The 46,473-nt window shown below is 42.1% G+C and carries 44 protein-coding genes, 10 tRNA genes, 1 riboswitch and 1 other annotated feature (2 of these 56 only partly in view); of the genes, 39 read left to right on the top strand and 15 right to left on the bottom strand.

Annotated features, from left to right (window positions below; all coding sequences use genetic code 11):
- From HED61_RS01830 to HED61_RS01770, 13 genes are all read left to right on the top strand, one after another.
- A tRNA-Ile gene (locus HED61_RS01830) sits at positions 1-28 on the top strand; it begins 46 nt to the left of the window's first position.
- A gap of 25 nt (positions 29-53) precedes the next feature.
- Positions 54-141, top strand: a tRNA-Ser gene (locus HED61_RS01825).
- Positions 142-148: 7 nt separating this feature from the next.
- Positions 149-220, top strand: a tRNA-Glu gene (locus tag HED61_RS01820).
- Positions 221-234: 14 nt separating this feature from the next.
- A tRNA-Ser gene (locus HED61_RS01815) sits at positions 235-324 on the top strand.
- 84 nt (positions 325-408) lie between these two features.
- Positions 409-482 (top strand) — tRNA-Met (locus HED61_RS01810).
- A gap of 17 nt (positions 483-499) precedes the next feature.
- Positions 500-572 (top strand) — tRNA-Asp (locus HED61_RS01805).
- 4 nt (positions 573-576) lie between these two features.
- Positions 577-649 (top strand) — tRNA-Phe (locus tag HED61_RS01800).
- A gap of 4 nt (positions 650-653) precedes the next feature.
- Positions 654-724 (top strand) — tRNA-Gly (locus tag HED61_RS01795).
- Positions 725-739: 15 nt separating this feature from the next.
- Positions 740-813: transfer RNA gene (locus tag HED61_RS01790), tRNA-Ile, on the top strand.
- A gap of 13 nt (positions 814-826) precedes the next feature.
- Positions 827-898 (top strand) — tRNA-Glu (locus tag HED61_RS01785).
- Between the two features lie 102 nt (positions 899-1,000).
- A riboswitch (SMK box riboswitch) is annotated at positions 1,001-1,083 on the top strand.
- Complete coding sequence (metK, locus tag HED61_RS01780; protein WP_156248012.1) at positions 1,081-2,265, top strand: methionine adenosyltransferase; 1,185 nt, start codon at positions 1,081-1,083, stop codon at positions 2,263-2,265. It overlaps the preceding riboswitch by 3 nt.
- Positions 2,266-2,332: 67 nt before the next feature.
- The gene (locus tag HED61_RS01775) at positions 2,333-3,814 is read left to right on the top strand and encodes an MDR family MFS transporter (RefSeq protein ID WP_138372196.1); all 1,482 of its coding nucleotides are present in this window, start codon (positions 2,333-2,335) and stop codon (positions 3,812-3,814) included.
- Positions 3,814-4,596, top strand: coding sequence for an alpha/beta hydrolase (locus HED61_RS01770; protein WP_219645423.1), 783 nt, complete (start codon positions 3,814-3,816; stop codon positions 4,594-4,596). The genes HED61_RS01775 and HED61_RS01770 overlap by 1 nt, the downstream gene beginning before the upstream one ends.
- A gap of 24 nt (positions 4,597-4,620) precedes the next feature.
- Here the strand turns inward: HED61_RS01770 and HED61_RS01765 are convergent, their stop codons facing one another.
- The 3 genes from HED61_RS01765 to HED61_RS01755 are packed head-to-tail and all read right to left on the bottom strand — an operon-like array spanning position 4,621 to position 6,829.
- Entirely contained in the window at positions 4,621-5,196 is a 576-nt protein-coding gene (locus HED61_RS01765; RefSeq protein ID WP_219645422.1) for a tRNA (mnm(5)s(2)U34)-methyltransferase, read from the bottom strand.
- The gene (locus tag HED61_RS01760) at positions 5,171-6,154 is read right to left on the bottom strand and encodes a TIGR01212 family radical SAM protein (protein WP_029487327.1); all 984 of its coding nucleotides are present in this window, start codon (positions 6,152-6,154) and stop codon (positions 5,171-5,173) included. The genes HED61_RS01765 and HED61_RS01760 overlap by 26 nt, the downstream gene beginning before the upstream one ends.
- 24 nt (positions 6,155-6,178) lie before the next feature.
- Positions 6,179-6,829 (bottom strand): phosphatase PAP2 family protein, encoded by a 651-nt coding sequence (locus tag HED61_RS01755; protein WP_003128409.1) that lies wholly within the window; start codon positions 6,827-6,829, stop codon positions 6,179-6,181.
- Positions 6,830-7,090: 261 nt separating this feature from the next.
- Between HED61_RS01755 and HED61_RS01750 the strand changes: the two genes are divergently transcribed.
- Together HED61_RS01750 and leuS are read left to right on the top strand one after the other, a co-directional pair.
- Positions 7,091-8,959, top strand: a complete 1,869-nt coding sequence (locus tag HED61_RS01750; RefSeq protein WP_219645421.1) for a LysM peptidoglycan-binding domain-containing protein — start codon at positions 7,091-7,093, stop codon at positions 8,957-8,959.
- Between the two features lie 43 nt (positions 8,960-9,002).
- Positions 9,003-9,230, top strand: a binding site (T-box leader).
- A gap of 87 nt (positions 9,231-9,317) precedes the next feature.
- Positions 9,318-11,732 (top strand): leucine--tRNA ligase, encoded by a 2,415-nt coding sequence (gene leuS, locus HED61_RS01745; protein WP_003128411.1) that lies wholly within the window; start codon positions 9,318-9,320, stop codon positions 11,730-11,732.
- 355 nt (positions 11,733-12,087) lie between these two features.
- Here leuS and HED61_RS01740 read toward each other — a convergent pair whose 3' ends face one another.
- Complete coding sequence (locus HED61_RS01740) at positions 12,088-12,318, bottom strand: hypothetical protein (protein WP_003128412.1); 231 nt, start codon at positions 12,316-12,318, stop codon at positions 12,088-12,090.
- A 230-nt stretch (positions 12,319-12,548) separates the two neighbouring features.
- On the opposite strand from HED61_RS01740, the gene HED61_RS01735 reads away from it, so the two are divergent.
- The gene (locus HED61_RS01735; RefSeq protein ID WP_005472910.1) at positions 12,549-12,848 is read left to right on the top strand and encodes a DUF5960 family protein; all 300 of its coding nucleotides are present in this window, start codon (positions 12,549-12,551) and stop codon (positions 12,846-12,848) included.
- 140 nt (positions 12,849-12,988) lie between these two features.
- Here the strand turns inward: HED61_RS01735 and murE are convergent, their stop codons facing one another.
- Entirely contained in the window at positions 12,989-14,503 is a 1,515-nt protein-coding gene (murE, locus tag HED61_RS01730) for a UDP-N-acetylmuramyl-tripeptide synthetase (protein ID WP_081131442.1), read from the bottom strand.
- Positions 14,504-14,699: 196 nt separating this feature from the next.
- Between murE and HED61_RS01725 the strand changes: the two genes are divergently transcribed.
- Together HED61_RS01725 and HED61_RS01720 are read left to right on the top strand one after the other, a co-directional pair.
- On the top strand, positions 14,700-16,346 hold the full coding sequence (locus tag HED61_RS01725; protein WP_113850258.1) for a putative polysaccharide biosynthesis protein: 1,647 nt from the start codon (positions 14,700-14,702) through the stop codon (positions 16,344-16,346).
- 90 nt (positions 16,347-16,436) lie between these two features.
- Positions 16,437-17,162 (top strand): pseudouridine synthase, encoded by a 726-nt coding sequence (locus tag HED61_RS01720; RefSeq protein WP_003128417.1) that lies wholly within the window; start codon positions 16,437-16,439, stop codon positions 17,160-17,162.
- Positions 17,163-17,254: 92 nt separating this feature from the next.
- Here HED61_RS01720 and HED61_RS01715 read toward each other — a convergent pair whose 3' ends face one another.
- Complete coding sequence (locus HED61_RS01715) at positions 17,255-18,106, bottom strand: RluA family pseudouridine synthase (RefSeq protein WP_081131440.1); 852 nt, start codon at positions 18,104-18,106, stop codon at positions 17,255-17,257.
- A gap of 193 nt (positions 18,107-18,299) precedes the next feature.
- Between HED61_RS01715 and HED61_RS01710 the strand changes: the two genes are divergently transcribed.
- From HED61_RS01710 to HED61_RS01690, 5 genes are all read left to right on the top strand, one after another.
- On the top strand, positions 18,300-20,456 hold the full coding sequence (locus HED61_RS01710) for a PBP1A family penicillin-binding protein (protein WP_003128419.1): 2,157 nt from the start codon (positions 18,300-18,302) through the stop codon (positions 20,454-20,456).
- Between the two features lie 70 nt (positions 20,457-20,526).
- Positions 20,527-20,868, top strand: coding sequence for a YlbF family regulator (locus HED61_RS01705; protein WP_003128420.1), 342 nt, complete (start codon positions 20,527-20,529; stop codon positions 20,866-20,868).
- 260 nt (positions 20,869-21,128) lie between these two features.
- Positions 21,129-22,316, top strand: coding sequence for a metallophosphoesterase family protein (locus tag HED61_RS01700; RefSeq protein ID WP_219645420.1), 1,188 nt, complete (start codon positions 21,129-21,131; stop codon positions 22,314-22,316).
- Complete coding sequence (locus tag HED61_RS01695) at positions 22,313-24,973, top strand: ATP-binding protein (protein WP_219645419.1); 2,661 nt, start codon at positions 22,313-22,315, stop codon at positions 24,971-24,973. The genes HED61_RS01700 and HED61_RS01695 overlap by 4 nt, the downstream gene beginning before the upstream one ends.
- A 28-nt stretch (positions 24,974-25,001) precedes the next feature.
- The gene (locus HED61_RS01690; protein ID WP_060815081.1) at positions 25,002-25,946 is read left to right on the top strand and encodes a 3'-5' exoribonuclease YhaM family protein; all 945 of its coding nucleotides are present in this window, start codon (positions 25,002-25,004) and stop codon (positions 25,944-25,946) included.
- A gap of 38 nt (positions 25,947-25,984) precedes the next feature.
- On the opposite strand, the gene HED61_RS01685 is transcribed toward HED61_RS01690, so the two are convergent.
- The 3 genes from HED61_RS01685 to HED61_RS01675 form a co-directional block, all read right to left on the bottom strand.
- Entirely contained in the window at positions 25,985-27,013 is a 1,029-nt protein-coding gene (locus tag HED61_RS01685; protein ID WP_003128425.1) for a peptidylprolyl isomerase, read from the bottom strand.
- A gap of 127 nt (positions 27,014-27,140) precedes the next feature.
- Positions 27,141-27,506: a YtxH domain-containing protein gene (locus HED61_RS01680; protein WP_171917783.1), complete on the bottom strand. Its 366-nt coding sequence runs from the start codon at positions 27,504-27,506 to the stop codon at positions 27,141-27,143.
- Positions 27,507-27,932, bottom strand: a complete 426-nt coding sequence (locus tag HED61_RS01675) for an HIT family protein (protein ID WP_219645418.1) — start codon at positions 27,930-27,932, stop codon at positions 27,507-27,509.
- A gap of 196 nt (positions 27,933-28,128) precedes the next feature.
- Between HED61_RS01675 and HED61_RS01670 the strand changes: the two genes are divergently transcribed.
- From HED61_RS01670 to HED61_RS01605, 14 genes are all read left to right on the top strand, one after another.
- Positions 28,129-28,608 (top strand): hypothetical protein, encoded by a 480-nt coding sequence (locus HED61_RS01670; protein WP_138371440.1) that lies wholly within the window; start codon positions 28,129-28,131, stop codon positions 28,606-28,608.
- Positions 28,609-28,682: 74 nt separating this feature from the next.
- Positions 28,683-29,417, top strand: a complete 735-nt coding sequence (locus HED61_RS01665; RefSeq protein ID WP_003128430.1) for an ABC transporter ATP-binding protein — start codon at positions 28,683-28,685, stop codon at positions 29,415-29,417.
- Positions 29,414-30,625: an ABC transporter permease gene (locus tag HED61_RS01660; RefSeq protein ID WP_219645417.1), complete on the top strand. Its 1,212-nt coding sequence runs from the start codon at positions 29,414-29,416 to the stop codon at positions 30,623-30,625. Before HED61_RS01665 ends, HED61_RS01660 begins: the two co-directional genes overlap by 4 nt.
- Before the next feature lie 104 nt (positions 30,626-30,729).
- Positions 30,730-31,509, top strand: a complete 780-nt coding sequence (locus HED61_RS01655) for a phosphotransferase family protein (RefSeq protein WP_003128432.1) — start codon at positions 30,730-30,732, stop codon at positions 31,507-31,509.
- Between the two features lie 53 nt (positions 31,510-31,562).
- Positions 31,563-32,225, top strand: coding sequence for a tRNA (guanosine(46)-N7)-methyltransferase TrmB (gene trmB / locus HED61_RS01650; protein WP_138371442.1), 663 nt, complete (start codon positions 31,563-31,565; stop codon positions 32,223-32,225).
- Between the two features lie 111 nt (positions 32,226-32,336).
- Positions 32,337-33,278 (top strand): competence type IV pilus ATPase ComGA, encoded by a 942-nt coding sequence (gene comGA / locus HED61_RS01645; protein WP_005472888.1) that lies wholly within the window; start codon positions 32,337-32,339, stop codon positions 33,276-33,278.
- Positions 33,253-34,284: a competence type IV pilus assembly protein ComGB gene (comGB, locus tag HED61_RS01640; protein ID WP_219645416.1), complete on the top strand. Its 1,032-nt coding sequence runs from the start codon at positions 33,253-33,255 to the stop codon at positions 34,282-34,284. Before comGA ends, comGB begins: the two co-directional genes overlap by 26 nt.
- Positions 34,281-34,556: a competence type IV pilus major pilin ComGC gene (gene comGC / locus HED61_RS01635; protein ID WP_029487321.1), complete on the top strand. Its 276-nt coding sequence runs from the start codon at positions 34,281-34,283 to the stop codon at positions 34,554-34,556. The genes comGB and comGC overlap by 4 nt, the downstream gene beginning before the upstream one ends.
- Entirely contained in the window at positions 34,525-35,004 is a 480-nt protein-coding gene (gene comGD / locus HED61_RS01630) for a competence type IV pilus minor pilin ComGD (RefSeq protein ID WP_103300293.1), read from the top strand. The genes comGC and comGD overlap by 32 nt, the downstream gene beginning before the upstream one ends.
- A complete protein-coding gene (locus tag HED61_RS01625; RefSeq protein ID WP_228074027.1) occupies positions 34,985-35,296 on the top strand; it encodes a hypothetical protein in 312 nt (103 codons plus the stop codon). Before comGD ends, HED61_RS01625 begins: the two co-directional genes overlap by 20 nt.
- The gene (comGF, locus tag HED61_RS01620; RefSeq protein ID WP_003128440.1) at positions 35,286-35,699 is read left to right on the top strand and encodes a competence type IV pilus minor pilin ComGF; all 414 of its coding nucleotides are present in this window, start codon (positions 35,286-35,288) and stop codon (positions 35,697-35,699) included. The genes HED61_RS01625 and comGF overlap by 11 nt, the downstream gene beginning before the upstream one ends.
- Positions 35,700-35,721: 22 nt before the next feature.
- Positions 35,722-36,027, top strand: coding sequence for a competence type IV pilus minor pilin ComGG (gene comGG, locus HED61_RS01615; protein ID WP_231455746.1), 306 nt, complete (start codon positions 35,722-35,724; stop codon positions 36,025-36,027).
- Positions 36,028-36,201: 174 nt separating this feature from the next.
- Entirely contained in the window at positions 36,202-37,209 is a 1,008-nt protein-coding gene (locus HED61_RS01610) for a class I SAM-dependent methyltransferase (protein ID WP_003128442.1), read from the top strand.
- Positions 37,210-37,233: 24 nt separating this feature from the next.
- Positions 37,234-38,418, top strand: a complete 1,185-nt coding sequence (locus HED61_RS01605) for an acetate/propionate family kinase (RefSeq protein ID WP_113850254.1) — start codon at positions 37,234-37,236, stop codon at positions 38,416-38,418.
- Positions 38,419-38,631: 213 nt separating this feature from the next.
- Here the strand turns inward: HED61_RS01605 and HED61_RS01600 are convergent, their stop codons facing one another.
- From HED61_RS01600 to HED61_RS01580, 5 genes are read right to left on the bottom strand one after another with little or no spacing between them, the layout of a single operon-like run.
- The gene (locus HED61_RS01600) at positions 38,632-38,943 is read right to left on the bottom strand and encodes a DUF1048 domain-containing protein (RefSeq protein WP_081131434.1); all 312 of its coding nucleotides are present in this window, start codon (positions 38,941-38,943) and stop codon (positions 38,632-38,634) included.
- Between the two features lie 9 nt (positions 38,944-38,952).
- On the bottom strand, positions 38,953-39,294 hold the full coding sequence (locus tag HED61_RS01595; protein ID WP_081131433.1) for a DUF1048 domain-containing protein: 342 nt from the start codon (positions 39,292-39,294) through the stop codon (positions 38,953-38,955).
- Between the two features lie 10 nt (positions 39,295-39,304).
- A complete protein-coding gene (locus tag HED61_RS01590) occupies positions 39,305-40,084 on the bottom strand; it encodes an ABC transporter permease (protein ID WP_081131432.1) in 780 nt (259 codons plus the stop codon).
- A 3-nt stretch (positions 40,085-40,087) separates the two neighbouring features.
- Entirely contained in the window at positions 40,088-40,990 is a 903-nt protein-coding gene (locus HED61_RS01585; RefSeq protein WP_138371446.1) for an ABC transporter ATP-binding protein, read from the bottom strand.
- A 9-nt stretch (positions 40,991-40,999) separates the two neighbouring features.
- Positions 41,000-41,341 carry a PadR family transcriptional regulator gene (locus HED61_RS01580; protein WP_005472869.1) on the bottom strand — a complete coding sequence of 114 codons (342 nt, stop codon included), beginning with the start codon at positions 41,339-41,341 and terminating at the stop codon, positions 41,000-41,002.
- 992 nt (positions 41,342-42,333) lie between these two features.
- Here HED61_RS01580 and HED61_RS01575 point away from each other — a divergent pair.
- The gene (locus HED61_RS01575) at positions 42,334-43,794 is read left to right on the top strand and encodes a peptide MFS transporter (protein ID WP_003128449.1); all 1,461 of its coding nucleotides are present in this window, start codon (positions 42,334-42,336) and stop codon (positions 43,792-43,794) included.
- A 99-nt stretch (positions 43,795-43,893) separates the two neighbouring features.
- Positions 43,894-44,751: an SPL family radical SAM protein gene (locus HED61_RS01570; RefSeq protein WP_171917778.1), complete on the top strand. Its 858-nt coding sequence runs from the start codon at positions 43,894-43,896 to the stop codon at positions 44,749-44,751.
- A 172-nt stretch (positions 44,752-44,923) separates the two neighbouring features.
- Here HED61_RS01570 and abc-f read toward each other — a convergent pair whose 3' ends face one another.
- Positions 44,924-46,473, bottom strand: the 3' portion of a protein-coding gene (abc-f, locus tag HED61_RS01565; protein WP_138371448.1) for a ribosomal protection-like ABC-F family protein. Its footprint extends 34 nt past the window's final position; 1,550 of the gene's 1,584 nt are visible here — the last part of the coding sequence; its start codon lies off the right edge, out of view; the stop codon is at positions 44,924-44,926.

Genomic DNA, 46,473 nt, shown 5'->3' with positions numbered 1-46,473 from the left:
GTCGATGGTTCGAGTCCATTTAGGCCCATTGAACTATATATTTTGTTACATTTGGGGAAGTACTCAAGTGGCTGAAGAGGCGCCCCTGCTAAGGGTGTAGGTCGGGAAACCGGCGCGAGGGTTCAAATCCCTCCTTCTCCGTTTTAGCGGTCCGTTGGTCAAGTGGTTAAGACACCGCCCTTTCACGGCGGTAACACGGGTTCGAGTCCCGTACGGATCATTGCAACACTTTTTGGAGGATTACCCAAGTCCGGCTGAAGGGAACGGTCTTGAAAACCGTCAGGCGGGTAAAACCGTGCAAGGGTTCGAATCCCTTATCCTCCTTTACTGAACTCTTGATCGGATTGTAGATCAATGAGTCCAGCTTTTAATTACTTAAAGCAGCTATTGTAATTAGTAATTTATTATCGCGGGATGGAGCAGTCTGGTAGCTCGTCGGGCTCATAACCCGAAGGTCGTAGGTTCAAATCCTGCTCCCGCAATCAAAAAAACTAAATATGGTTCCGTGGTGTAGGGGTTAACATGCCTGCCTGTCACGCAGGAGATCGCGGGTTCGATTCCCGTCGGAACCGTTATGGCTCGGTAGCTCAGTTGGTAGAGCAATGGATTGAAGCTCCATGTGTCGGCAGTTCGATTCTGTCCCGCGCCATCTTGCGGGTGTAGTTTAGTGGTAAAACCACAGCCTTCCAAGCTGTTGTCGCGAGTTCGATTCTCGTCACCCGCTTTAGTTTTTTATTTTGGGCCTATAGCTCAGCTGGTTAGAGCGCACGCCTGATAAGCGTGAGGTCGATGGTTCGAGTCCATTTAGGCCCATTGAATTTTACTTGGTCCGTTGGTCAAGTGGTTAAGACACCGCCCTTTCACGGCGGTAACACGGGTTCGAATCCCGTACGGATCATGAAAGCATCCTTTGGAATGCTTTTTTTTTATGTTTTAAAAAAGGCAATTTTAAAAGTTTTTCCATAAATTAGGCACAGTAGGTCAAAATTTGTTATAATCAGTCCGTTGCAAGTTCCCGAAAGGATTCGCAGCTGCGAAGATGCCTTGTAACCGAATCGAAATTTAGGGGGAATACAAAAAATGACAGAGAAACATTTATTTACTTCAGAATCTGTATCTGAAGGACATCCAGATAAAGTGGCTGATCAAATCAGTGATGCTATTTTAGATGCGCTGCTTGCTGAAGATCCAATGGCACGGGTTGCCTGCGAAACCTCGGTGACGACCGGATTAGTATTGGTTTTTGGCGAAATCTCGACAAGTGCCTATGTAGATATTCAAAAAATTGTTCGCGAAACCATCAAAGAAATCGGTTATACACGGGCAAAATTCGGCTTTGACGGTGACACTGTGGCGGTATTGGTAGCCATTGATGAACAATCACCTGATATTGCTCAAGGCGTTGACAATGCATTAGAAGTACGCGATGAAGCGAATGAAGAAGAAATCGGTGCCGGAGATCAAGGATTGATGTTTGGTTTTGCTGTTGATGAAACACCAGAATTGATGCCATTACCAATTGCATTGAGTCACCGTCTTGTTCGGCGATTAGCAGAACTGCGTAAAACGAATGAATTGACCTATTTGCGTCCTGACGCAAAATCCCAAGTAACTGTCGAGTATGATGATCAAGATCAGCCTCGTCGAGTGGATACAGTTGTTATCAGCACACAGCATGATGATGCAGTAGACAATGAAACGATTCGTCATGACGTTATTGAAAAAGTGATTAAAGAAGTGATACCAGCTTCTCTTTTAGACGATGAAACAAAATATTATATCAATCCGACAGGACGATTTGTCATCGGTGGGCCTCAAGGGGATGCCGGATTGACTGGTAGAAAAATCATCGTAGATACTTATGGTGGATATGCAAGACATGGCGGTGGCGCATTTTCTGGGAAAGATGCAACAAAAGTTGACCGTTCTGCTAGTTATGCTGCACGCTATATTGCTAAAAATATCGTTGCAGCGAAACTTGCCCGAAAGGTAGAGGTTCAGCTAGCTTATGCGATTGGTGTAGCACAACCTGTATCGATTCGAATTGATACGTTTGGAACCGGAAAAGTCAGTCAAGAGAAATTGATCCAAGCTGTAAGAGAGAATTTTGATCTGCGGCCAGCTGGAATTATAGAAATGTTGAATCTACGTCGTCCGATTTATCGTCAGACAGCGGCATATGGACATTTTGGTCGTACAGATATCGACTTGCCATGGGAACAAACAGATAAAGTGGATGCTTTATTGGCAAGTGTGAAGGAATAAAGAGGCGACCTCTGTTGATGTAAATCAATAGAGGTTCTTTTTTTTGACTTAGAAGAGGGGGAGAATGATGAAAACGAATGTGACACGTGTGACGATTGCTGTTTTTGTTGCAACATTTATGACGGCTATCGAAGGGACGATCATTACGACTGCTATGCCGACGATCGTTGGTTCTTTACACGGGATCGAGATCATGAATTGGGTTTTTTCGATTTACTTATTGACTAGTGCTATGTTGACACCCATTTACGGTAAACTTGCCGATACCATTGGTCGTAAACCGATTTTTTTATTTGGGACACTGCTCTTTATGATTGGTTCCGCACTCTGTGGCTTGTCAAACAGCATGCTGACACTCATCCTTTCGAGAGCTGTTCAAGGAATCGGGGCTGGTGCGATGATGCCTGTTGCATTGACGATCATCGCCGACTTGTACCCTGTAGAAAAGAGAGCGAAAGTCTTGGGTTTGAACAGTACTGCTTGGGGGATTGCTAGTGTCGTCGGTCCATTAGCTGGTGGTGTGATTGTTGATACAGTCGGTTGGCACTGGATCTTTTTTATTAATGTGCCGATTGGTGTGTTTCTCCTTGGCATGATTTGGTTTTATTTTCATGAAAACAAAAAGACGAAGAAATCTGGGAAAATGGATTTACTTGGTAGTTTTTTGATGATGGTCACATTAGTTTCTCTGCTTTTAGGGTTTCAGTTACTAGGCGATCAGGGGTTAAGTGTTGCTGTGGTAAGCTTACTGATTTTGACTATTGTAACATTCCTGCTGTTTTATCGAGTAGAGAAAAAAGCAGCAGATCCATTAATTGATTTAGCGTTATTCCATTCTAGAACTTTTGTGGTAGTAAATATTGTCGCAGCACTAGCTAGCGGTTTTTTGATGGGTATCGATGTGTATATCCCAATGTGGATGCAAGGAGTCTTAGGAATGAGTGCAGGTATCGGTGGTCTTGTACTAGCACCGTTGTCGATTTTATGGATGGTCGGCTCATTTCTAGCCAGCCGCTGGTTGCTGAAGCGGTCGGTTTCATGGGTCCTAACGGCTAGTCTATTAATTACGCTTGTTGGCGCAATCTGGCTTTTTATTACCCCAATGAAAACGTCTTTTCTCTGGTTTTTAGGAATCTCTTCAATTACCGGAATCGGATTGGGAGCGACGATGGTCGTTTGTACCGTGACTGCTCAAACCAGTGTTCCTCATTCACAAATTGGGGTAGCGACCTCCTTCAATACGCTATTAAGAACAATTGGTCAGACAATCATGGTTTCTGTTTTCGGGATCGTCTTGAATATCAGCAATAATTTTGGATTGAAAGAAGCAGGTATTCAAGATCAGGAAATCATGAATCGCTTAGTGGACCCAACTGCTGCTAAGAAACTTTCAACAGACATTCTGCTTCAATTACGAGGAATTTTGTACGATGGATTACATTGGGTATATGGATTAGGATTGTTGCTGATTGTGCTTGCTTTGGTGTTTGCCCGTACAATTCGGCGAGAATCTGGTACAATGATAAAAAAAGAATCGCAGGTGATTTGATGGCTTTTATACAAGCAAATATCTATTCAAATGTTCTTGAAATGGAAGTAATGGTAAACGTGATTCTCCCCCAAACTACCATCAAAAAGGTAGGTACAACTACAAAAAATGATCAAAAAGAATTACCAGTTCTATATCTATTACATGGAATGGGCGGTAATCATAGTGTCTGGGAAAGACGAACTTCGATCGAGCGCTATGTGAGCGACTATCAAATGGCAGTGATCATGCCTTCGACTGATTTGGCTTGGTATACAGATACAACTTATGATATGAAGTACTGGACCTTTGTTGCAGAAGAGTTACCGCAAATCTGCCGAGAGCTGTTTCCTCAATTGAGCAGTGATCGGGAGAAGACATTTGCTGCCGGTCTATCTATGGGGGGCTATGGTGCTGTTAAGTTGGGTTTGCGTAAACCAGAGAGTTTTGCTGCCGTTGCCTCTTTGTCCGGGGCTTTAGCGATTGCTGAAAGCATGGATTCTCTTTTAAAAATTCGAAATACTTCTTACTGGAAAGGGATTTTTGGCCCATTGGATCAGTTTCAAGGTTCAGAGAATGATTTGATCCATTTGATCGATACGATTGATCCGCAAAAGGCACCGCGCTTTTATATTAGTTGTGGAACAGAAGACCAACTGTTTCCTGCAAGTGAATATGCAGTTGCAAAAATGCAGGAACGTGACTTGGCAGTGACATTTGAGTCTGGTTCCGGAGATCACGATTGGCAATTTTGGGATCAGTGGATCCAACGGGTATTAAACTGGCTCGTTGAAGGAAAATAAAAAACATCAGAGACCGAAGAATAGTCAACGGTTCTCTGATGTTTTTTTTCGTTCGATACAAAACAGGACTGGTGGTTGGTTGCGCTGATTGATGAATTGATAGGACAGCACGTTAAATTGCGCTTGTGGTAATTGACGACAAAAGCGATGAACAGCTTCTAACTCTTCAGGTCCGCCTTCGTGGCCATAATAGCATACAAGGATGATCCGACCGCAAGGAACAATACGTTGGATCAATGCTTGCAGTGCCTGTTCGGTCGTCTCAGGTAAAGTAATGATTTTTTTATCGCTCTTTGGTAAGTAACCTAGATTGAAAATAGCTGCATGAACGGCATCAGGGACGTAATCCGCTACTGTTTCATGTCCTTGGTGGATCAGTTCAACTTGCGGCAGGAGTCCTTTTGCTAACATGCGTTCTTTTGTTGTGGTCACTGCTTGTTCCTGAATATCAAAGGCATAGACTTTGCCTTCAGGTCCGACTAGTGTTGCCAACAGCTCGGTATCATGGCCATTTCCCATGGTGGCATCAACTACGGTCTGTCCGGGTTTGACGACTTCTTGTAAAAGGGTGTGGCTATAACGCATGGCTGTTTGTAGCATAGATAGCCTCTTTTCTAACATCAAATTTTCCTTGATAGGAGTCGCGGCGCAGCATTTCTTTATCGATCTCATTCAAGACTTCCCATTTTTTGAGACTCCACATAGGTCCAATCAAAGCATCCCAAGGAGCGTCACCTGTCAGACGATGAATGATGATCTCCGCAGGAATCATTTCTAGTTGGTCGCAAATCAAAGAGACATAAGTCTCTCTTTGCATCAATTGCAGCTTGCCTTCATGATAGTCCCGGAGCATGCGGGTATTTCGCATCAAATGCAAGAGATGGAGTTTGATCCCTTGAATATCTGAGTCCAAGATTGTTTTCCGCACATTTTCCCGCATCATTTCTAATGTTTCACCAGGGAGTCCATTGATCAAATGGGTACAAACCTGAATGCCATGTTTTCTCAATTTAGCGACACCATCAAGATATGTTTGATAATCATGCGCACGGTTGATTGCGTTGCTGGTGGTTTCAAAGGTTGTTTGTAACCCTAACTCCACCCATAAATAAAAGCGTTGGTTCAATTCAGCTAGATAGTCTACCACATCGTCTGGAAGACAGTCAGGACGTGTACCGATAGAAACACCAACGACACCTGGCATGGTCAAAACTTGTTCAAACCGCTCTCGAATGACTGCAGCTGGGGCATGGGTATTGGTGAAATTTTGGAAATAAACGATGTACTTATCGACATGAGGCCATTTTTTGTGCATCATATCGATTTCTTTATGAAATTGAACGGGCAGCGGGGCTTCAGGTGCAACGATCATGTCGCCTGAACCAGACACGCTGCAAAAGGTACAACCACCTTTTGCAACAGTACCATCTCGATTGGGACAGTCGAAGCCAGCATCGATCGGTACTTTAAAGATTTTTTCACCAAATTCCTGACGCAATGCATAATTCCAAGAATGGTAACGTTTATGCTGATTTTCGGCATAGGGGAATGAATTCATGGATTTTACCTTCTTTTCTTTTTTCTAAGATTGTTTTTGTTGGAAACGCCAGACAAAACGCTTTTCTAAATAGTACGGATAGGTCAGTAACAGCCAAGAGAGTCCCACACAAAATCCGCCGAGTACGTCGCTAGGAAAGTGAACACCTAGATAGATCCGACTGATACCGATCAGAAAAATCAGTAAGCCAAGCAAGATTCTCATACCCCAGCGTAACGCTTGTGACTGGAAAAAGACAGGAATCAGCAAAAGTAAGGTTCCATAAAATACCATGCTGCCAGTGGAGTGTCCGCTAGGAAAACTAGAGCTTGTCTCCAACACTAAATGTTCCAGTGTTGGTCTTTCTCGCATAAAGAATAATTTAATCAACGGATTGAAGACCGCTGAGATGCCAATCGTACCGAAACTGAGCCACAGTGCTTCGGAATAGAAGCGATTGATAAGCAACACGACCAATACAACAATGAAAAGCAGCCCAATCGTTACTGGATTAGCAAACTTGGTCACCCATAGGAAAAAGTCAGTCAAAAAAGGGTAACCGCTACGGATCAAACGAGTGCTACTTTCATCGAAAGGATTCAGCCAAGTTGGATAGAATTTGACAACATAGCCTAAAAAGGCAAAGAGCAGCAAAAAACAGCTGCCGGCGAATTGATAATACAGTTTTTTGTTCATAAAAAAATCCTCATTTCTACAGGCAAACATAGTGAGTCTATTATACCATTTATCTTGGAGGGACAAAAGACAGTGGCGCAGGGGTGTTTCTTGAGGGACAATATTGTATAACAAGAAATTGTTGCTTACTTCTTCTTTCGAATAATGTACGTTAGATTACAAAGAGTTTACAGTTTGGCGAAAAGAAGGAAATAACTTTTATAAAATCTTAAGAAATTGTATACTAAACGTAGGAAAAAAATAGAAGACGGAGGAACGTTCATGAACATGAGTTTATCGCGCAAAGAGCGTCGCAGAGAAGGACAGTCCAGTGAATTTTATCAAACGATGAGAAAAAGTGCCGCTGTTGTAGGGACAACCATAACCGCTTGCTCAGTAGTAGCGCCTTTGCTGACTCCAGTTCAAGCGGATGCCGTAGAAAATACTGTGGTGAGAAGTAACTTTGCTGCACCTAATACAGCAGCATTCATTACAGAAATCGCAACTTATGCACAGCCTGTTGCCCAAGCAAATGATCTTTATGCTTCAGTCATGATCGCACAAGCCATTCTTGAAAGCGGCTGGGGAAGAAGTGCCCTGTCCCAATCACCTAACCATAATCTTTTTGGAATCAAGGGCAGTCATAATGGTCAGACAGTCTATATGAACACAGCAGAGTATTTAAACAATCAATGGTTGACTATGAAAGAACCCTTCAAAAAATACCCTTCTTACAAAGAATCTTTTGAAGACAATGCACGAACATTAAGAAATGTTTCGCTAGGAAACGGTAATTATTATTATGCAGGTGCTTGGAAGAGCAATACGTCTTCTTACCGTGATGCAACCCAATGGTTGACGGGGCGTTACGCAACAGCTCCCAACTATGCTTCTTCATTGAATACGGTGATCCAGCAGTATGGCTTGACTAAATATGATACACCAGCTTCAGGCAATGCCGGTGGTGGAGCAACGGTCAGTGCACCTAATACCGCTACAAATCCTGTCAGCAAGCCAGCAGCGACATCGTCAGTTTCTTCTGGTAGTCAAGGCTATACAGTTGCGTCAGGGGATTCTGTCTGGGGAATCGCTAATAAATTCGGCATCACAATGGATCAGCTATGTAGCTGGAACAATATTCGCAATAATTTTATCTACCCAGGACAAAAACTGACGATCAATGGTGGTACTGCCAAACAAACGACGAATACAGGGACCATATCTACCACGACAGCAAGTGCTAGTAGTTATACTGTTGCTTCAGGGGACTCGGTTTGGAGTGTGGCGAACAAGCATAGTATCACGATGGACCAATTGCGCAACTGGAACAATATCAAAAATGACTTTATTTATCCTGGTCAACACTTAGTCGTAAAAAATGGTACTGGGTCAAAAAGTCAGGCCAACAAGACTACAGCAATAAGTTCTGTAACCAATGCTGGTAGTTATACCGTTGCTTCAGGGGACTCGGTTTGGAGTGTGGCGAATAAGCATGGCATCACGATGGATCAATTGCGCAACTGGAACAATATCAAAAATGACTTTATTTATCCTGGTCAACGCTTAGTCGTAAAAAATGGTACTGGGTCAAAAAGTCAGGCCAACAAGACTACAGCAACAAGTTCTGTAACCAATGCTGGTAGTTATACCGTTGCTTCAGGGGACTCGGTTTGGAGTGTGGCGAATAAGCATGGCATCACGATGGATCAATTGCGCAGCTGGAACAATATCAAAAATGACTTTATTTATCCTGGTCAACGCTTAGTCGTAAAAAATTCTGGAAATAAACAGACAAGTAGGCCGACCACAGCTTCTACGAGCATTTCTTCATCAGCTGGCAGTCAAAAGTATACAGTGGCGTCTGGGGACTCGGTTTGGTCGATTGCTAATAAATTTGGTATCACGATGGACCAATTCCGCAGTTGGAACAATATCAAAAATGATTACGTCTATCCTGGTCAAAGCGTACGGGTCAGCGGTACGGCAACGGCTGCGAATCAGACGGCAAGTACGAGCAACTATACCGTAGTATCTGGCGATTCTGTCTGGGGAATTGCGGATAAATTTGGGATTTCCAGAGATCAATTCATTCAATGGAATAACATTAAAGACAACTTTGTTTATCCTGGACAAAGCGTTCGCGTAAAATAGATTGCTATTCCGCTGTTTTTTTGATAGGATAAGTGCAAAGAATCTTTCACATTTGAGAAGGAATAGTAGAAACGTGTTGGAATCAAGAGAGTGCATGGCTGGTGGAAATGCACAGAAGACCTTTCGAACTCGCCTTCAAGTGATATTTGACTGAAATGAGTGTTTCTCAGAACCGCTCAAAGTAGGCAGATACGGCGATGGTCGTTAACACATCGAGGTCTGTTTCATAACAGATAAAATTAGGTGGTACCACGTTTATAACGTCCTATAAAAATCAATAGTGATTTTTATAGGACTTTTTTTAAGTTCTGCTGATTTTTGATCAAGTCAGAGCACCAATTTTTAGGAGGCGTCCATAGTGAACTACAATCACAAAGAAATTGAAAAAAAATGGCAAAAATATTGGGCTAAGAAAAATGAGTTCAATACCCACGATCAACCGGATAAACCAAAGTTTTATGCGTTAGACATGTTCCCATACCCTTCTGGACAAGGATTGCACGTAGGGCATCCAGAAGGATATACAGCGACGGATATTCTAAGCCGCTTCAAGCGCAGCCAAGGATTCAACGTTCTTCATCCCATGGGCTGGGATGCCTTTGGATTGCCTGCTGAACAATATGCGTTGGACACCGGGAATGATCCAGCCGAGTTTACGAAAAAAAATATTGAAACATTCCGTCGTCAAATCAATTCACTGGGGTTTAGTTACGATTGGAATCGTGAGATCAACACGACAGATCCTGAGTACTATAAATGGACGCAATGGATTTTTACCAAACTTTATGAAAAAGGGTTGGCTTATGAAGCCGAGGTTCCTGTCAATTGGGTTCCAGAGTTAGGAACGGTTATCGCCAATGAAGAAGTGATCGATGGCAAAAGTGAACGCGGCGGCTACGATGTTATTCGCAAACCTATGCGTCAGTGGATGTTGAAGATCACGGCTTATGCGGATCGCTTGCTAGATGATCTAGAAGAAGTTGATTGGCCTGAGAGCATCAAAGAAATGCAGCGGAATTGGATCGGTCGTTCTGTGGGTGCCAATGTCACCTTCAAAGTAGCGGGTAGCGATGCAGCATTCACCGTCTTTACGACACGACCAGATACATTGTTCGGTGCCACTTATACGGTTTTGGCTCCTGAACATGAGTTGGTACAAGCCATCACTACACCGGAGCAAAAAGCAGCAGTTGAGGCATATGTAGCAGAAACAGCGAAGAAGTCCGATTTGAATCGGACCGATTTGTCTAAAGAAAAGACGGGTGTCTTCACAGGGGCCTATGCGGTCAATCCAGCGAATGGGAAAGAAGTGCCAATTTGGATTGCTGACTATGTGTTGGCTTCATATGGTACTGGTGCGATCATGGCTGTGCCAGCTCATGACGAACGTGACCATGAATTTGCAAAAGCTTTTGGGTTAGAAATCATTCCTGTTCTGGCTGGGGGAGACGTTGAAGAAGCTGCTTATACTGAAGACGGTCCTCATATCAATTCAGAGTTTCTGGATGGTCTAGATAAAGAAGCTGCAATTGAAAAAATGAACCACTGGTTAGAAGAACAAGGAGTCGGTAAAAAAGAAATCAGCTACCGTCTGCGAGACTGGCTGTTTTCTCGGCAGCGTTACTGGGGTGAGCCTATCCCGATCATTCATTGGGAAGACGGTACTACAACCACTCTTCCGGAAGATCAATTGCCACTACGCTTGCCAAAAACCGATAATATCAAGCCAAGTGGTACAGGTGAATCGCCATTGGCGAATGTCAGCGAGTGGGTCAATGTCGTTGATCCAGAAACAGGCATGAAGGGACGTCGTGAAACGAATACGATGCCACAATGGGCGGGGAGCTCTTGGTACTTCTTGCGGTTTATCGACCCTCACAATAAAAATCGCTTAGCCGATTTTGACAAATTGAAACGCTGGTTACCAGTAGATATCTATATCGGTGGGGCAGAACATGCGGTGCTTCATTTACTTTATGCTCGTTTCTGGCATAAGTTCCTTTATGATCTTGGTGTCGTACCGACAAAAGAACCATTCCAGAAATTATTCAATCAAGGGATGATCCTTGGGGAAAACAATGAAAAAATGTCGAAGTCTCGCGGAAACGTCGTAAATCCGGATGATGTCATCGAACAATACGGAGCAGATACACTGCGCATGTATGAAATGTTCATGGGTCCATTAGATGCATCGATCGCTTGGAATGAAAACGGCTTGGAAGGCAGCCGTAAATTCCTAGACCGCGTTTGGCGTTTGATCGTGGATGAAAATGGCAAAATGCGTGATCGAATTACTACATTCAATGATGGCAAACTAAGTAAAGTTTACAACCAAACAGTTAAAAAAGTTACCGAAGATTTTGAACAGCTTCATTTCAACACGGCTATTTCACAGCTGATGGTCTTTGTGAACGAAGCATATAAGTCCGATGCACTACCATATGAATATGTTGCTGGATTTGTCCAATTGTTGGCACCGATTGCCCCTCATATCGGTGAAGAACTATGGGCAATTCTCGGAAATAAAGAGGGCATCTCTTATGTGCCATGGCCAACTTATGATGAAAGTGCGCTAGTCGAAGATGAAATCGAAGTGGTATTCCAAGTGAACGGCAAAGTTCGGGCAAAAGCCAAAGTTCCTGCGGATGCAGACAAAGCGACGCTCGAACAGTTAGCTCAATCAAATGAACTGGTAAAAGAACAATTGAATGGAAAAACGATTCGCAAAATCATCGTTGTACCAAATAAATTGGTCAATATCGTCGCTAATTAATTGAAAAGAGGGACTGTGCCATAAGTCTCCTACAAGTAAAACTATCCGAACATTAACTATTATTGCTCCTGCGGTGCAGGGACTCCTCGTCGCAAAAGTCAGAGGAATCTATCCTAGCAATAGACTATTATTCGGTTTAACTTGTTGGATGATGACTTATGGCACAGTCCCTCTAAACATGTCTAAACGGTCGAAGCAGATGCAACTCCGAGAAATAAGTCGAAATACCCCAAAATTTGAAAAGCAATTTCTGTGTATTCCTCCTTATTTCTCGGAGTTTAACACTTCTGTCCCCGCTTTTTTTGTACAAAAAAGCAGCGGTTCAGCTGATGCAAACATCAACTGCCGCTGCATACTATTTTTTGCGAATAATGCCGTAAAACAATACAGCTGTAGCCACTAATGGAATGAAGATCACCAATAGAAAGCCATTTGGATATGTTGCGCGAGTGAAGATTTCTGTGGAAGTATCATTTGTGCCGATCAAGTGGTTTGCTACTAAAAATTGTCCGACCAATGCGATCATTGCTAGAAAACCTACTGTTGCCCCTGTTCCAAAGAAGATTTTTTTCTTTGTGCTGTTCATTGCGTCTGCCCCTTTAATATTCTCTATGTCCCATTATACAAAAAATGAAAAAGTCTTCAATGCGATTTTGTCAAATCATTGATTCGTAATACACTTGAAATGAATTTGACATATTTTTCTAGTCAGCTGACTTTTTCTAAGTGAAACGGCAATCAAATCATTCGCTGAACTAAGAGGGGTCTCGTATAATAGAATTAACGCAAATGAAAGCGCAGAAAGAAGGAATAAAAATGGACTATCAATCTTTTGAAGGTCAAGAGGCTTTTTTCAATGATTATCAACGAGTAGCAAAAGCAGGTTACCAAGAAGAAGAAGTGATCGATGACGTGCTGGAACAGCTGAATCAGCAATTGACTGCGGACCAGCTAATTTACCGAGTGGAAGCGGAAAAAACGAAAGACGGCGAAGTCTTTCTGTTTCCTTTCAGCAAATTCATGTATACCGAAGATTTGGACGCAGCAATCTCGACAGAATTTCGCTATGATGGTGCTCCTTATGTCTATGAAACCTATGAGGATGAACAACCATAATTTTCAGCAAGGTATTTAAATCAAGAACTTTTTAAGAGGCATTTGCATAGACACAAAAATAAACACCCAAAGGATGACCCGCTTGATGCTGTCATTCTTTGGGTGTTTGTTGTTAACGGATAGGTGAGGCAATGAAAAAATCAAAGCAAACGCTGAGCGATCTGCAAATCACCTTCATAAGGTTCTTTTTGACCATTGACTTTCAAATATTGCTCAGCGCCTTTACCAGCTAGAATCACGATATCTTGACTAGCGGCTTCAGCAACCGCTGATTGGACCGCAAGGCTGCGGTCCATCTGTTCTTCAATAATGACAGTAGGTGCAGTGATCGCAGCGGCTATCTCGGCAGCGATAGCACGAGGATCCTCAAAGTTAGGGTCATCAGAAGTTAAATAGACTTTATCTGCATACTCTGAAAGCGCTCGACCCATGTCAGGACGTCGTGATTCTGCTTTGCCGCCGGCACTGCCGGTCACAAAAATCAGCCGTCCTTTTGGCCGCAATGTATGGGCTAGCTCACTCAGTGACTTAAAGCTTAAGTAGTTGTGGGCATAATCAACGATGATCAATGCGCCATTTTGTTTTTCCAGAACGATCATTCGTCCTGGAATCGTTACATTAGGCAAGACAGATTGTGCTTCTTCTTGGGTAGCTCCCGCAAGACAAGCAGCAACGATTGCAGCAGTAGCATTGTCGTGATTGAATTCTCCTAGCAAAGCCAACTGATAGTCGCCATTCACAAGAAGAATATCTTTTTCAGAATGGATGCGGAATGATTTAGGATCGCCCAATTCCGCTGGTAATACTTGATAATCTCCATCGCAGTGACCATAGGTGATCAATGGTACTTGATGAGCAGCACAAGTTTCTTTCAATAGTTCAAAATAATCGCTTTGTCGGTTAATGATCATTTGTTTACTATTGTGGATCAACTCGCGTTTGCAGAAAAGATAATCATCAAAGTCCGGATGTTCTACTGGACCGATATGATCGGGCGAAATATTTAGAAAGATTCCAATTTCATAAGTGATCCCAGAGACACGTTTGGTTTTATAAGCTTGGGAAGAGACTTCCATTACTAGATGTGTCATACCATTAGCGACTGCTTCGGCCATCATAGCATACAAGTCTAACGTTTCTGGAGTCGTCAAAACTGCTTCCTGATAGTTCTTTCCGTCAACAGTATTTTCTTCAGAGGAGAAAAAAGCTACTTTCTGATTGGTTGTTTTGGCTAAAATCTCCCGCACAAAATAAGCACAGCTCGTTTTGCCTTTTGTTCCTGTGATTCCAATTTTAAACAGCTGATCTTGCGGATTGTTGTAAAAAGCCTGGGCAATACAAGCCATGGCTGCTCGGATATCTGTAACGATGATGCCATAGGCGGAACAATTTTCATAAGGGTGTTCCGAAACATAACATTGAAGGCCCTGAGCAACGGCACTTTCCAAATAGCTTTCTTTGAACGCGGCACCTTTACAGAAGAATAGCGTATTTGCGTCTGTCTGACGCGAATCATAACTTAATGAGGTAAAGATCAAGTCGTTCATTTCTTGTGGAACGGTATAATGCCATTCTTGGCCGATAAACTCTTTTAATAGATTTGCTTCGATCAACAACCCGCGGATCTGATGGGGGGTAATGGTAAGTAGTGACATCTTGGTTCTCCTCGTTTCAAAAAGTTTAGTTTATTATAGCATATTCAGGCAAATCGAATGGAAGACAGCATGCGATTGGTCGTTCTTCTTCAATAATGTGAAGAAACTTTAATATGTTGCAAAAATAGATTGCTCGAAGTCCTTTTTCGAATTAAAATGAAGGGGATATGTTTGTAGAAAGTTGGAGAGAACTGCCATGGATAATCATACGCAATCTGCGTCAAAACAATTAACGACACAAGAAAAAATGGCTCAAGGATCGGCTTGGATGACACTGGGAAACATTGGTTCTCGGTTGCTCGGTGCGATCTATATTTTGCCGTGGTACTACTGGATGGGAGCCAACGGAGATAAAGCAAATGCATTGTTTGGAATGGGTTACAATGTCTATGCTTTGTTTTTGATGATTTCTACTGCAGGAATTCCAGCAGCGATTGCGAAACAGATTTCCTACTACAACTCAAGAGAAGAGTATCGTACAAGTCAGCGCTTGTTCCTGAGAGCTTTACAGTTGATGGCAGGATTTGGGGCAGTAACTGCTGGTATCATGTACATAGCCGCTCCTTGGCTGGCAACCGCATCTGGTGGCGGAGAAGAATTGATTCCAACGATGCGCTCCTTAAGCGTGGCACTTTTGGTCTTTCCATGTATGAGTGTGATGCGAGGATATTTCCAAGGAAATCAAGACATGAAACCATTCGCGATTTCTCAGATCGTTGAACAGATCGCGCGAGTCTTCTATATGCTGTTGGCAACGTTTATTATCATGCGGGTGGTAGAAGGCGACTATACAGCTGCTGTGACTCAATCAACGTTTGCTGCCTTTATCGGCGTTTTAGCAAGTGTTCTGGTTTTGGTTTATTATTTCCAGAAGCAGCGGGTTCGGATGGATGTTTTGCTGGACATGAGCAAAGAAGAAACAGAGATCCAAACCAAAGAATTGGTTTTATCCACCATCAAAGAAGCGATTCCTTTTATTATTGTTGGTTCTGGGATCACAATTTTTAAACTAGTGGATCAGTATACCTTTGTTCGAATTATGAAAGGATTTACACAATATTCAAATGATCAGCTCTTAGACATGATGGCAATCTTTGGCAGCAATCCAGACAAGCTGACAATGGTCGTGATCGGCTTAGCAACGTCGATGGCATCTACAGGGTTGCCTTTAATCAGTGAAGCAGTAGCGAAAAAGAATCAAGGAAATTTAGCTAAATTGATCAGTAATAACCTCCAGTTGTATTCCTTTGTCATGCTGCCTGCTACGTTTGGAATGATCGTATTGGCGTATCCATTGTATACATTGTTTTATCGACCGGATACATTAGGGGCAAGCGTCCTCGTTGCTGCTTGTATCTCTGGCTTAATCCTGGGCTTGTTCATGCTGACTTCTAGCATGCTGCAAGGGATGTACCATAACACAGAAGCGGTTATCTTCTTCTTTATTGGTTTGTTGCTAAAATTTATTTTGCAGTATCCGGCCATCTGGCTGTTCCAAGTTTATGGTCCTTTAGTCTCTACAACATTGGCACTTGGTGTGACTTGCTGGCTGAATATTAGAAAAATGTTGACTAAAGGCCACTTCAATGCCAAGTTGACCTTTAGAAGAACGGTTTTGATTTTCCTGATGACTCTCATTATGTTAGTGATCGCGCTGATTGCTCGGCAATTGTTTGGTCTGGTCTTAAGTTCGGATCGCAAAGTCCAAGCCTTTATTCTTTCTCTACTGGTTGCAGCAGTCGGTGGCGGGGCCTATATTTATATGGCATTGAAAATCCGCTTAGCAGAAAAACTACTGGGCTCATCAATGATTCGTTTGCGTAAGAAATTGCGAATCAAATAACCCAATAAACCTGATTAGCCGCTGAGATCGCATGGATCGATCAGGCGGTTTTTTCAGTAAAAAAGATCGCAAAGAAAGAGGCGAGAAAACATGCGACTAGATAAATTCTTAGCAGATATGGGGTATGGCTCACGAAAAGAAGTGAAGCAAGCAATCAAGAAAGGCGTTGTTGCGGTCAATGGGCAACAAGTCAAAAGTGATAAATTCCAAGTAGCTGAACAAGAGGATCAGGTTTCGTTTGCAGGAGAACTGGTACGTTACCAGAAAGATTTCTATTATTTATTGAACAAACCGGCTGGTGTGATTTCTGCAACGACCGATCCGGAAAAGACGGTCTTGGATTTGTTTGCGGCGGAAGATTATCGCCGGGATCTTTTTCCAGTCGGTCGTTTGGATAAAGACACCGAAGGACTACTGCTAATTACGAATGATGGCCAGCTAGCTCATCGGTTATTGTCACCCAAAAAACACGTCGAAAAAGAGTATTATGCAGAAGTTCGAGGGATCATGACCGAAGAGGATCGTCACCAATTTCTCCAAGGAATCGAACTGGATGGGGAAACTCTCATGCCGGCACAGCTGACGATTTTAAAGGTAGACGAGCAGGCCGAGACATCCACGATTACCTTGATTTTGCATGAAGGGAAGTTTCACCAAGTAAAACGAATGGTGCAGGCAGTGGGAAAAGAAGTGACTTATCTCAAGCGTACTCGAATGGGCGGTTTACAGCTGCCGAAAGATTTGGCATTAGGAGAGTATCGCTCAGTGACAGAAAAAGAGCTGGCACAGCTTTCTGCTGAACCAGCGGAAGATTGAATTGTTGCAGCGAATGAAGCCTGACGGCTGTGCCCAGTATGTGGAATGAGACTAGAGGCAATGTCTCTGCTGCTTCAGAAACATTCTGTCCATCACCAGAGCCCAGGCAGCGCTTTGATCTGCAGTGACTCTTGTGAGAATGGATGGGTCAAATAAAGTTCATAGGCATGCAGCTCAAGGCGAGCTGCAGTTTTTTTCTGATAAAGAGGGTCTCCGACGATAGGATGTCCAATGCTAGCAAGGTGGACACGAATCTGATGCGTACGTCCTGTATCTAACACACAATAGATCGAAGTCGTTTGGGCATTGCGAGCGGCAATCTCAACGTGTGTCACCGCAGATAAGCCATTGCGTGGGTCAATGACTCGTTTGCGACGGTCGTGGCGATCGCGTCCGATTTTTTTGCGAATGGTTTGGTTTTGATCCAATTGTCCCCAGACTGTTGCTTGGTAGCGACGATAAATTTGCTTACTTTCAAGCATTCGTCCCAAAATAGGCAAAACTAAGGGGTTTTTAGCAAATAAAATGACGCCGCTGGTCTCTTTATCTAATCGGTGAACGACATAGGGTCTTGTCTCTGGTGCAAGATATGCAGCCAGATCATTCATAAGTGTGTCGGTTTCATTTGGTTGGTTGGGGTGGGTTTTGATACCAGCGGGCTTATTGACAACGATCAGATGTTCATCTTCAAACAACACCGTAATCTTCTCTTTGTTCCCAGAAATCACTGGCTGATACGTGTAATCTGCTTCTTCTAGAAGAAGCGTGAGCTGATCCCCACCTGCTACTTCCTGATGAAAAAGGGCTGTTTCACCGTTGACGCGTACATTTTTGCGGGTTCGCAGTAAATGGCGTACTTTGCGAGGGACGAGCCATTCTTGTTCTAATAATTCCCGAATCGTTGTTCGGGGATGGTCATTAGGTAATGTAATGGTATATTCCATAAAAATCCCTTTCTAAGTTGTGATCTATTTGCTATTATAGCATCTTTAAGATTTTCTTATAAAAAAAACAACAAAAAACAGAAGTTTCGCTGATAGAATTGACGAGCAATCTTTTGTGGATGAAATTTACTGCTAGAGCCGTATTCCAAACGGTTTGATTTATGCTACACTTTGTTAAAAGGAGCGTGGAGAAATGGATTTGAAACAAATCCTTCACAAGATAAAAGAATCGATCCAAACTTTCTGGCGTTGGATCAAGCCTTATCTACAGCAATTCCATCAATGGCGCAAACGCATTTGGAAGAAATATCATGTGAATAAAATAGTTATTTTACTGACTTTAGTGGGTATTTTAGTGATGAGCGGTTACTTGTTTTATATCGCCAAGAATACCAAAGTTAGTGAATTAGAATCAGGATTGAAAGAGTCCACTGTGATCTACGATGCTAAAGGAGAAGAAGCTGGGCAGCTCTATTCTCAAAAGGGCACCTATGTTGATTTAAAAAGCATTTCCCCAGCAGTCGTTCACGCACTGATCTCAACGGAAGACCGGAATTTTTATAATCACCATGGGTTTGATATCAAAGGGATCGCTCGGGCGGCCTTGCGGATGGTAGTCAATCGTAGTGCAGAAGGTGGCGGTGGGAGTACAATTACGCAACAACTAGCAAAGAATGCCTATCTTTCTCTCGATCAAACCTTTAGTCGAAAAGCCAAAGAACTGTTTCTAGCGATTGAAATCGAAAAAAAATACTCAAAAGATGAAATATTGGAAATGTATTTGAACAGTTCCTATTTCGGTAATGGAGTCTGGGGGATTCAAGATGCTTCGCTCAAATATTTTGGTGTTAATGCTTCAGATTTGACGGTGGGAGAAGCAGCTACCTTAGTAGGTATGCTTAAAGGTCCATCAATTTATAATCCTATCGATCATCCAGAAAATGCGACGAACCGCCGAGATACTGTTCTAGGACTGATGGTGGACAACAAAATGCTGGATCAATCTGTGGCCGATCAAGAAGAGCAAGTTTCAATAGCTAGCCTGTTGTACGATGGCTATGGCAATTCAGAATCTGGCTATAAATATCCTTATTACTTCGATGCAGTGATCGATGAAGCGGAGTCTTACGGACTTGATGCGGATGATGTGATGAATCGTGGATACAAAATCTACACAGCACTGGATCAAAACTATCAGGCACAAATGGAAGCTGCCTATAAAAACGATGCGCTCTTTCCAGAAAATGCGTCTGATGGAACGATGGTCCAATCAGGTTCGGTGGCATTAGATCCGACAACTGGCGGTGTTCAAGCATTGGTAGGGCGACGAGGCGAACATGTTTTTCGCGGGTTCAATTTTGCTACCCAAATGAAACGCTCGCCAGGTTCGACAATCAAACCCATCAGTGTTTATGCACCTGCAATCGAAGCGGGCTATAATCCAGATAGTATTTTGGAAGACAAACCTCAAAGTTATTATGAGGCAAAGAATTACGATGGGACCTATTCCGGTGAAGTGCCGATGTATCAAGCATTGGCTCAAAGTTTAAATCTGCCAGCTGTTTGGACACTTCATGAAATTGGTCTCGACCGCGGATACAAAAAGACTCAGGAATTTGGGTTAACATTGTCAGAATCGGACAAATATTGGGGATTGGCGTTAGGCGGATTGGAAACTGGCGAATCACCGTTGACCATGGCTGCCGCGTATGGTGTCTTTGCTAGCGGAGGCTATTACTACCAACCGCATTTGATCACCAAAATCGTTGATTCAACGGGCGCGGTTATTGTAGATAATACTTCAGTCAAAGGAAAACAAGTCATCTCCAAAGAAACAGCAGACAAGATGACAAGCATGATGCTGGGTACCTTCTCTAATGGAACTGGGGTCAGCGCTAGCCCTTATGGCTTTACGATCGCAGGAAAAACCGGGACAACGGAAACAAACTTTGATTTATCAAAAGTCAATGATCAGTGGATCGTTGGGTATACACCTGATCTCGTAATCTCCACCTGGCTGGGCTTTGAACAAACGAGTGCCGAACACTATTTGACTGGAACCAGCGGGCAAGTCGTCGGCAAGATATTTAAAGCGGAAGCCGAAAGTCTGTTGCCTTACAGCCAAGGAAGTCAGTTCCAAGTAGCAGATGCCTATATGACTGGTGGGAAACTGATGGCAGCAGATGAAGTGCCAGATCCAAATGAATCAACGGACAACGATGACTGGAAAAAATCAGTTGACGAGTTTGCCGAAAATGCCAAAGAAGGATTAAAAGATTTTGGTGAGCGCGTCAAACAAGGAACCAAAGAGCTTTTTGGTAATCTATGGAATACGATCAATGGTAATTGATGTTAGCTTCTACTGCATGTGCATCCGAACAGTATGTTATAATAAGAAAAAAACAAAGTGAGGGAACAGTATGGCAAATATTTATGACACAGCGAATCAATTAGAACGAGAATTACGAGAATCCGAACAGTTTCAAGATTTAAAAGCCTCGTTTGATCGTTTGAAAGAAAACCAAGAAGCGTATAGCTTATTCAAGGAGTTCCAAGGCTTGCAACAAGCTTTGCAACAAAAAATGATGGCAGGCCAAGAAATGACAGAAGAAGAAGCACAGCAAGCACAAGAACTCTCTCAAAAAATTCAGCAAGATCCAATCGTTTCGGAATTGATGCAAAAAGAGCAAGCATTTAGTCTGGTGGCCAATGATTTGAATCGAATCATCATGGGCCCTGTGCGGGACTTATACGAAGCCTAAGCGCTAGCTTGCTGACTTACCGCAGCACAAAAGAGACCAAGAGGGGTTCTCAAACAGAGGCCTCGGACTTGTGCCAATTCTATGCCAATTTACAGTGCTTTAGATAGTGTTAGAGGCTAATTTGAGCGGACAACATTCGAAGGATCGGGGACTTCCTCGACCCTTCGAATTTTTTGTTCAAAAAGGCGAACAAATTTTCGTATTTTGCTGACGAAAAAACAAAGAAATGTTATGATAGAAGCAAAAGGGGGAAAGGTATCATGCGTTTTTTACATAGTGCTGACTTGCATATTGATCGTTCTTTCGAAGGGATCCGCATGTTATCGGATAACGTCAAAGAGCAGCTTCCGCTGATCAATCGAAAAATAATCAAAAAACTGGTTGATACGGCACTGGAGCATGAAGTGGATTTTGTTCTCTTGGCGGGGGATACCTTCCACCAACCCCGTCCAAGTCTGCGGATCCAGCATGACTTTTTTCAAGAGATTTCCCGACTTGCGTCAGCAGAGATCCCTGTCTATATGATCTTTGGTAACCATGATTACTATGATCCGCAGCGTTATTGGTTTGATTTTCCTGAGAATGTTGTGCTGTTTCCCAGTGAGACGGTTGAAACGATCAAAGGCGTAACCAGAAATGGTGAGACCTATGCTATCAGTGGCTTTAGTTATCAGCAGCCTTGGATTACACAGAACAAGATCAGGGAATTTCCTAATCGCCAAGCGGTTGATTTCCATATCGGTATGTACCACGGGGATAGTGCGGGGGAACATTATGCACCATTTTCTGTGAGTGAAATGAAGCAGAAAGGCTATGATTATTGGGCACTAGGTCATATTCATGTTCCTAAGATCCTTTCAGAAGAGCCTGCGATCGTTTATCCAGGGACCCCACAAGGCAAAACGCAAAAAGAACAAGATACAGGCGTTGTTTTAGCCACTTTGAGTTCCCATGGTACCGAGATCCAGACGGTCGACGTAGCAGAAATCACATGGGCACAACAAGAAGTCTCATTAGCAGCTTGTAAGGATCAGCGTTCGATTTTGCAAACGATTTTGAAGGAGGTCAACACGAGTCAGCCACGACTGATCAAATTAGTGCTGACAGATACGGATCAGTTATCTTCAGATTGGTTTTCTGAAACCGAAAAAAATGAAATGATCGCCTATTTGAACGAGCAGCTGTCAAGAGACGTATTACAGACAATTTATGCAATCGAAGTCTACAAAACAGAGACAGACAAAATTCCATTAGCGATCCCGGCGTCCTATGTTGATCAATTACTAACTATTTATCAAGATCCGTCTATTTTTGCTGAGGGACTGAATGATTTGCTTCGTCATCCGTTGCTTTATCGCGGGATTGATCAAGGTGCCTTTCAAGAAGAGGTCTTACAGCAGACGAAACACTTGCTGGAGAATGATTTCCAGTGGGAGGAAGAAGTATGAGAATCTTAAAAGCAGAGATCACTGGGTTTGGCCGTTACCATGATCAAGTGATTGAATTTTCCCAAGGAAATCAATTGCTTTTTGGCAACAATGAAATCGGCAAGTCGACATTGTATCAGTTTATTGCGGCTATGCTGTTTGGTTTTCCTAAAAGAACAGCTAAGAAAAAGGATTATACCCCCAAAAATGGGGCCGCTTATGGAGGCAGATTGTGGCTAGTTGTCGAACCTTACGGGGAAGTGATGATCGAACGTTACCGTCAAATCGATCGAGGAAGAGCCAAAGTCCATTTCAACGGGCAGACCGGCGACGAGGAAATGCTGGCACAGTTGCTGCAACCCTTGAATCAGACGTTGTTTTTCGATGTATTTACTTTTCAGCAAGAACAACTTGCCCAAATTGACAAGCTGCAAGAAAATGAATTGCATCAAGCACTGATTTCTTTGGGAATCAGTGGGAGTCAAAAGATGCTGCAACAAGTGGCTCGCTATGAAGCAATCAATCAACAAAATTATAAACCGCGGGGACAAAAACTCCCTTTGAACCAAGCGTTGAAACGTTTGGAGAAACTACAGGAGAAAATTGCCCAAAAAGAAAGCGAAGAACATCGCTTGCAACAGCAGTATCAGCAGATTTCACAGATTCACAAAGAATTGCGGCAATTAGAAGAACAGCAGCAAGTGCAAAGCGATGCTTATCAAGCTGTTCAACAACAGATTAGCCATTGGCCATTGTATGAAGAATGGCAACAGCTATCAAGCCAGCCAGCTGCAGTAGCAGAAAAAGACGCTCAGGAAATCAGCAGATTTTATCAGACCTATCAGCACTTAACAGAAGATATTCATCAAAAAGAAGCAGAACTTGATCGTTTGGAACAAGGGCAAGCTTCAGATAAATATTTCTTTTATCTGGACAACGAACATTTGATCACTCAGATCCTTCAGAAACAAGTTGAGATGGCCCGATTGATGGATCGGCAGGAACAGGCGCTAGAAAAGGAACAACAAGCACGAATGGCGTTGAACCAGCTGATCAATAGACGGCAATGGTCAAAAGAATCACCACCACTGCAGACAGAACAAATCCAGGAACAATTAATGAATCTGGAGCAAAGCGACTACCAGTTAGAGGAAGCAAACAAGCGCTTAGAGTGGTTAGAAGAGAAGGAAAATCATCTTCAACATGCTTTATCACGGTTGGAACAGGCGCACCCAGGATTGATGGGAGAGCAAAAAATGGCTATTCCTATGGTGCCATTAGTAGGTGGTTTGGTTGCTTGTGTTGCAGCATTCTTTTTACCGTCTCCATGGCGCTGGTTGTGTATAGCGGCTGGCACCGTTGGTATTGGACTAGCAATTTGGGAGGCAATGAAACAACGTCCTCATAAACAAGGTGACAGCAAAAAACAATGGCAAGAGTTATTGTTGCAAACGGATCTGGTTGCCTCAGAGATCGCAGATCTGACAGAAGCCAATAATTTACAAAAACAGCAGAATGAACGATGGCGTCAGGCGCTGCAACCTTTTTTTGGCACGGAACCTTATCACAGATGGCCGGTCTTCTTGCTGCAGTACCAAGAAGATGTTACTAATTATCAGTTGTATGCTCATCAGCTTCGCGAAGCCAAAGAACAACTGCAAGAGGTCACAGAACAGCTTCAGCCTTATCAAGCGATGTTTACACCTTTTGCTGATTGGTTGCCCCTGCAAAATAAGACAATACTGGAGCAGGCTCAGCTATTGCATGAATTCAATGAAGAGATGCAGGCTGTTAAATTGGCGCGTTTACAGCAGTCCAGCACGTTGTTGGCGCAGCAACTTGCTCGCAAAAAGGCGGAGCGGACTGCATTGTTGGCGGCTTCTCAAGAGATTCTCTCACAAGTTGGCATTGATCAGCCAGCAGAAATCAGTCTTTGGCTCAAACAATGGGAGACGCATCAGCGGGCGGCAAAGCGGGAAGCCGAATTAGCAGTCATGCTGGATCCGATTTTCCCGGAACCAATCACACAAGAAGAATTGCTGGAAAAGAAAACGCAAGTGGCACAAAAGCAAAAAGAGCTGCACCAGCTTAGTCGACAAAAGGCAGAGCAAAGGCAACGGCTTGAACTAGAAGTAGCCGCCAGCCAAAAAAGCGGTACGTTGAGCCAGCTCTATCAGGAAGAAAGCGAACTGCGGGCAAAAATCGAGGAATTGGCTCTTGCTTGGAGCAGTCGACAATTAGCTGCTTCGGTATTGTCCGATTTGACGACTGAATTGTCTGAGCAACAATTGCCGCAATTACTAGAAAAAGCTTCGATATATTTCAGATTGCTTTCCAATGACCGCTATCACCAAGTAACACTGCATGAGGGGCAATTAGTTGCCAGCAATGCTAGCGATAGTTACTCGATCATCGATCTATCAACAGGAACAAAAGATCAGCTGATCATGGCGATCCGCTTCGGTTATCTTGCGTTGCAACAAAATCATCCGCTTAGTCCCATCATTATCGATGATGGCTGGTTGCATTATGATAGTGCACGAAAAGAACGGTTAGCGGAATTATTCGCTGAGTTTGGCCAATATTACCAAGTAATTTGTTTGTCTTCTGACCAAGAAATGGTAAGCTATTATCATAAATACCAGCAATCCGTACAAGAACTTAGTCAAAGGATGTGAGAAATTTGGCTATGCGCCAAATGTTAACATGAAAAAAATTCGAGAATTGACCGTAGATGAGACGTTTCAACTGTTTTTGCTGATTAAAAATGCGGATGTTCGTATCGCAAAAAATGGCAAAAAATTTATCGCGTTTACTTTTCAAGATACTTCTGGAACAATCGACGGAAAGTTTTGGGATGCTTCTGAGGAAGAAATCAATCGCTTCGAGGCTGGTAAGGTCGTTTTATTAGATGGAAAGCGAGAAGTTTATCAAGGAAATCCCCAAGTCAAGATTTTGCATCTGCGTCTGGCAAAACCAGAAGAACCTCATGACCCGAGCCAGTACATGGAAAGAGCCCCTCTGAAAAAAGAAGACATGGAAGAGGAAATTAATCAGACATTGTTTGAAATCACCAATCCTCATTGGAATCGTATCGTTCGTTTTTTGCTGAATAAATACAAGAAAGAATTTTTTGATTTTCCAGCAGCTAAACGGAATCACCATGCCTTTGCTAGTGGATTGGCTTACCATACAACGACCATGTTGCGAATCGGAAAATCTTTGGTCAAAGAGTATCCGGAAATCAATGCACCGCTTTTGTATGCAGGAATTATCCTGCATGATTTAGGAAAAGTGATTGAATTGACGGGACCAATGACCACAGAGTATACATTAGCTGGAAATCTGGTTGGACATTTAGTGCTAGTAGATGAAGAAATCACCCAAGCGTGTATTGCTCTGAAATTTGATGATAAACAAGAAGATATCGTTGTGCTGCGGCACATGGTTTTGGCTCATCATGGATTGTTGGAATATGGCTCACCAGTTCGCCCAAGAATTATGGAGGCGGAGATCCTGCATCAAATCGATAACATCGATGCTTCTATGCAAATGATGTTGTCATCTATTCGCTTAACGGAACCAGGAGAATACACTGAGCGGATTTTTGGGATGGATAATCGTAGTTTTTATGTGCCGAAAGATGTATAAATAAAAAAAAGATTGGCTTTTGCCAATCTTTTTTTCTGTTATTTTTCAGAGGAATCTGTAGCAGATGAACTAGTTGTTTCAGTTGATTCTTTTGTAGAATCAGTTGCATTCTCTTTGTTATCTGATGCATCTGTAGCAGAAGAATCAGTTGAATCTTTTGTTTCTGCTGCAGAAACATAGTCAGAAAGAATATCAGCTAGATCTTCATCTTTCATTTTCACATTAGCAGCTTTCAATTCTTTACCAATCGTTTTTGCCACGAATGTAGAATCGTTCAATAGCGTGTTTTGTGCGATTTCTGTGATTTGATCTTTGTATTTATCCATGTCGTTGCCTTTGTCTTGGTTTTTGACCATTTTGACAATGTAATAGCTTGTTGTATAAGTAGAAGCATCCGTAGCAGAAATGACCTCTGAAATTTCACCATCTTTTAATGCAAAGGCAGCTGTTTGTACTTCAGCTGGCACAGTTGTTGAGGTTGAGTCGAATTTGACTGTACCGCCATCTTCTGCAGTCGCTGTGTCTGTTGATTTTTCTTTTGCTAATTTACTAAAGTCAGCACCATCTTTTTGAGCTTCTTTTAATACATCTTTCGCATCATCTTCACTAGTCAATTTGATCAATTGTGCTTCAACTTCTGGATGGAAAGAATCCCAAGCTGCTTTCAGCTCATCATCACCAATATCCATGTTCGCTTTTAGCCCTTCTTGTAATGCTAATTGCTGTCTGATTTGTTCACGATAGCTTTTTTTAGTAAGCCCAGAAGCTTCCAATGCAGACTCAAATTTATCGCTGTCGCCATATTGTTTCGCAGTTTGATCGTATTGCTTGTCGATCATTTTCTCTGTAACATCATCCCCATATTTTTGATCGAAGACTTTTAAGACGATCAATTGGCGGATAAGACTTTGGTTATTCTGATCTGTTTTTGCTTGTTCGTAAAAATCTTCAACCGTGATTTTACCGCCTTTCATGGTTGCAATCTCATTACTTGAACTTCCGGAACAAGCAGCTAATGTCAAAACGCTCAGTGCACTGACTGCTGCTAAAATCAATTTTTTCTTCATTCGTTTAAGCACTCCTATTTTCTAAATATTTCAAAGAATCACAGCTAATACTATACCACACTCTTTTTTTAATTGGGAAGAAAACAAATGATGTTTCAAACAAAATTCATAGATTCTCCAATATTTGCTACTTATTTTCTTCTTGGGGAACTGATTTGGCTTGTATCGTCGTGACATGTTGGTTCAAACGATCCACGTGGGTCTTTATCCGCTCGATTCTTGGCTGTGCTTGGAATTTGAATGATTCAAAATCTTTTGTGAAAGACTCTTTGACAACAGGAATCGTTTCGTCAACCGTTTTACGCGTCAATGTGACAGCATCTTTTAAGTTTTTGACACTTTCATTAAACTCAAGAGTCGCTTCCGTGGTCTCATCGACATAACGAATCATTTGTTTACGGGTTTCTTTACCGCTTTTTGGTGCAAATAGCAGCCCGCCTAAGCCGCCGGCGAGAGAGCCGAATAACAAACCTTTGATAAAGTTACCGATCATTTAGTCCACCAGCTTTCCGATTTTTTCAGCGATCTCTGTTAGCTGTTCCTGTGAGTAATCCTCTGCATGATTACCGAAATGCATCGAGAAATCATCTTTTTCATCGTAACGAGGAATCAAATGAATATGGGAATGAAAAACAGATTGATAAGCCAATTCTTTATTGTTATTGATTATGTTGAGTCCATTGATCTCAGGAAAGGCTTTTTCGATTGCCCGAGCGATTTTAGGAACGCGAGCAAAGACCTCTGCAGCAAGGACTTCATCATACTCAAAAATATTCGTTACGTGGACTTTCGGAATAACTAATGTATGTCCAGGTGTTACTTGGGAAATATCCAAAAAGGCATAGACTTGATCATCCTCATATACTTTGTAACTAGGGATGTCACGATTGTTGATCTTACAAAAAATACAATTTTCCATTTCATAAACCTCCTTGTTCTTCTAGTCCTACTTTACCATATTCTGCTGATTTCGGCAGTTTTTGTTCTTGAATTCCTTCAAAAGCAGGCCATCGCTTCTTTTCCATGTAAAGTACGGATGTTTGTGGAGAGAAACGCTTGCATTTGTCCGCTTGCACCAATAGACTTAAAAGCAGAAATAGAAAAGGACGGATACGATGAAACCAATCATTAAAGAAACGTTACAGAAAAAAAAGACCAAACGAGAAAAAATCAGCTATCTTGCCTATGCGTATAAGGAGTGGCTGATTGCAGGACTAGCAGTCATTCTAGTAGGAGGTTCGCTGATCTATTCGATGACAAGACCAAAAGAAGTTGTTTATACAGTGGCTGTTGTTTCTGAGACCAGTGAACAGCAGCCCACACAATCTGAATTTGAACAAGCAGCAACGGATTGGGTGAAGCAAAACGTGGCGCCTGATCACGAAATAACAGTTACATTTGTTTCCTATGAAGATCCAGCCGCTGTCCAAGCCTTTACGACCCGTTTAGCTGCCGGAGCAATTCAAGCCGTCATTTTTGATGCGTCCGAAGCAGACAGGTGGGTCGAGCGTTTTGGTAGCAGTGAGCTGCCAAAAGAACCATTGCAAGTAGCTGGACACGAGTATGTTGTTCAAATAACTAATAACGGAAAATAGCAGATTTCAAGAAGTAGATGACTGCTCTTTGACCGCTGCTTCATGGTATAATAGTCGATATTGGAGGAACGAAAATGACATTACAAGTAGAAAATGTAACAGGCGGTTATACACAGCTACCTGTTCTAAAAAATATTGATTTTTCGATCGCGGATGGTGAACTTGTGGGGTTGATCGGTTTGAATGGTGCTGGTAAAAGTACCACGATTAAAGAAATCATTGGTCTGCTACAACCTCACACTGGAAAAATCACTATCAACGGACTATCGCTGAAAGAAGATCCGCAAGCGTATCGCAAGCAGATCGGCTACATTCCTGAAACGCCTTCGCTTTATGAAGAATTGACTTTAAAAGAGCATATCGAAGTAACGGCAATGGCCTATGACATCCCCAAAGATGTCGCACTGCAACGGGCGGAGCGGTTATTAAAAACATTTCGCTTGGAAAATAAGTTGGACTGGTTTCCAGCAAATTTTTCTAAGGGAATGAAACAAAAAGTCATGGTTTTGTGTGCTTTTCTAATTGAACCAAGTTTGTACATCATCGATGAGCCTTTTTTGGGCTTAGATCCATTGGCAATCAATGCATTGCTTGAATTGATGAATGAGATGAAACAAACCGGGGCATCGATTTTAATGTCGACCCATATCTTGGCTACAGCTGAGAAATATTGTGATAAGTTTATCCTGCTTCACAATGGCGAGATTCGAGCCCAAGGAACGCTGTCGCAATTACAAAGCCAATTTGGGGCTGAAGGAGCTTCCCTCGATGAGTTGTACTTAGCATTGACAAAGGAGAGTCAGCTATGAAGGGGTTCTTCTCACAACGCTTGCAACGACACCAGAAACAGATGAGTCGCTATTTGCGTTATGTTTTCAATGATCATTTTGCGATCCTCAGCACATTTCTAATGGGTGGACTGGGTCTATATTATTCGAATTTGTTAAAAACGCTCCCTCGGCCGTTCCCTCAGGGGGGGATCGTATTGCTATTGATCTGGTTGGCACTTTTGTCAGTCGGCAAGTTGGCAACATTGGTGAAACCAGCAGATTTGATTTTTCTTTTAGCTAAAGAAAAGCAGATGGCGGACTATCTTGCTCAAGCACTGCGCTATTCGATGTGGCTGCCTTTTGGGGTCTCCTTTTTAGTCGTTGGTGCGACGATGCCTTTAGTCGTAGTAGTTACTGAACAAACGTTTGCGAGCTTTTTCTTTTATTTAGGGACGATTTGGTTATTAAAAGTTACGGATCTCTGGTTACAGCGTTTGTCTCTTTATCAAGGACAAGAACAGCGTAACAACCAACGTGTTCTGTGGGTGATTGCTGCAGTAAGCAGCCTTTTAGCTAGTCTGTATGTTGCACCTTGGGTTGGATTGCTCTTAGCTGTTCTACAAGCTGCTTGGTTCAACCTTCAGTGTCGTCCGACAGGTCTTCTATTAGATTGGGATCGCATGATCCACATGGAAGAAACGAGACTTCATCGCATTTATCGGTTTATCAACTTATTCACAGATGTACCTCAAATCACAGCAGCAGCCAAACGCCGCAAGTATTTAGATGGTCTGTTGAATAGGATTCCTTTTGGACAGGAACAGACTTATCGCTATCTATATGCTCGCCGCTTTTTGCGAGGGGAACAATATAGCGGGCTTTTTTTCCGTTTGACACTGATTGGTGTATTAGTGCTTTTCTTTGTTCAAGAATGGTGGCTTAGTCTAGGGTTAGGATGTATGTTTCTTTATTTGATCGGTTTTCAGCTACTGCCGATGTATAATGAGTTTCAGTACATGATTTTGACTCATTTATATCCAATCGAGGAAGGGCAAAAACAGACAGCCATTAATTGGCTATTGCTTAGATTATTAGGCGGAGCTGCTTTCATTTTTGGTGTAGTCGGCTTGTTCCGAGCGGCAATTCTTTGGCAAGGAGTGCTAGTGCTGTTGGGCTTTTTGTTATTTACAGGACTCTTTTTGGTTTTCTATGTACCTGCCCGCTTGAAAAAAATGCAAAGTCAATAAAGATGGCTGGACGTTACTCGAAAAAACCGAACGCATATGCGCTTGACGTTGACTCTTTAGGAAGCTAGAATAAGAGATACTGTGAAATAAGGAGAGAAGCTAGGATGGATATTCGCTTGGATCAAGATTGGCGCCTGAGACCAATCAAAGGCGACACCGGCAAAGCCTACATTGGCTTGAAGGACAATGATAAAGTCTTTATCAAACGAAATACGACCCCGATGCTTGCGGCACTCTCCAAAGAGGGGATTACTCCTAAACTTGTGTGGACCAAGCGTACCGGCAATGGCGATACGTTGTCTGCTCAAGAGTGGCTAGATGGTCGTGTATTGGACCCCGAAGAGATCGGTCAAAGAAATGATGTGATCGATGTATTGTATCATTTGCACCATTCCAAAACATTAGCGAAGATGCTGAGCAAAATCGGTGGTCAAGTGATGACACCAGAAAAAATGTTAGTTGAATATGAAGAAAACTTACCTAAAGCGGTTGTTCAAAATCGCTTTATTGCTATTGTTTATCGTTATTTAAGAGAGAATATTCCAGAATTTCAGGAACAAAAGGCCTCCGTCGTTCATGGGGATGTCAATTACCGTAATTGGCTTGTTTGCCAAAACTATCTGTATTTGGTTGATTGGGATTCGATCATGTTTGCGGATCCCGCAATGGATATCGGTACGATCTTAGGGCATTATGTTCCATTATCCAGCTGGCCGCATTGGCTAGTGCGTTACGGGATTCATGGCAGCAGTGAAGTGATCGAGAAAATTTATTGGTATGCTTTATTAAGTATGCTTCAGGAAGTAAAGAAGTACTACCAACGCGGGGATTATAAAGCAATGAATGCAGAGATTCTGCAATTAAAAAGAATTTATAGTGAATGAGAAGATGGAGCGAAGCAACAAGTTCCATCTTGTTTTTTCGGAAAGGAAACAACATGAGAGTAAGAAAACGTGCGGGAGCAGAAGAATTAGTCCAAGCGCATCCCGAATTTGTAGTAGCTGAACCGACAGCGTGGAGAGGCCGTTGGAAGGAACGATTTGGCAATGATCACCCATTGCATATTGAAATCGGTATGGGAAAAGGCCGTTTCATTACCGAAATGGCTAAAGCACATCCGGAAATTAATTATATTGGCATCGAAATGCAAATCAGTGTGGTTTCCATTGCACTGGATAAACTGATCGAACAAGATATCCCTAATGTGCAACTGCTGCACGTTGACGGTTCCGCATTGACGAATTATTTTGCGGATCATGAAGTCGATCAAATCTATTTGAATTTTTCAGATCCTTGGCCAAAAAAGAAGCATGAGAAACGCCGACTAACATCGAAAGCTTTTTTGGCAGTCGATGAACAAATTTTACGTCCGAATGGTGAAATTCATTTCAAAACGGACAATCAAGGCTTATTTGAATATTCACTCGCCAGCTTTTCACAATATGGTATGGTTTTAAAACAAGTATGGTTGGATCTTCATCAAAGTGACTATGAAGGAAATATCATGACCGAGTATGAAGAGAAGTTTTCCAGCCGCGGTCAAAGAATCTACCGGGTAGAAGCCCAATTTGTGGCACCAGAAGATACGACCAAAAGTTAAATAAGCGAGTCCTAGCGTTCAGACTGTAGCACAAGGCAGAAAATGTCTTTGTTCTACAGTTTTTTTGTATAGAAAAGTAAAAGCTGCGTATCTCTTTTTAGGAGGGTGACAATGGACATTTGTACATTTTCAGATGAGTTGGTGGAGTATGCGAAGGTGCAGAAAATGCAAGATCTATCCATACTGCCAACAGTCGAAGGGATGACTCTGATTTTCAGCAAAAGTTACTATCGGCAAATGTATCGCAAAGTTACTACAGAAGACGCGCAACAATTGATCACTCGATTCAAATTTCTGGGCGGTATGGAAGTAGGAGAAAAACGAAGAGCGCAATTAGGGGCTATCAGCTATCCTTTGGCAGATGGAGAGCAGCGTATCCGGGTTTCGACTGTTGGGGATTTCCAAGGTCAAGAAAGTTTAGTTCTACGTTTTTTGCACCCTTTAGGTAAGTTCCATCGATTCTTTATGAATGAACAATATGAAACGATCGCAGATGCATGCCGCTATCGAGGGCTCTATCTCTTTTCTGGCCCTACTGGATCGGGGAAATCCACACTGATGTATCGCTTAGCTTCAGCTGCAGCAGGTCAGGTGATCACGATCGAAGACCCGGTTGAGATCGTTGAGCCTCGTTTTTTACAGTTGCAGACCAATCCAATGATCGGCCAGGATTATGATGAGCTGATTCGTTTGTCGTTGCGGCATCGACCTGAGCTATTGCTGATTGGTGAGATCCGCAACAAAGAAACGGCCAAGGCTGCGATCCGTGCGGCACTGACAGGACATCGGGTTTTTGCGACGATCCATGCACGGGGATTAACGGAAACAATTGCGCGATTGCAAGAGCTGACAGAGGAAGCAGCTGTGATCGACCAATGCCTCCAAGGAATCATTTATCAGCGCTTACTGCCAGATCTTCACGGAGTCCCTCACGCATTGATGGCCTACACCTTTTATGAACCCCACAAATCCTCAATGACTTGGGATCAAGCACTAACAAGGATCAGAGAAAAGGAGCAGATCACCCATGAGGTTTTTGACAAGGAAAAGTAAACGGCTTTCCCGCAAACAGACCCACGCCTTATTAGCCACATTTACGGTTTTATTAGAGAGTGGTTTCTCATTACAAGAGAGTTTGTTTGTTCTACTTCGCAGTGGCCAATTTGATCCGAATACAGTAAAAGATATTGATCAGCGTCTGAAACAAGGTCAACGACTCAGACAGGCCTTTTCTTTGCTGCATTTATCTGAAGCCGAACAAAATCAGCTGGACTTGGCAGAGACCCATGGCAATCTGGTGGATACGTTGCAGCGAATGGTCGCTTACCAGATCCTTTTGGAAAAACAAAATCAGACATTACAAAAAGTGTTGGCGTATCCCCTTCTATTGCTGGTATTTGTCTTTACCGCTCTCTTTGCCATGCGTCGGTTTCTATTGCCTCAACTTCTGGCCTCCGGTATGATCGATGCGAATCATTGGGGCATTCTCTTTATTACGGCAGCACCATGGATCGGTGCGGTCATTGTAGGCGGATTGGGAGGTTTCGTTCTTGTTGTAAGAGGAATCTTTGCCAAGCAGACAGCGTTGAAGCGAGCCGCTTTTTTGAGTCGATTGCCTTTGTTGGGAGACTTGTATCGCTGCTATCAAACTAGTTATTTTGCATTAGAGTGGGGGAAATTGTTTCAGCAAGGCTTGGAAATTCGTCAGATCATTATGTGCATGCAACAAACAAGTACAGCAACATTAGTACAAGAACTAGCTGTTCAATTAGAGCTGTGCTTGGCAAGTGGCGGATTGTTGCCGGACAAATTAAAGGACTATGCATTTTTGACGCCAGAGTTTTCATTGATTGTGTTCCAGGGCGAAATGCGTGGGAAATTAGGAGAAGAATTGTTTGTTTATAGTCAGCTTTTGACAGATCGGCTTTTCCAACAAATCGAGAAGAAAATCCAGTGGATTCAACCAGTCATTTTTTTATTAGTGGCCCTTCTGATCGTGGGTGTTTATGCTGCAATGTTTTTGCCGATTTACGGCAATATTCAAGGAGTGATCGAATGAGAAAATTGAAGCATCAGGGGTTCACATTGGTGGAGATGCTGATTGTACTGTTAGTGATCAGTATTTTGATTTTATTGTTTGTACCAAACTTATCCGCACAACGTACAGTGATAGATGAGAAAGGAAATGCGGCAATCGTCAAAGTCGTAGAAACCCAGATTGAGTTGTTCCAGCTTAATGAGAATCGAACACCTACTCGACAAGAATTACTAGCTGGAAATTATGTAACGGAGGAGCAGTATGCGATTTATCTTGCCCATCGGAACGAATAGCAGTTTTTTTACTTGGCGGGGATTTACAATGGTGGAGAGTTTGATTGTCCTCTTAGTCGTTTCGATTTTCATCTTTCTTCCGCTAATAGCTATCGACCGTTACCAAGCATATTTTGAAGTGTGGGGGTTTTGTGCTCGTTTGGAAAAAGGATTGGCAGTAGCACAACAAACAGCGATTATTGATGCTCGCGAAACGAAAGTCGCTTATTCTGATTCACCAGTTCCTACGATATATTTTCATTCGACGATCACAGGTGAAATCAAAATGGAGCCACTTGAAGTACCCTCGCAGCTCGCAGTACGTGTTTTTCCTGTACTTACATTCACCAGTCAATCTGGCAATTATACGCGGATGGAAACATTACGGTTTGAATGGATGGACCAAGAAAAAAAGATTACCTACAAATTTCTTTTTGGAAGTGGACGATATGATAAGATCATCGAATAAAGGATATATCATGCTAGAAAGTATCATTGGCTTTGGTTTGCTGACGACGAGTGTCTTCCTTTTTCTGACTGTCCAGACCCATATTTTGCAGCAAAGTGCACAGTTACAGGCCAAGGTGGCTGCTATTCGGGTATTGTATGAAGAAGTCCAATGCCAAGCATTTGAACAGGAAGTCGTTTATTCGACACAACGTACAGAGTCGTATCAGTTGTCTTTCGGTTTCAAGCGTGACCGAAGCTATGGACGGATTGTAAGAGGTCCTCTTATCATGGAGATCAACTATGAAGAGTAAGGGTTTTACTTTGTTGGAATGTTTGCTGTCTTTAATGATCTTAGGACTCAGTGTGTTGTTGATCAACGGAATCATTCGCCAGATGCCTCAAGTTAATCAACAGCTTTTTGCTCGCAAAGACCAAGAATGGCAGATATTTTTGATTCAGTTAGAAAGGGAGCTTCAAACGTGTACGTATGTTTCAGTGAGTCCGTATACACTTTTTTTAAAAAGCAGCAAAGAAAATGTAGTCACGATCGATCGAATCAATGGGAAAGTCCGTAAAAGAGACAATAATGGCTACCATCCGTTATTGACGGAAGTATCATTGATTTACTTTGAAAAAAAGGCATCCTCGATCCAGTTTACAGTGACTTTCGAGAATGGAGAGGTGAGAATTGGTCAATGGCAGATTCCTGCATAAGGGCGGTATCTTTTTGTCAGCAATGATGCTGATTCATTTGCTGAGCCTTATGTTGCTAACGGTTTTAGAAAATACTCGGACAACTACTGATTTCTATATTAAGACTCTTCACATGTATGAGGCACGAATCATGAAAGAACTTTTTTTGGCGGATTATCAGCGGTTAACCTATGCCGAGCAGGGCAGTGTCAACTACAATGTAGGAAGGGTCATTTATGAACAAAAAGAAGAGCTGTTGTTGATTCAATGTGTCGTCAATCAGCGCACCTTCCGTTTTACCGAAATTTTGTCAGGTGATTTGGAAAAAATAGCAACAGATCTTGAGTAACTATAATACAGAAAAAGGCACAGACATACTGTGTCTTTTTTCTGTATAAAAGAGTTGAAAAGTATGTTTGTCTCTTCACAAATTATTCTGAAAGATAGCGATTGATTATTTTGGCTGAATCAGCTAAAATTAAACAGGTATGTATGTTGTTATAGTTTTGAAAAGAGGTGCAAGATGTCCCCAGAAAAAATGGAAGAGTCTTTTCATTTATCGCTAGAAGCGATTCAAGTGCTCCAAAACGCATTAGAAACATCTTATTTGGATGCATATATCGAGACGATCGAGAATTTTATTGATCAGTATCGCGTACGGGTGATCGACGGAGTACCTAGTGAAGCGGATGCTCAACGGTTGGAAGCGATTTATAAAAAATTAGAGCAGATACCCTTAACAGCAGAAGAACGGCGTAAACTTGCTCAACTACTTCTGTTAAAGGGCGGACAAACCGAACATCTGCAGCCTAATCATCAGCTGACACCAGATAGTATCGGTTTTTTGTTTGTGTATTTGATCGAGCAATTGACACCAGCGAAGCAACAAACCAAGATTCTGGACCTTTCGGTTGGAATGGGGAATCTTGTCTTAACGCTCTTGCTCAATTTGCAGTTAGCGCAAAGAGATGTGCAAGCAACAGGTGTTGACATTGATGAAACATTACTGAGTGTTGCTGCAGCTACAAGCGAATGGACTCAAGCCCCGCTGCATTTGTTTCATCAAGACGGGTTGCAAGAATTGTTAATCGACCCAATGGACATTGCTGTCAGTGATTTGCCAGTCGGCTATTATCCACAAGATGAAAAAGCAGCATCGTTTCTTACTTCAGCTCCCGAAGGCGAAGGACATAGCTTTGCCCACCATTTATTGATGGAACAAGCAATGAACTATGTGAAAGAAGATGGCTATGGACTATTCTTAGCTCCGGCTAATTTCATGGAAACTGAACAAAGCGATTATTTGAAGAAATGGCTCAATGAAAAAGTTTATCTGCAAGGAATCATTCAATTGCCAGACGAGCTTTTCAAAAATGAGCGATCAAGAAAAAGTATTGTGCTGATTCAAAATCATGGTGCAACGAGCAAGCAAGCACCAGTGTTACTTGCTAAACTCGCATCTCTCAAGGAACCAAAAAACATCAAGAAATTTTTCGAACAATTTGAAGCTTGGAAAGCATCAAATTTGTAATATAAATCGGATAAGGAGAAAATTATGTCTAAAACAATTGCAATCAATGCTGGAAGTTCAAGTCTAAAATGGCAGTTATATCAAATGCCAGAAGAAACGGTGGTCGCTAAAGGGATCGTTGAACGTATCGGATTAAAAGATTCGATTTTTACCATCAAATATGGGGAAGATCAAAAATTCGAACAAATCATCGACATCAATGATCATGAAGTCGCAGTAAAAATGCTTTTGGATCAATTGATCGAATTGAACATCTTAGGTTCATATGATGAAATCACTGGTGTTGGTCACCGTGTCGTTCATGGAGGAGAAGACTTCCCGGATTCTGTTGTGATCACAGATGAAGTGATGGAACGCATTGAAGCATTGGCAGAGTTTGCACCATTGCATAATCCAGCCAACTTGATGGGGATCACTGCTTTCAAGAAGATCTTACCAGATATTATTAGTGTTGCTGTTTTCGATACTTCTTTCCACGCAACCATGCCAAAACACAACTACTTGTACAGTCTGCCATTGGCTTACTACAACGACTATAAAGTTCGTAAATATGGTTTCCATGGTACAAGCCACCGTTATGTGTCAGAACGTGCGGCTGAAATGTTAGGCAAACCGATTGAAGATTTGAAAATCATTACTTGTCATTTAGGAAATGGCGCATCGATCACTGCAGTTGATGGTGGAAAATCTGTTGATACATCAATGGGCTTCACACCACTTGCAGGAGTGACGATGGGTACTCGTTCTGGTGATATCGACCCAGCTGTATTGCCTTATTTAATGGAAAAATTAGACCTATCAATCGATGAAATGATCAATGTTTTAAACAAAAAATCTGGTTTGTTAGGACTTTCCGGTATTTCTAGCGATATGCGGGATCTTGAAGCTAATTATGACAAAGAAGAAGTAAAAGTTGCGTATGATGTCTTTACTGACCGCATTCGTAAATATATCGGTGGCTATGTAACAACAATGAACGGTGTTGATGCAATCGTCTTTACTGCTGGTATCGGTGAGAACGATGCCCATGTCCGCAGTGAAGTTATCAAAGGAATGACTTGGTTTGGTTGTGAACTTGATGAAGAACAAAATGCCAAACGCGGTGAAGAGTTAGTCATTTCTACAGAAGATTCTAAAGTGAAAGTCTTGTTGATTCCAACAGATGAAGAATTAATGATTGCTCGCGACGTGGAACGTTTGCGCGGTTAATTGTCGGAGATCAATTGGAACAAATGAGTTTCATTATTTGATTAAAAAAAGTGTTAAGCCGAGGCTTAACACTTTTTTGTTTTGAACAGCTGTACACCTTGGATACCAATGAATAATGCTTGAAAGTTGCAAATTTAGTTAGCGCTATTCTTATTTTTCTTTATATTTTCAGAAAATCCAACGGTGGAACTCAAAACTTATCTAGCCATTTTCTCATAGCTTTTTTGACTTTGGTTCCATTTCGTTGTCAGAGGTTGCTTGGTTTACCAGCAATCCGTCCGCAAAGGCGGCCACGTCTTCGCCAGTTACTTGAAGAACACTTTTTTCTTGTTGCGCACTGTCTTCAAACAAATCCAACAGATCAACGAGTGGTTGGAAATCGCTGGCAAGATTTACTGGATCAACTTTCATAAAGTACTTTTGTATTTCTTTATAGACGATTCGATAATCATTCGGCAACTGATTTGCCCGTTTTTGCAGAGCACGCCATTCTTTTTTACCTTCTAATGCTTCTTTTATTCCCATCTTCATCCCTCACTTTAGTTTTTTGGTCACTTGATTCAAGTGTTCTCGCAATTTGTCTCGCTCATTTTTAGCACCAGCTGCTTCAGCGATTTCTGAGATGAAGGTAGTCATATTTTCACCGATCACGCTATTGATTGGCAATTTTTCTGCGGCACTTTCTTCAAAAAGACCGACGATCCCTTCCAAGATAGGGTACAGATTTCTTCCAGAAAAATCACTGTAGTTCCAGATCTTTTGATTGAGTTCGCGCCACGCATCTTGGTAGCCAACGGGTAACTTATCAATACGAAGTTGAAATTCTTTTTGTTGCTTATTCATGTCGTTACCTGTTATTTTGTCATAAAAGTTCATGGTGGGCCTCCTAATTAATAAATAGTTGTTTGTAGCGTTTCATTGACAGAAAAGAGAAAAAACTTAGTAATAGGGCTAGCCATAAAAGGGTCAAGAGGCTGCTTTGGGAACCAAAAGAGAATGTACCAGCAAGCAAATTCTTTGTCGTTTCGATAATGGGCGTCATTGGCTGGTTCTCAGCAAATAGGCGCACAGGTTTTGCCATTCCAGCGACCGGCACAAAGGCTGGACTGATAAAAAGCAGGAAGATCAAAATATACGAAAAGGCTCCTGCTCCAGCATAATCTTTTGCTGTTAACGAGAAGGGGATAGCTAGCACAGTGAGACTAACGGCAAAAAGTACGATCAAAAGGGTGAAAAGCAGGAAGTCACCAATCGTTGCTTGTGGTCGATAACCCAATACTAGTCCGATCAGCAGTACTGAAAGTACAGAAATAAGCATAAAAATTGTTGAGGCGACAATGTGCGATCCTAGAATCACCCAACGTTTCATTGGCATAGATAATAATCGCGTCAGGAATCCTTTTGTTTTATCATTGTTGATCCTCAAAGCAGTGTAAGCCGATCCCATTGCCATAGACATCAGCAAAAATCCTGGCATAACGTAGCTAAGATAATCTGAAGGCTCTCCTGCAGTGCCCCCGACTAAAATATTGCCACCAATGACATAAACGAAAAAAAGTAAGATGAAAATAGGCATAACGATACTTGTAATGATCGTATCGACACTTGTTAAATTTTGTCTAACGATGCGGTTCGTTAATGTGAAAAGTTGCTTGATTGTCTTCATTTTTTAGTCCTCCTTTCCAGTAGCATCCAAGAATATTTCTTCCAAACTAAGTTCAATCGGAGCAGTTGTTAGAATGTCAATATCATTTTGCAAGAGTTTCATCATCGACTCTTTTAAATCATTTCTAGCAAGAATAATGGTGTCATTTTCAACCATATAGTGAATCGCAGATTCGTTTAGAAGAGAAGTCGCTTGATCGATCACTTTTTTTGGAACGATGACTTTGTGCAGATCTCTTGCTTGCTTTTTCAATTCTTGTGGTGTGCCAATCAATGAAATCTTCCCATCGTTGATAAAAGCGATTCGATCAGCTAAACGGTCTGCTTCATCAAGGTATTGAGTTGTCAGAAAGATCGTCTTTCCTTCTGCTTTAAGCTGAAGGATTAGTTGCCAAATCTCTAATCTGTTTTTTGGATCCACACCAGTAGTTGGCTCATCAAGAAACAAAATTTCTTTGTCAGGGAGCAGAGAGACTGCAATATCTAGTCGTCGCTTCATTCCTCCAGAATAGGTAGCGACTTTTTTATAGAGAAAATCTGCTAAATGAAGTCGTTCTGATAAGGTATCTATTTTCCTGCGCAGATGAGGGATGTCCAACAGCGTGCCAATTAGTTTCAAATTTTCAAAACCGGTAAATTCATCATCTAGTGTGATCGATTGACTATTCAAGCTGATGACATCCCGCACTTGATCGGAGTCATTTCGTAGGTCTAACCCTAAAATTGTTGCATTGCCGGATGTAGGGCTAGCGAGTGTAGTTAGAATATTGATCAGTGTTGACTTTCCAGCACCATTTTCTCCAAGTAAAGTAAAGATTTCGCCTCTTTTGATTTCAAGAGTAATTCCTTTTAATACGTCAAGATCACCATAGGTTTTTGTAAGATGCTCCACAGTGATGGCTTTCATAGTTATCCCTCATTCCTGATTGAAAAGTGTCTCGTGCTTGATTTTATCTAGCTGATCTACAAGAAACGTCCATTTACTCCAGAAATCTTGGAGGTAAATTTCCCCATTTGCGTTCAAACGATAAAACTTCCTTGCCGGTCCAAGGTCAGATTTCCTTTTTTCAACAGTTACCAATTCTTTTTTTTCTAAACGGAGTAAGACCGTATAGACGGTGCCTTCGACGATATCTTGAAACCCTAATTCGATCAGTGTATTCGTGATTTCATAGCCATAAGTCTCTTTGCTGTTATGGATGACTTGAAGCACGACACCTTCTAGCACACCTTTTAGTAATTCAGTCATTCCTTTCACATCGCTCATCCTCTCAAAAACCATTTGTCTCAATACCTAGTATTACTCAGTACTGCTACATAATAATACTTAGTAGATGGACTGTCAACTACTAAGTATCATTAAGCAAAGATGCAAAAAAAAGTAACACCTTGAAAAAAGCTTCCCGCTTAGTGGCGAATGGTACTCAGGAGACTGGATCCTGTTAAACTGAGCTTTATTGTGGGCTGCTCTGCAACTTCTTCGTTCGAATCTAAGTTTGCAGCTAATCATCGAAGACAGTGATTAGCTGTTGCTCGCCGTTGTTATCACTCTTAAGAACAAGTTCAACAAGATAGGTTCTGATTTGATGAATTGTGTTCAGTAAAGAGAAATAGGACTTCGGTACCGATCATGGTGTGAATCATTGACATGAAATGTTAGACATCGATTGAGAAGGGAGCAAAAAAAATCGAGATTTATTGGGCTCTGTTATGAAACTAAGGATTGTTTCGTTAGGGAATGCCGCTGATATATAGGCGCCCAATGCACTTGATTTGACTGAGACAGTAAGCAAGCCTAGACTAAAAGAGGAAAGCTCACAATTGCTGCTCTTTATGCCCAGTCGGCGGAAATGTTCTGCCAGATGTTGAGAGAGGCTGTGTCCTGCTAAATAACAAAGAACATTGAATAAAAAATCGTCTGATTCAGCATATAAGTGTATGAATAAACATTGATGTGATGAATCAGGTTATTTTTATTAACAAATTCTTGAATCTAGAATAAAAAAACGGTAAAAATAATTTTAATCGATAAAAAACGTTATTTAATTAACGTACAATTTTTTAGGTTGTTAGATCAGTGATTTCCTAGTATCTAGTAAAAAACTCTCATTTTCGACTCAGCATATCGCCATTTTACAAAACATAATCTAAGCAAAATAACCTTGTAAAGGAAGCCAAACGGGAATAAACTGGCATTTGTGAATTTTCAGAAAAATTTCTAAATTTGTTTTTTATAAGGAGCCAGTAAGTATGGAAAAAGAAAAGACTTTCCTAGGACAGCCGCGAGGGTTGTCGACACTATTTTTCACTGAGATGTGGGAACGATTCAGCTACTATGGCATGCGGGCCATCTTAGTTTACTTTATGTATGATGCTGTAACAAATGGTGGCTTAGGCCTACCTAAATCAACGGCTGTAGCGATCATGTCAATCTACGGTTCACTCGTTTATATGTCTAGTATCGTTGGCGGGTGGATCTCTGACCGCTTATTAGGATCGAACAAATCCGTTTTTTATGGCGGGATCCTTATTATGTTTGGACATATTGTTCTGGCAGCGCCTCTTGGTATTGCTGCACTATTTGTTTCTATGATGTTGATCGTTATTGGAACAGGTTTGTTGAAGTCCAATGTGTCAGGGATGGTCGGCCACTTATATTCGAAAGAAGATGTGCGCCGAGATGCAGGATTTTCAATCTTTTATATGGGGATCAATATTGGTGGACTTTTAGCACCGATCATTGTGGGTATTTTAGGTCAAAACGTCAATTACCATTTAGGTTTTTCAATAGCAGCTATCGGAATGTTCATTGGTTTGGTGCAATATTATGTTCAAGGGAAGACAACGTTGAAAGATGTTGCAACGACACCAACTAATCCATTATCTGCGCAAGAGAAAAAAATCTTTTTCCGTAACGTTATCATCGTACTAGTGCTTGTAGCAGTGGTTTTCGGCGGTGCAGCTGCGATGGGCTATCTGACCGTTGATTTCTTTATCAATTGCATCAGTATCTTAGGAATATTTTTGCCGATCTACTACTTTACTAAAATGTTGCGTTCTCGTGATGTGACACCGGATGAAAAGAAAAAAGTTTTAGCGTATATTCCTTTGTTCTTATCTGCAATCGTTTTTTGGTCCCTAGAAGAACAAGGGTCATCAATATTGGCACTTTTTGCGGCCGATCGGACACAAGATACGTTGTTTGGGATCACGATTCCGGCGAGTCTTTATCAAACACTAAATCCATTGTTTGTCGTGCTGTTGACACCGGTATTTGTTTGGTTGTGGACGAAACTTGGCAATAAACAACCTAGAACGGAAGTGAAATTTGCAATTGGTTTGATTTTAGCAGGTTTGTCTTTTGTCTTGTTGATGTTCCCAAGTATGCTGTTCGGAGTCAATCAACGGGTAAGCCCATTGTGGCTAGTCTTTAGTTTCTTTATCATGATTGCTGGCGAAATGTGTCTGTCACCAGTTGGATTGTCTGTAACGACCAAGTTAGCACCAAAAGCCTTCGAAGCGCAAACTCTTGCTATTTGGCTATTAGCAGATGCTTCTTCGCAAGCGATCAATGCTCAGATTGCTCGTTTCTATACACCGCAAACAGAAGGGGCTTATTATGGCATTGTCGGTGGTGTTGCAGTAGTCGTAGGGATTATTCTTTACATGGCAAGAAAACCGATTCGTAAGCTGATTGGGAATATTCACTAATCAACGGACTTGATCTTGAAAAAGATCAAGTCTTTTTTTGCACTTTTAGTCAAGTTATGAGAAAATAAATGGGAACATATGTTCCGTAGGAGGGGTTAAATGCACACGCGACGCTATAAAACGATTCTTTCACCAAACAATACAATGAATCTCTATCGAGGGTGTACACATGACTGTATTTATTGTGATAGTCGCAGCAGCTGCTATCAGATGGCGCATCGGTTTGAAGATATCGAGATCAAAGAAGCAGCAATAACGATTTTGGACCAGCAATTAAAGAAGCGCCGACAGCCTTGCATGATCGTTACCGGTGCTATGTCAGATCCTTACGTTCATGCAGAACAGCGTTTGAGACAAACGAGGCAAGCACTGGAAGTAATCAAAAAGAACGGTTTTGGTGTCGCGCTTTTGACCAAATCAACGCGTGTGTTGGAAGATTTGGATTTGCTGATAGAAATCAACCAGCAAACGAAAGCAGTTGTTCAAATGACTCTAACGACTTATGATGAAGCACTATGTAAAAAATTAGAACGACAAGTCGCTACCACTTATCATCGTTTTTTGGCGCTTAAGACGTTTCAAGCAGCAGGGATTCCTACTGTTGTTTGGTTATCACCTATTCTTCCTTTTATCAATGACAGCGAGGAGAATCTGTTGGGGGTTTTGGACTACTGTCGCCAAGCGGGAGTGAAAGGCATCATCTGTTTTGGATTTGGGGTGACGATGCGGGAAGGAAATCGCGCATACTTTTATCAGCAACTAGACCGTGATTTTCCTGGTATGAAGGAAAAGTATCAGCAAGCTTTTGGCGATCGGTATGTTTGCGACAGTCCGAATCAGCAAAAGCTAATGGCTATTTTTTGTGCATTCTGCCAAACCTATCAAATCCTTTATCGACCAGAAGAAGTCTTTGCCTATATCCATCGTTTTGAAGACCAGCAGTTGACACTCTTTTAATTCGCGTCTTTTAAACAAATGAAATAGCCGCAAGGACTGAGAGTGTTCCAGTGTACGAGCAACACCTCGTCACTCTGTCACGAGGTGTGCCAGTTCTCTTATCCTGCGGCTATTTTTATTTGATTTTTCTGATATGCGATTCCTTATGGTGAAAAAAACGAACGTGGTCTTCTTAAAGAGCCTGCCAGTCGATGGGCTGCCGCATGACCTGCTGGTCGCGGATCAACAGCATGTCTTGGAAAGTTTGTTTTAGAAAATAGCGGTCATGGCTCACAGCAATTAACGTACCACCAAAGCGCTGAATCAATTCTTCAATTTCTTCACGAGCATAGATATCCAAATGATTGGTAGGCTCATCTAATAGCAGGACGTTGATTTTTTTATGAAAAAGTTTCAGCAGATAAAGGCGAATCTTCTCACCGCCAGAAAGATCCTGAATGCGTTTTGAGACATCATCCTGATAAAAACCGATTTGTGCCAGTTGTTGTCGTGCAGATTGTTCATTGCCTATGAACTGATAGGCAAAGGATAGGACCCGCATAGCGGGATTAGAAAATGAGAGCTTTTGAGGCAGATACCCGATCTGCAGATTACTGCCGGATTTGATCGTTCCCGCGTCAAGCGCCAAAGTACCTAACAAAAGCTGAATCAGGGTCGTCTTACCGGTGCCGTTTTCACCAATGATCGCTAAGCGATCACCACGGTAAATCGAGAAACTACTGTCTTCAAAGAGTAGCCGATCAGCCATGACTTTACCGATATTTCGGGCGATAAAGACTTCTCTGCCTGTTCGATCACTTTGATTGACTGTGCGTATCCTTTTTTTAGGAGGCAGCGGGGGCTTGACGAGAGTGATCTTCGCTAAACGCTTTTCAATTTCTTTGGCTTTACGGAAAAAGTCCTCATTGTCCCCTTCATTCCCCCATTGGCGATAACGGCGAATCATCGCTTTAAGCCGCTGGCATTCTTTTTGCTTCAGCTCATAGTTCTTAGTCAGTTCTGCGATTCGAGCTTGTTTCAATGACCGATATTGGCTATAGTTTCCCGGATAAGAAATCAATTGACCATCTTCGATCTCACAGATCCTAGTCGTCACTTTGTCCAGAAAAGCGCGGTCATGAGAGATGACGATATACGCTTTTTTCGTATTGATAAGATAGTTTTCCAGCCAATGAAGACTAGCTAAATCAAGATGATTCGTGGGCTCATCCAGTAAAAGCAAGTCATGCTCTGTCAACAGCAATCTTGCTAGTTCTACTTTGACTCGCTCCCCACCACTTAACGCCTGCAAAGAAGTTTCTTGCAACTGCGCTATTCCCAATCCTCTTAAACTAGCAAGAATCCGGTCTTCTAACAGATAGCCACCGAGTTCTTCAAATTGTAGCTGTAATTGTCCATAGCGGTCCAATAATTTCGATAAGTCAGCGTCAGGATCGCTCATCTGTTGTTCACAACGTCGCATCTTGCGACTTATCTCTTGCAGTCGGGGGGAAGAGGTTTGTAAATACGTCAGCACCGTTTCTGAAGAGGGCGAAAATTCTTGTGCCAAATGACCAATAGAAAGACTTTTACGTCGGCTGATCGTTCCAGTATCATTTTTCTCGGTCCCGAGTAATAAATCTAATAATGTTGTCTTACCAGAGCCATTGATGCCGATTAAACCAATCTTTTCACCGGGATCAATTTGGAAAGTTAATTGTTCAAATAGCGGGGTACCGCCAA

The organism is Enterococcus gallinarum (genome assembly GCF_021496385.1).
In the GTDB taxonomy this organism is placed as follows: Bacteria; Bacillota; Bacilli; order Lactobacillales; family Enterococcaceae; genus Enterococcus_D; species Enterococcus_D gallinarum.
The sequence above is the reverse complement of the archived record's forward strand: the minus strand, read 5'-3'. Positions and strand labels throughout refer to the sequence as shown.

Excerpts from the sequence above, each read along its gene's own strand:
- HED61_RS01675 (WP_219645418.1), bottom strand. The coding sequence starts at position 27,932 with ATGGAAAATTGTATTTTTTGTAAGATCAACAATCGTGACATCCCTAGT.
- comGF (WP_003128440.1), top strand. The coding sequence starts at position 35,286 with ATGAAGAGTAAGGGTTTTACTTTGTTGGAATGTTTGCTGTCTTTAATG.
- comGA (WP_005472888.1), top strand. The coding sequence starts at position 32,337 with ATGGACATTTGTACATTTTCAGATGAGTTGGTGGAGTATGCGAAGGTG.
- HED61_RS01725 (WP_113850258.1), top strand. The coding sequence starts at position 14,700 with ATGGATAATCATACGCAATCTGCGTCAAAACAATTAACGACACAAGAA.
- HED61_RS01600 (WP_081131434.1), bottom strand. The coding sequence starts at position 38,943 with ATGGGAATAAAAGAAGCATTAGAAGGTAAAAAAGAATGGCGTGCTCTG.
- HED61_RS01660 (WP_219645417.1), top strand. The coding sequence starts at position 29,414 with ATGAAGGGGTTCTTCTCACAACGCTTGCAACGACACCAGAAACAGATG.
- HED61_RS01705 (WP_003128420.1), top strand. The coding sequence starts at position 20,527 with ATGGCAAATATTTATGACACAGCGAATCAATTAGAACGAGAATTACGA.
- comGD (WP_103300293.1), top strand. The coding sequence starts at position 34,525 with ATGCGATTTATCTTGCCCATCGGAACGAATAGCAGTTTTTTTACTTGG.
- HED61_RS01765 (WP_219645422.1), bottom strand. The coding sequence starts at position 5,196 with ATGCTACAAACAGCCATGCGTTATAGCCACACCCTTTTACAAGAAGTC.
- HED61_RS01670 (WP_138371440.1), top strand. The coding sequence starts at position 28,129 with ATGAAACCAATCATTAAAGAAACGTTACAGAAAAAAAAGACCAAACGA.
- murE (WP_081131442.1), bottom strand. The coding sequence starts at position 14,503 with ATGTCACTACTTACCATTACCCCCCATCAGATCCGCGGGTTGTTGATC.
- HED61_RS01740 (WP_003128412.1), bottom strand. The coding sequence starts at position 12,318 with ATGAACAGCACAAAGAAAAAAATCTTCTTTGGAACAGGGGCAACAGTA.
- trmB (WP_138371442.1), top strand. The coding sequence starts at position 31,563 with ATGAGAGTAAGAAAACGTGCGGGAGCAGAAGAATTAGTCCAAGCGCAT.
- HED61_RS01575 (WP_003128449.1), top strand. The coding sequence starts at position 42,334 with ATGGAAAAAGAAAAGACTTTCCTAGGACAGCCGCGAGGGTTGTCGACA.
- HED61_RS01585 (WP_138371446.1), bottom strand. The coding sequence starts at position 40,990 with ATGAAAGCCATCACTGTGGAGCATCTTACAAAAACCTATGGTGATCTT.
- HED61_RS01655 (WP_003128432.1), top strand. The coding sequence starts at position 30,730 with ATGGATATTCGCTTGGATCAAGATTGGCGCCTGAGACCAATCAAAGGC.
- HED61_RS01720 (WP_003128417.1), top strand. The coding sequence starts at position 16,437 with ATGCGACTAGATAAATTCTTAGCAGATATGGGGTATGGCTCACGAAAA.
- HED61_RS01605 (WP_113850254.1), top strand. The coding sequence starts at position 37,234 with ATGTCTAAAACAATTGCAATCAATGCTGGAAGTTCAAGTCTAAAATGG.
- HED61_RS01715 (WP_081131440.1), bottom strand. The coding sequence starts at position 18,106 with ATGGAATATACCATTACATTACCTAATGACCATCCCCGAACAACGATT.
- comGG (WP_231455746.1), top strand. The coding sequence starts at position 35,722 with ATGATGCTGATTCATTTGCTGAGCCTTATGTTGCTAACGGTTTTAGAA.
- HED61_RS01735 (WP_005472910.1), top strand. The coding sequence starts at position 12,549 with ATGGACTATCAATCTTTTGAAGGTCAAGAGGCTTTTTTCAATGATTAT.
- HED61_RS01775 (WP_138372196.1), top strand. The coding sequence starts at position 2,333 with ATGAAAACGAATGTGACACGTGTGACGATTGCTGTTTTTGTTGCAACA.
- HED61_RS01755 (WP_003128409.1), bottom strand. The coding sequence starts at position 6,829 with ATGAACAAAAAACTGTATTATCAATTCGCCGGCAGCTGTTTTTTGCTG.
- HED61_RS01770 (WP_219645423.1), top strand. The coding sequence starts at position 3,814 with ATGGCTTTTATACAAGCAAATATCTATTCAAATGTTCTTGAAATGGAA.
- metK (WP_156248012.1), top strand. The coding sequence starts at position 1,081 with ATGACAGAGAAACATTTATTTACTTCAGAATCTGTATCTGAAGGACAT.
- HED61_RS01750 (WP_219645421.1), top strand. The coding sequence starts at position 7,091 with ATGAACATGAGTTTATCGCGCAAAGAGCGTCGCAGAGAAGGACAGTCC.
- HED61_RS01710 (WP_003128419.1), top strand. The coding sequence starts at position 18,300 with ATGGATTTGAAACAAATCCTTCACAAGATAAAAGAATCGATCCAAACT.
- HED61_RS01695 (WP_219645419.1), top strand. The coding sequence starts at position 22,313 with ATGAGAATCTTAAAAGCAGAGATCACTGGGTTTGGCCGTTACCATGAT.
- HED61_RS01680 (WP_171917783.1), bottom strand. The coding sequence starts at position 27,506 with ATGATCGGTAACTTTATCAAAGGTTTGTTATTCGGCTCTCTCGCCGGC.
- HED61_RS01610 (WP_003128442.1), top strand. The coding sequence starts at position 36,202 with ATGTCCCCAGAAAAAATGGAAGAGTCTTTTCATTTATCGCTAGAAGCG.
- HED61_RS01570 (WP_171917778.1), top strand. The coding sequence starts at position 43,894 with ATGCACACGCGACGCTATAAAACGATTCTTTCACCAAACAATACAATG.
- HED61_RS01685 (WP_003128425.1), bottom strand. The coding sequence starts at position 27,013 with ATGAAGAAAAAATTGATTTTAGCAGCAGTCAGTGCACTGAGCGTTTTG.
- HED61_RS01690 (WP_060815081.1), top strand. The coding sequence starts at position 25,002 with ATGAAAAAAATTCGAGAATTGACCGTAGATGAGACGTTTCAACTGTTT.
- HED61_RS01625 (WP_228074027.1), top strand. The coding sequence starts at position 34,985 with ATGATAAGATCATCGAATAAAGGATATATCATGCTAGAAAGTATCATT.
- HED61_RS01665 (WP_003128430.1), top strand. The coding sequence starts at position 28,683 with ATGACATTACAAGTAGAAAATGTAACAGGCGGTTATACACAGCTACCT.
- HED61_RS01760 (WP_029487327.1), bottom strand. The coding sequence starts at position 6,154 with ATGAATTCATTCCCCTATGCCGAAAATCAGCATAAACGTTACCATTCT.
- HED61_RS01700 (WP_219645420.1), top strand. The coding sequence starts at position 21,129 with ATGCGTTTTTTACATAGTGCTGACTTGCATATTGATCGTTCTTTCGAA.
- comGB (WP_219645416.1), top strand. The coding sequence starts at position 33,253 with ATGAGGTTTTTGACAAGGAAAAGTAAACGGCTTTCCCGCAAACAGACC.
- HED61_RS01590 (WP_081131432.1), bottom strand. The coding sequence starts at position 40,084 with ATGAAGACAATCAAGCAACTTTTCACATTAACGAACCGCATCGTTAGA.
- comGC (WP_029487321.1), top strand. The coding sequence starts at position 34,281 with ATGAGAAAATTGAAGCATCAGGGGTTCACATTGGTGGAGATGCTGATT.
- HED61_RS01595 (WP_081131433.1), bottom strand. The coding sequence starts at position 39,294 with ATGAACTTTTATGACAAAATAACAGGTAACGACATGAATAAGCAACAA.